Origin of the sequence: Tenacibaculum caenipelagi (genome assembly GCF_004363005.1) — a bacterium.
GTDB classification, from domain to species: Bacteria; Bacteroidota; Bacteroidia; order Flavobacteriales; family Flavobacteriaceae; genus Polaribacter; species Polaribacter caenipelagi.
The window spans coordinates 288,358-340,625 of sequence record NZ_SNYH01000004.1; the positions used below are offsets into that span (position 1 = coordinate 288,358).

The window sequence follows — 52,268 nt, forward strand, 5'->3', positions numbered from 1 at the left end:
TGATAAAATCTACAACATTGAGTTCTGTAGTCTCTAACCAACCATGAGTAGCTATCTTTCTATCTTTACAATCGGCACCAAGGATAATTTTATTACGTCCATATTGAGTGATCCACTCCATAAAAACCTCAGGATTTTTAACTGCGATACTTCCTCCTGTTATTTGATTAGCTCCACTTTCAAATGCAATGCGTGCATCATCTTTTGATTTTAAACCACCTCCAAAATCGATTTTTAGATTGGTTTTAGTTGCTATTTGTTCTAATACTTTATGATTTATAATACGATTGGATTTTGCTCCATCTAAATCGACTAAATGCAAGTATTGTATTCCGTTTGCCTCAAATTCTTTCGCCACTTCTAAAGGGTTTTCATTGTATATTTTTTGTGTTGCATAGTCGCCTTTGGTCAACCGAACACACTTTCCTTCTATAATATCTATTGCTGGTATAATTCTCATTTTTTCAATCTTTTATTTACTATAGCTCCAAGAAGTTTTTCAATAATTGTTCTCCTACATCTGCTGATTTCTCTGGGTGAAATTGCATAGCGTAAAAATTATCTTTCTGTATAATTGAACTAAAAGGAACGATATAGTTGCAAATAGCCAAAGTATTATCATATGGTTCTGCATAATAACCATGAACATAATACACATCATCTTCTAGTTTTATGTTTTTTAATATTTCTGAAGATTTAAGTTCTGAAAAATTATTCCACCCAATGTGAGGTACTTTGTCCTTTGGAGGAAATTGCTTTGTCTGTGTATCAAAAATCTCTAAACAGACAGTATTCCCCTCTTCAGAGGATCTACACATCAATTGTAAGCCCAAACAAATTCCTAAAACAGGTTGTTTTAAAGAAACAATTAGTTCGTCTAATTTTCGCTCTTTTAAATATTCCATAGCAGAACTAGCTTCTCCTACTCCAGGAAATATTACTTTGCTAGCTGCCTTAATTTCATTTGGATTATCAGTAATAATACTTTCATACCCTAAACGATTTACTGCATTTTGTACCGATCGGATATTTCCTGCATTGTATTTTATAATAGCTATCATGTTTTTCAATTATCATTTAAATTATCAGTTACCTGTTATTCTCTTTAACCATTGTTTACCGATAATTGATTATTGTTCATTGTTATAAAACTCCTTTTGTTGATGGTAAAATCATCTTGTCAACATCTCTTTTTACCGCTACTTTTATGGCTTTAGCAAAAGCTTTAAAAATGGCTTCTATTTTGTGGTGTTCGTTTGTTCCTTCTGCTTTGATATTTAAATTACACTTAGCCCCATCGGTGAATGATTTAAAAAAATGAAAAAACATTTCTGTTGGCATTTTTCCTATCATTTCTCTTTTAAAATCGGCCTCCCAAACTAACCAGTTTCTTCCTCCAAAATCAATAGCTACTTGTGCTAAGCAATCATCCATAGGTAAACAAAATCCGTAACGCTCTATTCCTAATTTATTACCAAGAGCTTTGTTAAAAACTTCTCCTAAAGCAATGGCTGTATCTTCAATGGTGTGGTGTTCATCTACTTCTAAATCTCCACTTACCTTAATGTCTACATCCATTTGACCATGGCGTGCAATTTGATCTAACATATGATCGAAAAAGGCAATACCTGTGTCAATCGTACTTTTTCCTGTTCCGTCTAAATTTAAATCGATTTTAATTTGAGTTTCATTCGTGTTACGTTCAATAGTTACTGAACGTTCTTCTAATTTTAAAAACTCATAAATAACATTCCAATCATTACTTTCTAAGGCGATATATTCCTCTAATTCTGCTCTTTTTACTGTAATTTCATCAGAACCTAAATAAGTTTCGTCGTTAATGTAAATAGCTTTACTTCCTAGATTTTTTGCCAATTCAACATCGGTTAATCGATCTCCAATTACAAAGGAATTTTGTAAATCATATTCGTCAGAAAAATAGTTGGTTAACAATCCTGTATTGGGCTTTCTGGTAGGTTGATTGTCTTTAGCAAAAGTTCTATCAATAATTTCTTCAGCAAATGCAATTCCCTCATCTTTAAATGTCTTCATGACAAAATTGTGTACTGGCCAAAAGATATTTTCTGGATACACTTCCGTTCCCAGTCCATCTTGATTGGTTACTAAAACCAGTTCAAAATCTAGTTCTTTTGCTATTTTTCCTAAACCTTGAAAAACTTTTGGATAAAACTCTAATTTTTCAAAAGAATCTACTTGCTCATCTGTAGGCTCTTTGATTAGGGTTCCATCTCTATCTATAAATAATACTTTTTTCATTTTTTTTAATTTTAAAAAGAGCTCTCAACATTGCTCGAAGCAACATCTATAAATTGTAAAGCTCTTAACAACCTTTTATTCTCTATTTCACTACCTATAGTAATTCGTAAACAGTTGTTTACTAAGTTACTTCTATTTCTTGTGATAATCTTCTGATTTACAAGTTGGTTATATACTTCATTAGCATTTGACACTTCAATCAAAAGAAAGTTTGCTTCAGATGGGTATATTTTTTTCACGAGTTCAATTTCTTGTAATTGTTTCTCCAGTTTCTCCTTTTGATCTATAATGATGTTCTTTTCTATTTCAAACTGAGCCAAATTATTTAGTTTATTAAGTATTACTTCTTGATTTAAAGTGCTGATATTATAGGGAGGTTTTACTTTATTATATACTTCTATGATTTTTGAATCTGCATAGGCTACTCCTACTCTAACTCCTGCTAAACCCCAAGCTTTACTAAAGGTTTGACTGATGATTAGGTTTGGATAATTGCTTAGTAGTGATATATAAGATTCCTTCGTACTGAAATCAATATAGGCTTCATCAATAATTACAATTCCTTTAAATTTCCTAAGAATGTACTGTATAACTTTATCTTCAAAACAGTTACCTGTTGGATTGTTAGGTGAACAAATGAAGATTAACTTTAAGTTTTCATCACCTAAATACGTTTCTAGACTATTTATATCAATCTGAAAGTCTTCAGTTAAAGGTAATTCTATTAACGATACATCGTTAATAGCCGCAGAAACACTATACATTCCATATGAAGGAATAAAAGTTAACGCTTTATCTTTTCCTGGCTCACAAAAAATACGAAATGCTAAATCGATGATTTCATCACTTCCGTTTCCTATAAAAATCTGATTTTTATCAACACTCTTAATTTCTGATAATAGCTCTTTAATCTTTATTTGCTGTGGATCTGGATAACGATTTAAAGTCCCATATGGATTTTCGTTTGCATCCAAATACACTTCTGCCTCTCCTTTAAATTCATCCCTAGCAGAAGAATAAGCCTTTAGTTTCTGAATATTAGGACGTATAATCTTGTTTAAATTGAATTCATTCATCGTTAATTATTTTGAGGTTTTCTTAATTAAGATTTCTCACATTCGTTCGAAATGACTCTTAGTTATTTAACTCTTTTAATCTTACTGTAATTGCATTTTTGTGCGCTTGTAAGCCTTCTGCCTCTGCCATTATCTCAATAGATTTACCTATGGCAGTAATTCCTTCTTTAGTTACTTCTTGAAAAGTGATTTTCTTTACAAAACTGTCTAATGAAACTCCACTGTAGTTTTTCGCATAACCGTTGGTAGGTAACGTGTGATTCGTTCCACTGGCATAATCACCTGCACTTTCACAACTATAATTACCTAAAAACACTGAGCCTGCATTTATTATTCCTCCAACATATTCGGATGCTTTTTCGGATGCTATAATTAAGTGTTCAGGAGCATATTCATTGCTAAATTGAATACATTTTTCAGAAGAATTTAAAACAACTGTGAAACTGTTTTTTATAGCTTTTTTAGCCAATTCTCTTCTTGGTAATTCTTCTAATTGTTTGTTGACTTCTGCTGCTACATTTTGAGCAACTTTATCAGAAGTCGTAACTAATATTGCTTGACTGTCGGCTCCGTGTTCTGCTTGTGATAATAAATCGGCAGCAACAAAGACTGGATTTGATGTTTCATCAGCAATAACCAATACTTCACTAGGACCTGCAGGCATGTCGATAGCTACACCTTGTTGTTGTATTAATTCTTTTGCTTTGGTAACAAACTGATTCCCTGGACCCAAAATTTTATATACATTCGGAATTGTTTCTGTTCCGTATGCCATGGCACCTATTGCCTGAGCTCCTCCAGCTTTAAAAATTTGAGTTATTCCTACTAAAGAAGCGGTGTATAAAATAGCAGGATTAATAGCTCCTTCTTTGTTAGGTGGCGTACATAAAATAATCTCTTTACATCCAGCTATTTTTGCGGGAACCCCTAACATTAAAATAGTTGAAAACAAAGGTGCTGAACCTCCTGGAATATATAAACCAACCTTTTCTATGGCTACATTTTTTCTCCAACAAGTAACACCTCTTGTTGTTGTTATTTTTTTAGGAGCTTCTTTTTGTGAATTGTGAAATGTTTCAATGTTACTTTTGGCTAATTGAATAGCTTGTTGTAACTCTTCTGAAACCAATTTTTTAGCTTCTGCTATTTCTTCTTCTGTAACTTTAAAAGAGTTTAAAGAAACATTGTCTAATAACTGGGCATATTTTGTTAATGCCTTGTCTTTATTAAGTTTTACATCGTTCAAGATAGTTCGTACGGTTTCTTGTAAGCTGTTTTCATTAATTACTGCTCTTTTACACAATGAACTCCAAGTTTGCTTTGCTGGATTATTTATAATTTTCATCTGTTTATTTTTATTGTTTTTAACTGTCATGCCTTGACTGTTCTCTACTCAGGTACGGGGATTAAATCCTTGGCTATCACCCTGCGATTAAACAACCATTTTTTCTATAGGACATACCAAAATACCTTCTGCTCCATTATTTTTTAACTCATCTATGATTTCCCAAAACTCATTTTTATTCAATACAGAGTGTACCGAGCTCCAACCTTTTTGAGCTAAGGGTAATACAGTCGGACTACGCATTCCAGGTAAAATATTGATGATTTTTTCCAATTTTTCATTCGGAGCATTTAACAACACATATCTTGACTGTCTTCCTTTTAAAACAGATTGAATTCTGAATTGTAACTTGTCTAAAATTTCTTGTTGTTTATATTCAATTTCAGGAGAAACTGCCAATACTGCTTCTGATGCCAATAAAATTTCCACTTCTTTTAAGTTGTTTTTGAAAAGTGTTGAACCACTTGAAACAATATCACAAATCCCATCTGCTAGTCCAATATTTGGTGCTATTTCAACAGAACCGTTAATGATATGTAGTTGTGCTTGAATATTGTTCTTGGTAAGAAAGTTTTGAACGGTATTCGGATAAGAAGTAGCTATTCTTTTGTTTTGGAAATAACTAATTCCGTTATAATTTTCTCCTTTAGGGATGGCTAAAGAAACTTTACATTTTGAAAAACCTAGTTTTTCTATAAACTTGATTTCATTTCCTTTTTCTATTAATAAATTCTCACCAATGATGGCAGCATCTACAACTCCGTCTTTTAGGTATTGCGGAATATCTCCGTTTCTTAAATAAAAGATTTCCAAAGGAAAATTACTTGCCGAGGCCTTTAGTTGGTCTTTTCCATTATCGATAGAAATACCACAGTCTTTTAATATCTGTAAGGAATCTTGATTAAGTCTTCCTGATTTTTGTATGGCTATTTTTAATTTACTCATGTTGTTTTTTGAATGGGTTTGAGTAAATCGTTTTTCGAGAAGATAATTCCTGGCGCCTTAGGAAATAAAAAAACCCGTTTGATTTACTCAAACGGGTTTAAAAAATATCTTGATTTTATTCAATACATTTTCAGCTCGCCTGAGTGCAAGTATGAAAATGATGATGATGTAATTGAATAAAACTCATGTCTTTTGTTTTGTTGTTACAAAGATTGGTTATTTATTTTTAATTATGCAAACTTTTTTTGTAAAAAAACAAAAAACTACCCATATGGGTAGTTTTTAATATATATTCTTAAAATTCTATCTGAAATCTATTTTACGCATACGTAAGCTTTCAGGAGTTACTTCTAAATACTCATCAGCTCTGATATACTCCATACACTCTTCTAAAGAAAAATCAATTTTTGGAGCAATTTTAACACTATCATCATTACCTGAAGAACGTACGTTAGTTAACTTCTTTCCTTTAATTAAGTTTACAGCCATATCATCAGCTTTTGCGTTTTCACCAACAACCTGTCCTTTGTAAATCTCTTGGTTCGGATCGATAAAGAAACGTCCTCTATCTTGTAAACGGTCAATAGCATAAGCAGTAGCTTTTCCTGTTTCAGAAGAAACAATAGCTCCTTTTAACTCTTCAGCAAATTCTCCTTTATATGGACCATATTCGCTAAATCTGTGGTTAATAATTGCTTGACCAGCTGTAGCTGTTAATATTTTATTACGTAAACCAATTAATCCTCTAGATGGAATTGTAAATTCTAAGTGTTGTAAGTCACCTTTAGGCTCCATTACTAATAAGTCTCCTTTTCTTAAAGAAACTAAGTTAATAGCTTTTGAAGCTACATCTTCAGGAACATCAATAGATAATGTTTCGTATGGTTCACACTTAACTCCGTCAATTTCTTTTAAAATTACTTGCGGGCGACCAACTTGTAATTCATAACCTTCACGACGCATTGTTTCAATTAAAACTGATAAGTGTAATACTCCACGTCCAAAAACGTTGAATTTATCTTCAGTATCAGTTTCATCAACACGTAACGCTAAGTTTTTCTCCATCTCTTTAAATAAACGATCACGCAAGTGACGAGAAGTTACATACTTACCCTCTTTACCAAAGAATGGAGAATTGTTAATAGTAAATAACATACTCATTGTAGGTTGATCTACCTCAATTCTTGGTAACGCTTCTGGGTTCTCTAAATCGGCAATGGTATCACCAATTTCAAAATCTTCTAATCCAGTAACCGCACAAATATCACCACTACGTACTTTATCCGTTTCAGCTTTACCCATTCCTTCAAAAACGTGTAATTCTTTAATACGTACTTTTTGAGTAGTTCCATCTGCTTTACAAAGCATATAGTCTTTGTTCTTTTCTAAATCTCCACGATATACACGACCAATAGCAATTCTTCCTTTAAATGAAGAATAATCTAATGAGGTAATTTGCATTTGAGGTGATCCTTCACGGTATGGTGCCTCAGGAATTGTTTCGATTACAGCATCTAATAAATCTAAAATATCTTCTTTCGGATCTTGCCAGTCAGTACTCATCCATCCATTTTTAGCAGAACCGTAAATAGTTGTAAAATCTAACTGCTCTTCAGTAGCTTCTAAAGCAAACATTAAATCGAATACTTTTTCGTGTACTAAATCAGGAGTACAGTTTTCTTTATCAACCTTATTTACAACTACGATAGGTGTTAAGCCTAATTCGATTGCCTTTCCTAATACGAAACGTGTTTGTGGCATTGGTCCTTCAAAAGCATCAACCAATAATAAAACACCGTCTGCCATTTTTAATACACGCTCTACTTCTCCACCAAAATCGGCGTGACCAGGAGTATCGATTACATTGATTTTTACACCCTTGTAATTTACCGATACGTTTTTAGAAAGAATGGTAATTCCTCTTTCACGCTCTAAATCATTGTTATCTAATAATAAATCAGTACGTTCTTTACGCTCATCTAAAATTTTAGCTTGATCTATGATTTTATCAACCAAGGTAGTCTTTCCGTGGTCAACGTGTGCTATAATAGCAATGTTTCTTATTGATTGCATTCTTGCTTATTTTGAAGCTGCAAAAGTAGTGTTTTATTATTTATGAATTACGAATTTTTAATTATGAATTACTTTTAATGAATTTAAAGTACAATAAGCTCTCTTTTTTATGCTCCACATTCACACTTTTCCTTGTCTTAGAACAGCCTTAGCTGTTTTATGAATTTCTAAAATATGATTTTATTTAGAGAGAAAAAACGTAAGTAATTGATATTTAGCAAAGAATTATTTTGCTTCTGAATCGTCTAATTCTTCATCATCTGCTTTGAAAGCACTAGGTAAAATATCTGGAATCAACTTTATGAGTAAAGGCAAAAGTAAAGCTCCTCCAGGTAACATAAATACTGTAAAAGCAGGTATTGCTTTACAAATATCGAGCATCTGTTCCTTTACTTTTGCCTTTTCTTCATCTGTTAATGATGTAGTAAGTGATTTTCTTAAAAGAAAAACCAACTCCTTGCTTTCTTTGAGTTCTTTGGCTAATCTTTTTTTATTTTTTTGAATAGCTTCTTTTATTTCGTCAACCGTATTCATTACAGCTTACGACGAGCTTTTTCAGTTTTTAATAAATTTAATTCTCTAGAGGTTTGTCCTGCTACAGAAGTATTTTCTTCTGCTCTACGGATTAAGTATGGCATAACATCACGTACAGGTCCGAAAGGAACGTATTTTGCAACATTATATCCTTCTTTAGCTAAGTTAAAGCTGATATGATCACTCATACCGTATAATTGTCCAAACCACATACGTTTGTCATCTACTGCAATATTGTGCTCTTTAGCTAAATCCATTAATAGATATGAACTTTCTTCGTTATGAGTTCCAGCAAAAATAGCCATGTTTTTATGCTCCATCATATAACGAACAGCTTCATTATAATTATCATCTGTAGCTTGTTTATCAACACAAATTGGAGACTCATATCCTTTCTCATTAGCTCTCTCACGCTCTTTCTCCATGTATGCACCACGAACTACTTTCATCCCGATATGATACCCTTTTTGGTGAGCTCTTTGGTGTAAGTCTCTCAAGTAATCCATACGATCGTGACGGTACATTTGTAAAGTATTAAAAACGATGGCTTTTTCTTTGTTATAGATTTCCATCAATTCTTCAATTAAATCGTCAGCAGCATCTTGCATCCAACTTTCCTCTGCATCAATTAATAAAGGAACATCTTTAGCAGCAGCAGCTTTACATACCGTATGAAAACGTTTTACTACTCTATTCCATTCTACTTTTTCTTCCGAGGTTAATTCTTCACCTTCAGTTAGTTTTTGATATAAAGCAAAACGTCCAAAACCAGTAGGTTTAAAAACAGCATAAGGTATAGCCGCTTTTTCTTCAGCAAAATCAATGGTTTTTAAAGTCATCTTTAAGGCATCATCAAACTGAGCTTCATCTTCTTTTCCTTCAACTGAATAATCTAAAATACTGTGAACCTTCCCTTTTTCATACATCTTTTCGATGTTAGGTAAACAATCATCTTCAGTAACTCCACCACAAAAATGATCAAAAACTGTTGAACGAATTAAACCTTCAACTGGTAAATGAGCTTTTAAAGCAAAGTTAGTTACCGCCGTACCAATACGAACCATTGGTTGGCTTTGAATCATTTTAAATAAAAAATAGGCACGTTCTAGCTCTGAATCAGATTTTAATTTAAAAGCAGTTTCGGTGTTGTCAAAAAGTCTCATTATCGAGGTTATATTTATATCTTATTTTAGAGACAAATATAAATGAGTAGAGTGAGATATTTTAATTTTTTCTATTTAATTTCGCCTTATATTTTTGTTTACAATGACTACAATTAACGCAACAACATATTCTATTCATTTTGATGAAAAAGCTTATCATGAATTAGCTTCTTTAGTTTCTAAAAATAACTATTCTTCTATCTTCGTTTTGGTTGATGATAATACGTTAGAACACTGTTATCCTCGATTTATGCAATTATTTGCTACAGACAAACCTATCGAAGTGATTCAAATTGAAGCTGGAGAGATTCATAAGAATATTGAAACTTGTATGGGAGTTTGGAATGTGATGACAGAATTAGGTGCTGATAGAAAAAGTTTACTGATTACTTTAGGAGGCGGTGTAATTACTGATTTAGGTGGTTTTGTGGCATCTACTTTTAAACGTGGAATTGATTTTGTAAACATCCCAACGACTTTATTAAGTATGGTTGACGCTTCTGTTGGAGGAAAGACTGGTGTTGATTTAGGTGTGCTGAAAAACCAAATAGGTGTGTTTGCAAATCCAGAAATGATAATTATTGATGCCGAATATTTGCATACAGTTTCTACTCGTGAAATTCGCTCAGGTACTGCAGAAATTATTAAATATGGAATGACACATGATATTGAACTTTTTAATGAAATTAGAGGTAACGATCAAGTAAATATTGTTGATTTAATTCATCGTTCAATTGAAATAAAGAATGAAGTTGTTCTAGAAGATCCTAAAGAACAAGGTGTTAGAAAGGTGTTAAATTGGGGACATACCATTGGGCACGGTGTAGAATCATACTTTTTAGAAAGTCCTGAAAAAGAAGCCATAACTCATGGAGAAGCTATTGCTATTGGGATGGTATGTGAGGCCTATTTATCTTCTAAAATTCTAGATTTTCCGAAGAAAAAAGTGCTAGAAATAAAAGAAGCAATCATTAACATTTACGGTAAAGTAGCTATAAATGAAGACGATATTCAACCTATTATAGCGTTAATGAAACATGATAAAAAGAATATTAATGGTGAAATTAATTTTGTACTTCTAAATGACTACGAAGATTTTAAAATTAATTGCAAAGCTTCTGAGGATCTAATTCAAGAAAGTATAGCTTTTTATAACTCTTAAATAGCCTTTACATAGCAGCTTTTATAAATCTCTTCATATACAGGTAAAATGTTTTCTAAAGAGAATGATTTGATGTGCTCTTTTGCATTTTCTTTAAACTGATTCAAAATAGCGTCGTCTTTTAAGATACTGATGGCGTTGTTTGCCATATCTTTAACATCACCTAATTCACTTAAAAAGCCTGTAACTCCTTGTATATTCACTTCTGGTAATCCTCCAGTATTTGTAGAAATGACAGGGGTGCTTGCTGCCATAGCCTCCAAAGCAGCTAACCCGAAGCTTTCTGTTTCAGAAGGCAGTATAAATACGTCGGTGTAGCATAAAATTTTGGCTACTTCTGTACTATTCCCCATAAATAGTACTTTGTCTTCTATTTGTAGTTCTTTTACTAAAATTTCAGCTTTCAAACGCTCAGGTCCATCACCAACCATTAATAATTTTGAAGGTATTTCTTTTTGAACTTCATTGAAAATTTTAATAACATCATCGGTACGTTTTACAGGACGAAAATTACTGATATGCGTTAAAATTCGTTCGTAAGGTTGTGCTAAGGCTATACGTTTGCATTCTGCTTGAGAAGCTTTATCATATTTTTTACCATCAATAAAATTATAGACTACTTTTATGTCTTTTTCAATATTAAATAAGCGAAGTGTATCTTTTTTTAGGCTATTCGAAACTGCCGTAACTTCATCTGATTTATTAATACTGAATTCTACTGCAGTTTTATAAGTTGGATGACTTCCTACTAAAGTAATATCAGTACCATGTAATGTCGTAACTACTTTTATATTGATATCTTTATCCTCCAACATTTTTTTTGCCATATAAGCGGCATATGCGTGCGGAATAGCATAATGAACATGTAATACTTCAAGCTCATATTTTTCTACTACTTCCACCATTTTACTTGATAACGCTAATTCGTAGGGTTGGTATTGAAATAATGGATACTCTTCTAAAACAACTTCGTGAAAATGTAATCTATGAGAGAAAAAATCTAATCGAACAGGTTGATTGTAAGTTATAAAATGTACTTCATGGCCTTTATCAGCAAGCGCCATTCCTAATTCAGTTGCTACAACTCCACTTCCACCAAAGGTTGGATAACATACAATTCCTATTCTCATATTTACTGTTTAATTATTTTACTATAGTTACTGACGTAAATTTAAGATATTACTTACGTTTTTTTGTGAATAAAAACATAAAAAAATCCCGCTTAGTAGCGGGATTATATTTATTGAGAATAAAATTAATAGTCTCCTAATGTTTCAGGGTTTTGAGCTAAAGCTACTTCTAACTGTTCATCGTTAGGTGCTTTACCATGCCACGCATGTGTATGCATCATGTAATCTACTCCATTACCCATCTCAGTATGTAATAATACACAAACAGGCTTTCCTTTTCCTGTACGAGATTTTGCATCAGCCATCCCGTTTAAAATAGCTTCTATATTATTTCCTTCTTTAATCTCTACTACATCCCAACCAAAAGCTTCAAATTTAGCTTTTAAGCTTCCCATTGGTAATACTTCATCTGTAGCACCGTCAATTTGCTTTTCGTTTAAATCTACTGTAGAAATTAAATTATCAACTTTTTTTCCAGCAGCATACATCGCAGCTTCCCAAATTTGACCTTCTTGTAACTCTCCATCTCCATGTAATGAATATACAATTTTGTCATCACCTTCTAACTTTTTTGCTTGAGCGGCTCCAATAGCAACACTCATACCCTGACCTAGTGATCCTGAAGCAATACGTATACCTGGTAAATGCTCATGTGTAGTTGGGTGACCTTGTAAACGAGAATCTAACTTTCTAAAAGTTGCCAACTCAGCTACAGGAAAAAATCCGCTGTGTGCTAATACACTATAATATACTGGTGAAATATGTCCGTTTGATAAGAAAAATAAGTCTTCATTTTTACCATTCATGGTAAATTCAGTAGAATAGTCCATTATTTCTTGATACAAACATGTAAAGAATTCAGCACATCCTAAAGACCCTCCAGGGTGTCCTGAATTTACAGCATGTACCATGCGAACGATATCTCTACGAACTTGTTGTGTAAACTCTTGTAATTGTTGTGTTGTTGGCATTATTATTTTGTTTTATGCCCACAAATGTAATTGATTATGAAAAAATGAGCAATTACTTTTTACTTAAAAAAGAAAAAGGGTTCATTATAAGTTAAGTTTTCTTTTTCGTTGAATTTCCCCGTCTTAATAAATAGTTTCTGAACCCTTTTATTTACGTGGTTCAAAGAACTAATATCTTTACTTTACAGACAAACAATTGTAGTCGGTTTTTATAAAAAGAGGGTATAACAAAACTTTAAAACATTTAATTTCAAGGAAATAAAAAAACTTATGTAGTGCTTAAATTTTGATATTTTTGTCTCTTTAATTAAATTGACTATGCCCTTTTTTATAAAAAGAATACTTTTTTTATTGGTTATTTTAGGAATAAATCTAAAAATAACGAGCCAAAACATTACCGAAACAGATTCTTTAACACATAAAAGTTTTCAAGAGCTTACAGATTTATTTTACGTAAATAAACCAGATAGTTTAAAGGCTGTGATATATGCAAAAGCTGTATTTAAAAAAGCTATTAAAGAAAAAGACACTTTACGAATGTTGACAGGAAAATATTACTTGGCGGATATTTTAAATAATGAAGCGATTTATCTAAACTTTTGTGATTCACTGATAAATCTTACAAAAAACTACCCTACTAAAAATTATCCCTCCATATTACATTATAAGAAGTCTACTTTTTATATTCATAAAGGAGAAAACAGCAAAGCTTTAAAAGAGATAACACAAGGTAAACAAACTTTAATAAAAAATGACAGTCTAAAACATCTATTACTTATTCAATTAGCACTAATTGAAAGTTCTATAGGTGAACTCGAAAAAGCCTTAACTCACTACAAGAAGGCTTATTTTTTTGCAAAACAAAAAAAGTATTTTAAATTAAAACACGGTAGATTTTCAACACTCCCTTTAAATATTGCTTCTGTATATAATAAGCTTAATAAAGATGACTCAGCTTATTTTTATATTAATGAAGGGATAGAATTATATAAAGAAATTAAAGATAGCTTAAGTCTTGGATACTCATTATATATGTTAGGGAGACTTGAAGCTAAAAGAAAAAATTATGAAGAATCAATTAAATCATATAAAAAAAGCATACCAACAATTATAAATGACGAAAATTATAAAATATTAATTGGTATTTATATTAAAGTAGCTATTTTATATGATTCAATCAACTCCCCACAAGAATCGTTAAAATTTCACTTAAAAGCGGATTCCTTATATAGTTTGAGAAAGTTTCATGCGCCTATGCTGGAAAAAACGTACAGTCATTTATATAAACTCAACAAAAAGAGTAATAATCTAAAAAAACAATTATTATACTTAAATAAACTATTAGAAGTAAAAGAATTTAAACTAAAAGAAAAAAGTAAAATAAGTAAAACACTCTCAGAAAAATACGATATACCTAACTTACTATCAGAAAAGAAAAAAATTATTAAAAAACTTGAGACAGAAGTTCTGAAATCTAGGAGGAATAGAATTATTTATATTTCTTTATTAGTATTATCATTAGCTTTAATTGGGAATCAAATCAAAAGAAAAAGAACTTTTAAGAAACGATTTTTATCCTTAGTAAACCAAAAAGAGCCTACAGTAGAAAGAGAAACACAAACTATAATACAAACTACCAATAAACATGAGCTTTCTGATAAAACTGTTGACATAATTATGAGAGGTCTTGAAGCTTTTGAGAAAAATACAGATTTTTTAAACTCAAAAATCAATTTACAACTATTAGCAGATAGACTAGAAACTAATACTAGCTACTTATCAAAAGTAATCAATCAATATAAAAAGAATTCTTTTTCTAACTATATCAATCAACTTAGAATTGAATATACTGTAGAGAAACTTAAAAATGATACTCTATGGAGAAAATATACTATTAAAGCACTTGCAAATGAAGTAGGTTTTAAAAATTCGGAATCATTTTCTAAAGCTTTTTATAAGTTTACAGGTATAAAGCCTTCTTATTTCATTAAAGAATTAGATAAAGTTGAAACTGATTAAAAAGGTTCTTAAATACTATAATATTTACGTAAGTAAATTTTTTACTTCTTGATATTGCATTCCAAAAACATAATTCTGATTTTTGGGTACTACTAATTGTATGGTAATACTTTGATCTTTTTCCAAGATATAATTGATACTAGAGGCGTTAATTTTTTGATAAAAAGGAAAAATCACCTGATTTGGTATTGATTTTAACATTGTAATAATGTCTTCGTTATAATGTCCAGAAATATGTATTTCTATAATCATATCAGAAACTACTGTTATATACGAGTTGATATATTTTAAAATTCCTGTGTTAGTATTAAATACGTCATCCCAAGATATAATTGAATTATCCCAATTTTCTGGAGTTTGATATGCATACAGGAAAGCAGTTGATGAAAACCAATTACCAAAAGATATTCTTTGACTCGTAGATTGACTAAAAGCTATCGTTGTTGTAATAACAGCATCTATTACTTGTCTATTAAAATTCTCTAAAGAATTATTTACTACTAATTGTGGAAATTGAGGATAAACGGGAATACTTATGGGTTGATTATCCGATTCAACTATTAATTTTGATTTTTGCGAGTTTTCTACCGCTTCTATAACTGTTGTAAGCTCAGGAGTATATTTGGGTATGGAATACGGAATTATCCAATTCGTCGCATTTTTATAATTATTCAATCCTATTTCTATAGACAAAGGCTTTTCTTTCTGCGCTTCTAGAATTAATCCATAAACCTCACTAAAATAATTTAACGGTATAGTACTATCAAAAAATTCACTACCTGTAGGAATAGTATCAAGAAGTTTTGCAAAATCAGTTTCGCTATTGGGTAAATTGGGTAAGGTTGCATAAAAAGTAAAATTATCTAACAATGCATTAAATAATTTTGCTAACCCATTTAACACTAAATAATCATAACTCTCGGGGGACTTCATTACATATGAATTTAAGTTAATTATTAATACAGAAAGGTTAAATAGAGCACATGTAGTCCATGTGCTCTAATACCAATAAGATTAAATTAATCTTGAAGGTGCTTTTAAAACATGATTGTCACTACCTCCTGTTACTGCTCTATCTGTAGGAATTACTCCCATACCAAAAATTTGTAAGTTTCCTGGGGCAGATGTAATTATTACAGAAATTGATTTATCATCATTAAATCTATAGCTAGAAGTAGCCTTTGATGAAGATCCAGATGTATAGAATGGCCATACATTAGTTTCTGTACTTTTTTGAATTTCTTCAAAGTCAGATTGACTATAAGTTGCCCATGATCTTACAGTAATTGTATAACCAGACACAAGTAAAACTTGATTCGCTACTCTTTGTAAAGACCCAGATGGCCCAAATAATTTATCCCAATCTTCATCTGATTGAAATTGATCTGGGTTTTGGTACATGTCTGTAAAATATCCTGAGAAAAACCATCCTCCAGCTCTAACAGGTATAAAAGCATATTTATTAAAATGCATATCTACCGTAATTCTGCTTGCTGAAGCTATTTCGTTTAACGATTTTGAAACACTATTTTCTTTTTTTCCCCAGAAACCTACTCCTGAAGAACCATTACTTTGTGCCCAAGAATTCTCTATATTATCATTTGATGTCGCTGAATCAAAAGATATTGTCGCTGTAGAACCTTTTTCTACCAATTGTTCTAACTCTTTAAAACTAGGGGTATAAACAGGGTTGGTTCCCATGTTACCTCCAATCCAATTGTTTGAATTTGTATAATTACTCATGGCTATTTTATACAAGAAGGTATTAGTATCTTCTGTTTTACTTAGCATGGTAGCGTAATTACCACTTAAGGTATTCAAAGGGTTTCCTTCATATAATACGCCTACTGATTTTGGGGGAACACCATCAAAATAGTTATATAACTCTGGAGCTGAACTTTGTACAGGTAATACACCTTGTATCATTTGAAAACTTTTATTACTTAAATTTAATGATTGACAAAGTGTGTTGTACATCCCATTAGTTGGAGATACCATATTTGCTTCTCCAGCCTTTTTAGTTAGTCTACCGTTTGATGGCTTTGCTATATTTGTTGCCATAATGATTTAGTTTTAAGTTTAGTTTTACCTACTCTATTTAGGCTTTTCGGTATACGCCTAAAAACTAAAATTATTCAACAGGTGATCAAGCTATTAAATTAAAGAATGAAATATGAAATTGCGCGCTAATCATAAAACAATCAATATATTATAAAATAAATTTTAGTTTTACTTTCACTAAGTTATATAAATAACAGGCTTGTATCTTTATAAAAACCTTAAACGTAGATTATTAATATATTAAGGATGACTACTAAGGTATAAAAGTTAACAAAAAAGAAACATAAAGTATTAAAATATAGTGTTTTACGTATTTTAAATTAAGTTTTTTGCTTTTTCTTTTTTGCTGCAGGAAATAATACATTGTTTAAAATCAAACGGTATCCTGGTGAGGTTGGATGTAAATCTAATTCAGTTTTAGGATCCCCTACTCTATGCTGATAGTCTTCAGGATCATGACCTCCATAAAAAGTAAACATTCCTTTTCCTTTGGTTCCATGAATGTATCGAGCTTCTTTATTTGTTTTGTTTTCTCCTAGGATTACAATCGTAGATTTTATCGTATTTGAATCAAATGAAGTAGTTTGTCCCATAAAACCTTTAACTAGCATTGTATGGTTTTGAGTTAACATAGTTGGTACTTGATCCCATTTTGCGGAAAATTCTTTTAATGTAAAATAATCGACCTCTTTTTTTATTCTTCTTTTACGGGTCATATCTATCGTAGAAAACTCATAAGTCGTTGGATTTCGAATCAATTCAAAATTCTTAAAAGCAAAGGTTTTATTAAAATTTATCTTAGACTGATAATTGGGTTCAGAAGCATCACCATCAAACATACCTTCACAAATATCTACTCCATCAGCAGCTAAAGCAATATCAAAACTATCAGTTGCAGAGCACATAGCAAACATAAATCCACCACCTATCACATAATCTCGAATTTTTTTAGCGACATCTCCTTTTTCTTCTGAAACCTTGCTGTATCCTAATTTAGCGGCTAATGCCTCAGCATCTTTCTTTTGTTGAATATACCAAGGTGCTGTTCTAAAAGCACCATAAAAGCGTCCGTATTGTCCTGTGAAATCCTCATGGTGTAAGTGTAACCATTCATATAAAAGTAACTTCTCATTTAAGACCTCTTTATCATACACCACATCAAATGGTATTTCAGCATAGGTTAACACCATGGTCACAGCATCATCCCAAGGCATTTTGTCTTTAGGAGAATATACTGCTATTTTCGGTGCTTTCTCTAAGGTAACAGCTTCCTGATTTTTAGAAGGTGAAGAGATTTCTTCTAAAATTAATTGTGATCTTGCATCAGAAATGATTTGATAGGATACTCCACGAATTTTACATTCTTTTTCTACCATCTCATTATTTTCTATTAAAAAAGCTCCTCCATCATAATTTAATAACCATTTGGCTTTTAATCCATTTTGTAAAGCATAGTATATAATACCATAAGCTTTTAAATGGTTTTTTTGATTATCGTGGCTCATCGGTACATAAATAAAGGATGCCCAAAGTGAGTTTGAAAACAAGAAAAATGTTAATATGTATAGAAATTGCTTCATTTTAAAAACTAAAATACACAATTACTAGTTAGCAATTGTGTATTCTATCATATTTTAAGTTTTATTTAAAGATTAAAACGGAACATCATCATCACTTGGACCAAAAGCATCTTCTGGTGAAGCAAAATTACTAGATGATACTTCATCGTTAAATCCTGAATTCATACTTGATTGGAATTCACTGCTAAAACCTTCTTCTAAATCTGAGAACTTTGCTAAGTGTCCTGTAAACTTCAAACGAATATTGTCTAATCCACCATTACGGTGTTTTGCAACAATAAACTCTCCCTGTCCTTCACATGGTGAATGATCATCATCATCCCATTCTGTCATACCGTAATACTCTGGTCTAAATATAAAAGATACAATATCTGCATCTTGCTCAATCGCTCCAGATTCACGAAGGTCAGATAATAGCGGACGTTTACTTCCTCCACGAGTCTCTACCGAACGTGACAATTGTGATAAAGCTATTACAGGAATATTTAATTCTTTACCTAGAGCTTTTAAGTTACGTGAAATAGTAGAAATTTCTTGTTCACGGTTACCTCCTGCTCCTCCAGCTGTCATTAACTGTAAATAGTCAATAATTAATATTTTTACTCCATGCTGTGATACCAAACGACGTGCTTTTGCACGTAAATCGAAAATAGATAAGGCAGGTGTATCATCAATAAAAATAGGAGCATCTGAAAGTTTTTTAACTTTTACATTTAATTGTTCCCATTCGTGAGGCTCTAAGTTTCCTTTACGAAGTTTTTCTGATGTCAATCCTGTCTCAGAAGAAATCATACGGGTTATTAACTGTACAGATGACATCTCTAATGAAAATACAGCTACAGCATGATTAAAATCGATTGCCATGTTTTTTGCCATCGATATTACGAAGGCAGTTTTACCCATACCAGGACGCGCTGCAATGATAATTAAATCGGAAGGTTGCCATCCTGAAGTTAAAGCATCTAGTTTTGTAAACCCAGTTGCTAAACCACTCATTCCTTCCTTTGTAGAAATTTCTTGGATTTTATTAATCGATTGTTGAACAAGTGAATCTGCTCTTTCTGCTCCTTTCTTTAGGTTACCTTGAGTAACTTCAAATAATTTTCCTTCAGCGTCATCTAACAAATCAAAAACATCTACAGTTTCATCATAGGCATTTTCGATAATTTCAGAGGAAATTGTAATTAACTTACGTTGAATGAATTTTTCTAATATAATTCTAGAATGAAATTCAATATGGGCAGAAGAGGCTACTTTTTGGGTTAAACCTATTAAATAAAAATCTCCACCAGCTATATCTAATTTTCCATTCTTTTTTAATTGATTAGAAACAGATAATAAATCAATTGGCTCAGAATTTTGAAAAAGCATATAAATTGCATCGTAAATTTCTTGATGCCTCTTATCATAAAAAGCTTCTGGGTGCAAAATATCTATTACCTCGTCAATCCCCTTCTTATCAATCATCATGGCACCTAAAACAGCTTCTTCTAACTCTAAAGCCTGCGGCGGCAATTTTCCTTTTTCTAAGCTAATAATTCTAGCTTTATCTATTTTTGTTCCTTTGAGAGGCTGAGTTCTTTCCATAATCGCAAATGTAATTTTTTAAGATGATATTTATAGCGGATCACCTCAAATTTCTTTATGCACAAATTTTGTAAACAAAGTTGTTCTTAACTTGTTGATAACGTTATAACTTTCTTATTTTTGAAGGCATGCAGCATCAAAAAAAATATTTATTCATTGCTTTAATGTTACCTTTTCAGGTCATTTTAGTAAAATTATTAGGTCAAAATCCGCAATGGATTGAGCACTATTATAGTAATGGTATTTATTTATATATATCAAGATTTTTTCGATTTGTTTTAGGATGGATTCCTTTCTCTTTTGGGGATTCATTAGGTTTCTTTTTTCTATTTATATTTATGAAATCTTTACTTCAATTAACGAAAAGCAGATTTAAAAACTTCCTTCCTAAGTTAGTAAAATTTATGGCAATTTTGTCAATTATTTATTTTTGTTTTTATGCTTTTTGGGGATTGAATTATTTTAGAGAACCTTTAGCTAAAAATCTAGAACTTGAGCAAGCAACATACACAACAGAAGAATTGGTTTCTACTACGAAACTAATTATTAATGAATTAAATAATATTCATCTAGAAATTACAAAAAATGATTCAGTACAAATAGTTATTCCCTACTCACAAAAAGAAATATATAAACTTGCCCCTAATGGATTTAAAAAGTTATCAGAAATTTATCCTCAGTTAAATTATCAAACAACCTCTATTAAAAGTTCATTGGTTAGTTTATTTCAATCTTATAATGGAACATCTGGTTATCTTAATCCTATAACAGGAGAAGCTCAAGTAAATAGTAGGATTCCTAAAACAAGTTTTCCTTCAACCACATGCCATGAAATGGCACATCAAATAGGTTGGGCAGCTGAAAATGATGCTAATTTTGTTGGTTTTTTGGCCTCTATAGCCAATGATGATTTGTATTTTAAGTATTCTGGATACCGAATGGCATATAATTACTGTATAGGTCAAGTTTATAAAAGAGATAAAGAACTTGGAAAACAACTAAAAAAAACTGTGCATAAAGGAATTTACAAGGATTATAAAGCTAGTTACCTACATTGGAAACAATTTAAAAACCCAATTGAGCCCTATTTAAAAAAAGGATATAATTCGTATTTAAAGGCTAATAATCAATCTAACGGAATTCAATCTTATAGTTATGTTGTCGATTTATTGATAGCTTATTTTAAGAAGAAAAGCTCTTAAAAATTTCATCGTCTTCCAATTGATAAAATACAATTGAAATGGCTATTTTTGAGGCTTTAAAAATACTACGATGAACAAACAACATATAATCGACCGATTTATTAAGTATGTAACTATTGATACTGAAAGTGATCCTAACAATTCTGCTTTTCCTAGTACAGAAAAACAATGGGACTTGGCTAAAGTTCTTGAGAATGAATTGAAAGAAATAGGAATGGAAGATGTTGAATTAGATGAAAACTGCTATTTAATGGCAACCTTACCTAGTAATTTAGATTACGAAGTACCAACTATTGGTTTTGTTGCTCATATTGATACAAGTCCTGATTTTACAGGTGCAAATGTTAAACCTCAGGTTCATGAAAATTACGATGGTAAAGACATTTTATTAAACAAAGAAGAAAACATCGTTTTATCTCCTGATTATTTTGAAGATTTATTACAATATAAAGGACAAACCATTATTACTACTGATGGTACTACTTTATTAGGTGCAGATGATAAAGCTGGAGTAACAGAAATTGTTTCTGCAATGGAATATTTAATTCAGCACCCTGAAATTAAACACGGAAAAATACGTATTTGTTTTACACCTGACGAAGAAGTAGGAAAAGGTGCTCATATGTTTGATGTTGAAAAGTTTGGAGCAGAATGGGCATATACTATGGATGGAAGCCAAATTGGTGAGCTAGAATACGAAAACTTCAATGCAGCAGGAGCAAAAGTTACCGTCAATGGTAAAATTGTACACCCAGGATATGCTAAAGGAAAAATGATTAACTCTATGTTAATTGCCAGTGAATACATTAATGCATTACCAGAAGATGAAGTTCCTGAAAAAACAACGGGCTATGAAGGTTTCTTCCACTTACATCATATGGAAGGTGAAGTAGAAAAAACAACATTGCACTATATTATTAGAGATCATGACATGGATCAATTTAATAATCGTAAAAAAGCAATGCTAGATTTAGCAGAGGTTTTAAATGCTAAAAATGGGCAAAAGTTAGTTTCTGTTGATATAAAAGACCAGTACTTTAATATGAAGGAAAAAGTAACTCCAGTAATGCATATTGTTGATATTGCCGAAGAAGTAATGAAAGACATGGGTATTACCCCTTTAATTAAACCTATTCGAGGTGGTACAGATGGTTCTCAATTATCATACAAAGGACTACCATGTCCTAACATTTTTGCTGGTGGACATAATTTTCATGGACGTTACGAGTATGTTCCTGCAGAAAGTATTATGAAAGCTAGTGAAGTAATTGTTGGCATTGCTCAAAAGGTAGCTGTAAAATTCAATTAAAATTATAAACTTTTTACAAGATCAAAACTCTAGCTTTCGCTAGAGTTTTTTTTTCTATGATATTATCTTACCCCTCAAAGAGAATATCATAATTATTGAAATAAATCCCCTTAACTTTATTTCGTCGCAAATATGACCATTTTTAAAGCTTTTTATCATAGGAAAACCCCTGTTTTAGCTCAATATTAATCCTAATTTTACAAAAAATAAAAATTTGTAAATTTCTTCTATTTTATTTTTTTTATCTACTACCCTATCTAATTTTGCCGTCAAATATTTAAGTAAATGAATAGGCTAAACCTTTTAAAGCTGGCTGATGAGTATCAGTCTCCTTTGTATGTTTATGATACAGAAAAAATTATTTCACAGTACAAAAAAATTACATCAGCATTTTCTAAAGTAAAAAATGTTAAAATTAACTATGCTGTTAAAGCATTGTCTAATATTAATATTTTAAAAGTATTTAATAAGCTTAATAGCGGTTTAGATACTGTGTCTATTCAAGAAGTCAAACTTGGACTATTAGCGGGATTTGACCCTCAAGAAATAATCTACACTCCTAATGGTGTGTCTTTACAAGAAATAGAAGATGTTGCTAAATTGGGAGTGCAAATTAATATTGATAATTTATCTATATTAGAATTATTTGGACAAAAGCATCCTAAAATACCTGTATGTATTCGTATCAATCCTCATGTGATGGCTGGTGGGAATAGCAAAATTTCAGTAGGACATATCGATTCTAAATTTGGAATTTCTATCCATCAAGTACCACATATAAAAAGAGTTGTTGAAAACACAGGAATGCATATAAATGGTATACATATGCATACTGGGTCTGATATTTTAGATATTGACACTTTTTTAAGGGCCTCAGAAATTTTATTTGATGTTGCAAGACAGTTCGAAGATATTGATTTTATAGATTTTGGTAGCGGATTTAAAGTTCCTTATAAAAAAGATGATATTTCTACTGATATAAATGAATTAGGAGAAAAATTATCTGTAAGATTCAATGAGTTCTGCAAAAACTACGGAAAAGATGTTACCTTAATGTTTGAACCTGGTAAGTTTTTAGTAAGTGAAGCTGGATATTTTTTAGCCAAGGTTAATGTTATTAAACAAACTACTTCAACCGTTTTTGCTGGGATAGATAGCGGTTTGAATCATCTTATTCGTCCAATGTTTTACAATTCGTATCATCATATCGAAAATTTATCTAACCCAAAAGGAAGAAAACGTTTTTATAGTGTAGTTGGATATATTTGTGAAACAGATACGTTTGGTTCTAACAGAAGAATTAATGAAATTTCTGAAGAAGATATATTATGCTTTTATAATGCAGGTGCTTATTGTTTTTCAATGGCTTCAAATTATAATTCAAGGTATAAACCAGCTGAAGTTATGATATATAAAGGAAAAGATTACTTGATACGTAAAAGAGAAACGATAGAAGACATCCTTAAAAATCAAGAAAATATAGCGATTTAATTCCATATAAAAACTCTGACCAAGTAAGGTCAGAGTTCCTTTAAAATATAATCAACCCCTCAAAGACTATATTTTAAAACGTTGTAATAAAGTCCCCTATCTTTATTTACGTTACAAATATCCTTTATTTATTTCAAAAATAGAACAGGAAAACCCCCCTTTCTTATAAACAGTTTTTTATAAAATAGAAAAGGCAACTTAAATAAGCTGCCTTTTATAAAAATTTGTGGTTAACTATTAAAATATATATCGTAATCCTAATTGCATTTGCCAACGAGAGTTTAAACTAGAGTCGTAACCAAATGTTTTAGTTGAATTTGGCGTAAACGAATATGTAGGTGTATTAGTTCCATCTAAACTAACTCCTAGAGGTTGTAAGTTGTTAGGTTGTTGAACTACTCCCCAATCAGAATTGATTAAGTTACCTACATTTAAAATATCAAGACTTAATTGTATTGTATTTTGTTTTTCATCAGAGACGTTAAAATTAAAATCTTGTAATATTTTTAAATCCCATTTACCTCTCCATGGCGCTATAGCTCCGTATCGCTCAACATATTGTCCTCTTCTTCCTCTTAAATAATCATCTTGTTGAATATAGCTTTCAAAAGCGGCTGCTTGGCTAGGATCACTAAATTGCATTTGATTTACTTCTGAACTAGTTGGAACGTATAATAAATCATTTACAGCTGATCCATCATTATTTATATCACCTCCATAGGTATAGTTAAAGCGTCCACCTTGAGCATATTCAAAAAATGTAGAAATAGTTGTAGCAAACTTATCTCCTCCATAAGTAAATTTCTTTGACGCTACACCAATAATTCTATGAGTATCACCATATTTAGAATATGATAAAACATCATTGTTAGCATTTCCAACTACAGGATTAAAAGCAAAAGCATCACCAGTAATTTCTGCCTCTATAGAGTTAACATCTTTAGCATTTAAGTAATTGTAGGCAACACTTGCATATAATCCATTATCAAAAGTTTTTTGAAGCTTTAATGAAGCATTCCAAACACGACCTTTATCTGAGTTTGTAAACACATAGGCATTGTTTCCTTTATCAGCAGCATCATAAATTTCTCTATTATCAAATGTAGTATTTAAAGTAGTACTTGGTTCTCTCAGTCCCCAATTTTGAACATGTGCTCCATTGATATCTTTTGTATAAGCAATATCTGTTGTCGCTATAATTCCATTTTCAAACTTATAGTCCAATCCTAAATTAGTTCTCCATACTTGTGGAAATTTAAAGTCTGGATCAACTAACTGGAAAAAGCCATCATCAGCTCCACTTACTTGGTTTCCAATCCATACAAAAGGTAAACGTCCTGTAAATACACCAGAACCTCCACGAAGTTGTATGGTGTTATCTCCTTTTACATCCCAGTTAAAACCTACTCTTGGAGAAATTAACCATTGATTTGTAGGCATTTTGGTTGAAAGTAATTGTTGTTCTTTACCAGTATTAGGGTTATAATACAATACTGAATTATCTCTTGTTGCTCCATTATCAGTATCAATATACTTTTGAATTAAACTAGACGTATCAAAGTACAATGGTTTATCAAAACGGATTCCATAGGTTAATTTAAAATCGTCATTTATCTCCCATTCATCTTGAACATAAAATGCTAATTGTCCTACATTTAATTCAGATAATTTCCATCCTCCATCATTACCTGCTCCATTAGCATTGAATGAATCGTAAGCATTTTGAGTAGCAGCTAAGTATTGTTCTACAACTCCTCCTGATTGTGCATTTGATAAAAATGTGGCTACATCAGGATATGGGCTAAACAATCCATAGTAAGGGAAAATACCAAAATTAAATGATTCATAGTTTACTAGATTAAATGAATTCTTAAATTCAAACTTTTCGAATGAAAATCCAACAGTATAAGTATGATCTCCTTTAAAGAAATTCATGTTATTAGTTAACTGAAAAACTCTTTGGTCTAATGTATTATGAATAGAAAATGGTTCATGACCAGCTATAATATAATTACTACCATTACCATCTTGAATTGAAATTACAGGAGCAGGTGCCGATAATGGATTTCTAAAATCATCAAAATGTGTGTATCCTATTTGTAATTTATTTGTTGTTGTTTCTGATAAATTTGAGTTTAATTCTAATTGAAATGAATTTAAATTATTATTAATTTCATACCCTGAATTTTCAAATTGTAACGTAGAAAAATTAGGTCCTCTGGTTCCTAAAGCTGTAGGATGTGCAGGTGTTTCTTTTGAAGCTCTTAAGAAGTTATAAATTAAGGCTAACCTGTTTTTATCATTAATATTCCAATCTATTTTAAATATTCCTTTGGTAGATTCTGATCCGTAAGTGAACCCTTCATACGCTCCAGTATCATATCCTAAAGCTGCTAATGCATCTCTAACAGCTATCATATCAGATTCTAAAACTCTCGATTCATTAATCGCTCCACTACCTGTATTAGGTACCCAACCAGCTGTACCTAAATCTTCTCTGTCATCTTTTTCGAAATTAGCAAAAAAGAATAGTTTATCTTTTACAATAGGACCTCCTAAACTAACACCATATTGACTTTGATTTAATTTAGGTTTTACTACTTTCTGACCTTTTATTTTCCCTCCTGTCATATCTTGATTTCTAAAGAAACCATAAACAGTACCAGTAAATTCATTAGTACCACTTTTAGTTACAGCATCTACAGAGGCTCCTGTAAAACCTGATAGAGTTACATCATAAGGCGCTGTAGAAACCGATATTTGCTCAATAGCATCTAACGATATTGGTTGCGAACCTGTTTGTCCTCCAGGTGTTGGAGAATCTAATCCGAAAGGATTGTTAAAAATAGATCCATCTAAAGAGAAATTATTAAACTGATCATTTCTTCCACCAAAAGAATTACCGCTTGCTGTAGGCTCTAAACGAGTAAAATCAGCAGCCGAACGAGAAATTGTTGGTAACGTTTTTAATTGAATAGCACTTACACTTGTTTGAGCACCAGTTCTATCATTATTAAAAACTTTGCTTTTTGATGCAGAAATCACTACTTCTTCTAATTGTTCTCCATCCTCAGCTAATTTACCATCTATATTGGTAGTCTTACCTAAAGTTAAATATACATTAGTTACTTCTTGTGATTCAAAACCCACGAAGCTAAATGTTACTTTGTAAGGGCCTCCTACTCTTAAATTAGGAATGGTGTATTTACCATTATCTTGAGCTACAGCTCCAGAGACAGTACCTGTAGGTTCGTGTAAAACCACAATGTTAGCTCCAAATAATGGTTCTCCCTGACTGTCTGTTACAGTTCCTTTTATTTTTGATGTAGTTACCTGGGAAAAGATGGATAAACTCAAAAAAACAAAAGATAACACTAATAATTTTTTCATAATAGTCTTGATTTTGTTTATGTTATATTTCAAATTTAAGAAATAAAAAAATCCGCTCGACTGAGCGGATTTATACTTTATTAACATGTATTTAACAATAAAGTTACTATTCAGCAACTACTTCAAATACGATGTCAGCTACAACAGTTCTGTGTAAACGTACAGCAGCGTTGTATTTTCCTAATCTTTTTACGTTACCTCCAGTAACTTTGATAAATTTCTTATCAATTTCAGTACCAGCTTTAGCTAAAGCTGCAGCAACATCAATGTTGTTTACTGAACCAAATAATTTATCTCCTGAACCTACTTTAGAAGCTATTTTGATTTCATATCCTTTAATAGTTTCTGCTAACTTGTTAGCATCATCTATTAATTTAGCTTCTTTATAAGCACGTTGCTTTAAGTTTTCTGCTAATACTTTTCTAGCTGAAGAAGTAGCTAAAATTGCATATCCTTGAGGTATTAGGTAATTACGTCCATAACCATTCTTAACAGTTACGATATCGTCTTTAAAACCTAAGTTTTCTACGTCTTGTTTTAATATCAATTCCATATTTCTACTTCTTTATTATTTTAACATATCACCAACGTATGGCATTAAAGCTAAGTGACGAGCTCTTTTAATAGCTTGAGCCACTTTACGTTGATATTTTAATGATGTTCCTGTTAAACGTCTTGGTAAAATTTTACCTTGCTCGTTTACTAAATACATTAAGAAGTCTGCATCTTTGTAATCGATGTACTTAATACCGTTTTTCTTGAAACGACAGTATTTAGCTTCTTTCTTAGTTTCGATATCAAGCGGAGTTAAGTAACGTACTTCTCCTTGCTTATTTCCTTTTGCTTGTTGATCTATTGACGCCATTTCTTACTTTTTTGCAGATTTAACACGTTCTCTTCTTTTTTCAGCCCAAGCTGCAGCATGCTTATCTAACTTTACAGTTAAATAACGCATAACACTATCGTCACGTCTAAACTCTAATTCAAACGGAGCAATTGCATCACCTGCTACTTTGTACTCAAATAAGTGGTAAAATCCACTTTTTTTCTTCTCGATTGGATAAGCTAACTTTTTTAAGCCCCAATCTTCTTTAGAAATCATTTCTGCACCTTTAGAAAGTAAATAGTCCTCAAACTTCTTTACTGTTTCCTTTATCTGAGTTTCAGATAAAACGGGATTCAAAATGAAAACAGTTTCGTAATGATTCATAATTAAATTATTTAAAATTTATTTTAAGCCTGCAAATATACTGCTTTTTACTCCATAAACAAACTCTTCTCTTTAAATAATTTAATGATTTTGTGTAAGTTTGTAACTAAACACCCTCTTTTATGCAAATTCCTGAAATTCCTAATTTAATTCACTATGCTATTCCTTTCTTTATAATAACTGTTATTATTGAAGTTATACTTACAGTTAGAGTTAAACTAGAGAAATATGAGTTTAAAGATGCCGCTACCTCTATAACTATGGGATTAGGAAACGTTTTTATTGGTTTATTCACCAAAGGATTAACTTTTGGAATATTCTTATTCCTTTATAAGTATCGTTTATTTACAATACCTTTTACGTGGTGGGCTTGGGTTTTATTATTGTTTGCAGAAGATTTTGTGTATTATTGGAACCATAGGATAGCACATGAAAGCAGATTGTTTTGGGCGAGTCATGTTGTACATCATTCTTCAACAAAATATAATTTGAGTACAGCTCTACGACAAACTTGGTCAGGAAGTTTTTATACATTTATATTTTGGGCTCCTTTAGTTATTATTGGTTTTCATCCATTAATGATATTAACTCAAATGAGTATTAGTTTACTATACCAGTATTGGATTCATACAGAACTAATAAACAAACTACCAAAATGGTTTGAGGCTATTTTTAACACCCCTAGTCACCATAGAGTTCATCATGCCACAAATCCTCAGTATTTAGATAGAAATCATGCAGGGATATTTATAATATGGGACAAGCTTTTTGGTACTTTTGAACCCGAAGTTGAAAAACCTATATATGGATTGGTGACTAACATTAACACCTATAACCCTATTAAGGTAGCCTTTATAGAATGGTACAACATGTTTAAAGATGTTTTTACAAGTAATACATCTTTAAATAAAAGATTTCTATATTTTTTTAAACCACCTGGTTGGAAACATGATGGTAGTGGAATACTGTCTGAAGATTTACGTAAAAAATGGGAAGAAAAACAGAAAAATAATACCTAAAAACAAAAAACCTCCGACTCGTTAATAAAAAGCCGGAGGTTCGAATATCATATTAAAATGATATCTCAGGGGGACTTTTCTTTTTTGAGTAAGTTCCTCTGAATTATATCACAAAGTTATACGTTATATCAATATAATCTCACAGGAAAAACCCTAATATATTTTGTATTTCTTGTCTTTTTTTTCGTTTTGAATTCTTTTAAACAAATCCCCTTAAAACTTGCTCAATATAATTCTTTGTACTACTTTTATTTTACACCTAAAAAGTAAAAGAATTTTAATGTATGAGTTATAATGCAACGATAGAAGAAGAGAATAAAGAAATAGCCAGCAGATATAAAAATTTATTAAAAGGAACGTATCAAACATTATCTGAAGATGATAAAAAGCTGATTCGTAAGGCTTTTGATATTTCTGTAGAAGCACACTCTAAACAACGTAGAAAAACAGGAGAACCTTATATCTTCCATCCTATTGCTGTAGCTAAAATAGTTGCAGATGAAATAGGTTTAGGTGCAACTTCTATTGCTGCTGCCCTGCTTCATGATGTTGTAGAAGATACTCATTACACTATTGATGATATGGAGCGTTTGTTTGGAGAAAACATTGCTCGTATTGTAAGCGGACTTACCAAAATATCAAATTTAAAGCAAGAACAAGACTATTCTATACAAGCAGAGAATTTCAGAAAGATGTTACTCACGCTGCATGATGATGTGCGAGTAATACTTATCAAAATTGCTGATAGGTTGCATAACATGCAAACCATGGATTCGATGCCCCCTCATAAACAGGTAAAAATAGCGTCTGAAACCTTATATATTTATGCTCCGCTTGCTCATCGACTAGGATTATACAACATTAAAACTGAGCTTGAAGATTTAGGATTAAAATACACTGAACCAGATGTATATCAAGATATTTTAACTAAGATTAAAGAAAGTAAAGAAGATCAACAGAAATATATAGATAGCTTTACTGGAATTTTAAAAGAAGCCTTAAACAATGAAGGTATTAAATATGAGATAAAAGGACGCTTCAAATCTATTTTTTCTATCCGTAGAAAAATGCGTAAACAAAACGTAACTTTTGATGAAGTGTATGATAAGTTTGCCATTAGAATTATTTATGAACCAACCTCTGTAGATGAAAAATTTGATGCTTGGAAAATTTACTCTATAGTTACTGACTTTTTTAAACCTAATCCTGCTCGATTACGCGATTGGATTTCCCAACCGAAATCAACAGGGTATGAAGCATTGCATATTACAGTGATTGGTCCGCAAGCAAAATGGGTAGAAGTACAAATTCGTTCAAATAGAATGGATGAAATTGCAGAAAAAGGATATGCTGCTCATTTTAAATACAAACAAGGTAGTGTTAAAGAAAATGGTTTAGAAGGCTGGTTAAATCGCTTAAAAGAGAGTTTAGAAAACCAAAGTTTAGATGCTGTAGATTTTGTTGAAGATTTTAAGTTAAATCTTTATGCTAAAGAAATTTACGTATTCACTCCAAAAGGAGATTTAAAATCATTACCTAAAGGAGCCTCTGCTTTAGATTTTGCTTTCTCAGTACACACTGATGTTGGATTAAAATGTCGTGGTGCAAAAGTGAACGGAAAATTAGTTCCTTTAAGCTATGAATTAAAAAGTGGAGATCAGGTAGAAGTACTTACGGCTACGAATAATAAGCCTAATGTACGTTGGTTAGACTTTGTTATTACGGCTAGAGCTCGTGCTAAAATTAAATCGGCCTTAAAGGCAGAAGAAAAGAAAATAGCAGAAGAAGGAAAAGCTATTTTACAGCGAAAATTACGTCATTTAAAGATTAACTTTAGTGAAAAAGTAATTCACGAATTAGCTAGCTATTTTGGGTTAAAAACTAGCTTTGATTTATTCTTTAGAATTGGTAATGGAGCTATAGATAACACCCAGCTTAAAGAGTTTGTTGCTCAAAGAAGCAATAGTTTTATGGGCTTTATCAAAAGTACATTCCGTCGCTCTCCTTCTAAAGAAATATTAGAAAAAGAAGAAGTTACGAATAAGTATGATGCCTTAGTTTTTGGAAAAGAAGAGCAAACCTTAGATTATACTTTGGCAAAATGTTGTTCACCTATTCCTGGAGACAAAGTTTTTGGCTTTGTAACTATTAATGAAGGAATTAAAGTGCATAAAAATGATTGTCCGAATGCAATTTCATTACAATCAAATTATGCCTATAGAATAATGCCAGCTAAATGGATTGATTCTACAAAACAAGAATTTATGGCTATATTACACCTATCTGGATTAGATAATAAAGGAATTGTAAACAACATTACCCGTATTATATCTAACAGTATGGACGTGTTTATCCACAGTATTAACATCTCTGGAGATGATGGGGTTTTTGATGGAAAACTCTCATTGAGTGTCAAAAACAAAAACCAACTTAACAAACTAATTAATAGCATGAAACAAGTAGAGGGTGTTCAAAAAGTTGAACGTGTTAATACTTTGTAAATATCATTTTATTTTCCTTGTTTTTTTATCAAGAAATAAACGTAAATTTGCCCTTTATTCAAAATCTCTCAGAGTATACTCAAAAAGTTTTGAATAAAAATATATTTTAACTGATACAAGTATCTGAATATTATAAATCTCACTAGTGAGTAAAATTTAAAAGTACATGAGTAATTCAGCCGAAAATCAAGAAATTGTAAAAAAAGTATTCACTTCTTTTTTAGAAGAGAATAAGCATCGTAAAACACCTGAACGGTATGCTATTTTACAAGAAATTTACGACGCTGATGAGCATTTTGACATCGAATCGTTGTACATTAAAATGAAAAATAAAAACTATCGTGTAAGTAGAGCAACGCTGTATAATACGATGGATTTGTTATTAGATTGCGGGTTGGTTCGTAAACATCAATTTGATGGACAATCTATGGCTCGGTATGAAAAAAGCTACTTTGATAAAAATCACGATCATGTAATTCTTACAGATACTGGTGAGGTTAAAGAATTTTGCGATCCAAGAATTCAAATTATCAAAAAAACAATTGAAGACGTTTTTGATATTGATATTCACAATCACTCACTTTATTTCTACGGAACAAAAAGAAACAACAAATAAAACACACACTTAACAACACACTAAATGGCAGTAGATTTATTACTTGGTTTACAATGGGGAGACGAAGGAAAAGGTAAAATTGTAGACGTTCTAACAAAAAACTACGATATCATTGCTCGTTTTCAAGGAGGTCCTAATGCAGGCCATACCTTAATATTTGATGGAAACAAGCATGTATTACACACAATTCCTTCAGGAATTTTTCATAAAACAGCTTTAAATGTAGTAGGTAACGGAGTAGTTATCGATCCTGTTATCTTTAAAAAAGAGTTAGAAAATTTAGATGCTCACAATATCGATTATACTTCTAAATTATTAATTTCTCGTAAAGCACACTTAATATTACCAACACACCGATTATTAGACGCAGCTTCTGAAACTTCAAAAGGAAAGGCAAAAATCGGTTCTACTTTAAAAGGAATTGGACCAACATATATGGACAAGACAGGTAGAAATGGAATGCGTGTTGGAGATTTAGAATTAGACAACTGGAAAGAAAAATATAGAGCTTTAACTGAAAAACATTTAAGTATGCTAGCTTACTTTGATGTTCAAATCGATTATGATTTAGACGAATTAGAAGCTGAATTTTCTAGAGGTATTGATAAATTAAAAACATTACAATTTATCGATTCAGAAGAGTTTTTAAACAAGGCTATTAAAAAAGGGAAAACTATTTTAGCTGAAGGAGCTCAAGGATCGTTATTAGATATCGATTTTGGAACGTATCCATTTGTAACTTCATCTAACACTACTGCTGCCGGTGCTTGTACTGGTTTAGGAGTAGCTCCTAACAGAATTGGTGAAGTTTTCGGTATTTTTAAAGCCTATACTACTCGTGTGGGTTCTGGACCTTTCCCAACAGAATTATTTGACGAAGATGGAGCTACTATGGCTAAAGTTGGTCATGAATTTGGAGCTACTACAGGACGTCCTCGTCGTTGTGGATGGTTAGATTTAGTTGCTTTAAAGTATGCTGTTGATGTAAACGGTGTTACTCAGTTAATGATGATGAAAGGTGATGTTTTATCAGGTTTCGATACATTAAAAGTGTGTACTTCATACAATTATAAAGGAGAAGAAATTTCTCACTTCCCATATAACATTGAACCTGAAAATGTAACTGTAAACTATACTGAGTTTAAAGGTTGGAAGGATGATTTAACAAAAATGTCTTCTGCAGATCAATTACCTCAAAACTTATTAGATTACATCGCGTTTATCGAAAAGGAAACAGGTGTACCTGTAAAGATTGTTTCAGTAGGACCTGATAGAAAACAAACAATTAACAGATAAATTCAAAAGGAGTTCTATAGAGCTCCTTTTTTTATGATGATACAAGAATATTTAGACAATATCACAACACAGTTTAAATCGTACAAAGAAGTTGCTGATAAAACGATTGCTCAACTTGATGAAAAAGATTTGCACTGGAAATATAATGAAGAAAGTAACAGTATTGCTTCAATCATTATACACATGTCAGAAAACATGCTATCTCGATGGACAGATTTTTTTACTTCAGATGGAGAAAAGGATTGGAGAGATAGAGATACTGAATTTGAGCCACAAGATTTAACTAAAAAAGAATTGATCACTCAATGGGAAAAAGGTTGGAACTGTCTTTTTTCTGCTTTAGATTCATTAAATGAAGAAAACTTCAAACAACCTATTCTTATAAGAAATAAACAAGTTAAGTTAATTGAAAGTATTACGAGACAAATAGCCCATTTTCCTTATCATATTGGTCAAATAGCTTACGTAGGTAAAATGATTTTAAATGATAAATGGCAAACAGCTTCTATAGCTAAAGGAAAATCAAAAGAGTTTATACAAGCACAATTTGAAAAAAATAACTCATAAAAAAAACGTCTTTTAGTAACTACTGAAAGACGTTTTTAATAGGAAACATATGGCCGCTAATTTTTTACTGTCTCCAAAATACTTGCAACGGTTTCTTTATTATCTACTCCTAAACCTTCTTGTTGATGTACCAACTCCCCTTCTGAATTAAATACACTTATAATGTTTGAGTGCGAAAAATCTAAAGGTGATATTTGTTTATACTTTACCGCTAATACATTAGCAAACTCTCGCACTGACTCTTCAGTTCCTTGTAAAAAAGTCCAATGTTCATCATCCATGTAATTTTCTTTAGCAAACTCTTTAAGCTTTTTCGGAGTATCATTTTTAGGATCAATACTAATTAAAACATATTGTAAGTCATCATTATATTTCTCTGGTACTTTAGCTTCAATATTACGCATGTCAGCAACCAATCTAGGACAAGCTGCTTTACAAGTGGTGTATATCATCACCATTACCAAAGTTTTTCCTTTTAAATCTTTTAAATAGATATGCTTATTCTCTTCTGTTTTCCATTCCGATGTCAAATTAAATATAGAACTTTCAGAAATGTCTGTTTCTAAAACTTTAGAAATTTCTTGAGATTGAGGTTTTAAATCCATTTTACAAACAGGACAACTTCCTTCTTCTGTATAGGTTTTATCTCCTTCACAAAGCATAGGACATTCATAAACTATATTTGAGCTTGTGTCGTTTTTTTCTTTTTTACAAGAACTAAATAGTACTATTGAAAAAAGAATTATCGTGATATATTTGATTATTCTCATTGTTCTATATTTTTATCCTTTACACATCTAAAACCTAAGTTTCTCATGGTGAATTTCGCTTTCAAACTACCTCTAGTTGCATAACGCATAAACGCAGCATAATTCATTAAATCTGTAGCACCTACTGCTGCACTACCACAAAATAAATTACTATCATTATCAACATCTTTTCGAGACTCCCCTGATACCAATACCGAATTAAAATCAGAAGTCCACTCCCAAACCAATCCATGCATATCATATACTCCCCAATAATTTTTAAATGTTGAGCCTACTACATTATCAAAAGTTCTAGGTTTTTCATACCAACCTAAGATATATTCATTATACGTTTTTAAAGTCCTAGCATCTGGTATTTTTTGATTAGCCATAGCTACATACTCCCATTCGTCAACTGTTGCTAATCTTTTTCCTTGTTCTTCACAATAACATTTGGCTGCAAACCAAGAGATATTAGTTACCGGAGATTTTAATTTTTGTTTATCTCCTATAATAGTATCACTTTTCCAGCTTAAAAGATAGCTTTTATCTGCAAAGAGCCTTATTACTTTAGATTTTCTCCATTTAGGGTTTTCTTTTACAAACTCTAAAAACTCTTCATTCGTTACTGGATATACATCCATGAAAAAATCTTGAATTGTTATTCTTACTGAATCTCTTCCATACAAAGGAATATAACTACCTCCTTTTATGGGAACCATTATAGATTGACAATTCATATTGGAAATGCCTAAAAAAAGAATACAAATTGTCAATCTTAAAATGGTTTTCATCTTTATTTTTGTTATGTTACTTTTTTATTTTTAGTGAGCACTTTTTACCTCTGTCACTGTATTTACACCGACATTAGTTTTGTTATTACCCCAAGAATTATATACATAAGTAAGTACATCTGCTACTTCTTCATCACTTAATGCTTGTTTGGTCATTACACTATTGTATTTCTGACCATTTACAGAAATCTCTCCTGTTTTTCCATGCAATACAATATCAATAGCTCTTTTAACATCTGCATTTAAATAATCTGATTTAGCTAAAGGAGGAAAAGCATTTGGAATTCCTTCTCCATTTGCTTGGTGACAAGCAAAACATGTTTTCGTATATATTTGCTTACCATCAGCTATTTTTTGTGCTAACGATTTTTCATTTTTTGCTACGACCTTCTCCTCTTCTCTATTCGGCATTGATTGTATAGTACCTCCTTCAGGGTTGTAAATACCTTCTTGTTTAACTCCTGAATATATTCTTTTACTTTCTTCTCCTTTTACTTTTAGCATTCCTAATGCCCCTTTGTTAAATGCTCTAAATATGGCGTGATCTACTAAAATAAATGTACCCGGAACATCTACTTTAAAATCAACTATTGCTGCACCCCCTGCTGGTATAGATGTTGTTTGTACATGCTTGTTTATAGTTTCTCCTCCTTCTACATGAACATTGTCGAAAATTTCACCGATTACGTGGAAAGAAGAGGTTAAGTTAGGACCACCATTACCAACAAATAAACGTACAGTTTCTCCTACATTTGCTGTTATTGCATTGTCACCTGTTAAAGCTCCTACTTTACCATTAAACACTACATAATCAGCATCTTCATCTACAGCTTTTTTCATATCAAAAGCTTGTAATCCTGGTTCACCATTTTCTCCTTTGGTATAAAAATCACCCTGCATAATGTAGTATTCTTTATCTACCTTAGGTAACCCTCCTTCTGGTTCAACTAAGATTAATCCGTACATACCATTAGCTATATGCATTCCTACAGGAGCAGTAGCACAGTGGTATACATATAATCCAGGATTTAAAGTTTTAAAAGAGAATGTCTTTTTATGACCTGGAGCTACAAATGAAGAAGTTGCTCCTCCTCCTGGACCTGTTACTGCGTGTAAATCGATATTATGTGGTAATCTATTATCTGGATGATTTGATAAGGTAAATTCTACTTCATCTCCTACTCTTGTTCTTATAAAGCTTCCCGGAACAGACCCTCCAAATGTCCAGTAAACATATTTTACCCCATCAGTCATTGTACCTTCTTTTTCAAGAATCTCCATATTAACTAATAGCTTTTTTGCTGCTCTATTACCCACCGGTGCTGGAACATTGGGTGGGGCAGTTAATTCGGCTTCCATAGTTCCTTTAATTGCTATATCTGAAGCGCTTTTCATAGCAATATTGGCTGGTTTTTCATTCTTACAACTTGTTATTGCAAACATTGCTGCTAGAATAATTGCGGTTGTTTTCAAGTGTTTCATGTTGTCTCTATTGATGTAGTTGTTAATATTAATCCATAAAAGACTATTTTATCTCTTATACAAACAAAATTACCATAAGAATAGAGCCAGAAATATGACTTTTATCATAAAAGCAAAAAAAAGGAGCTTTAAGCTCCTTTTTCTTTACTCTTTAAAATTTCCTCACCAAATTTATTACACAAATCCAGTGTTTGTTTAACATCTTCCATAGTCGTTTTCGGATTTATCAAACACATTCTCAGTACCACTTGTTTATTTAGTATAGTAGTAACTAAGAAAGCTTCTCTTGAATCCATTATTTTTTGAGAAATTTCCTGATTTAATTTATCAATTTCTTTTTCTTCAAGGTTTAAGCCTATAGGATTGTATCTAAAATTGATAACTGCCAAAGTAGCTGGTGAAATTATTTCCCAATTCCTACTTTTACGCAACATTTTTTCAACGTCATCAGCTAATTGAATATTATAACTAACAGCCTCTTTGAAGGCATCTAAACCATAGGTCTTGATAGACATATAAAACTTCAACGCTCTAAAACGTCTTGTTAATTGAATACCATAATCATAAAAATTAATTTCTGATTCATTACCTTCAATATCACGTAAATATTCTGGTTTTTCACTAAATGTTTCGCTCAACCAAGAAGCATCCTTCACTAATAAGCATCCAATTTCATAAGGTTGATAAAACCATTTGTGTGGATCTACTGTTAACGAATCTGCTCGTTCTATACCTCGTAAAGCTTTAGCTCCTTTTTCTGATAAAATGGCAGCTCCACCATAAGCTCCATCAATATGAAACCATAAATTTTCCTCTTCACAAATGTCTGCTATTTCATCTAAAGGATCTACAGTACCCGTATTAGTTGTACCTGCTGATGCTATATAACAAAATGGCTGCAAACCTTCTAATCGGTCTTTTGCAATGGCATTTTTTAGTTTGTTAATGCTTATTCTAAATTCGATATCTGTAGGTAAAATTCTAATTTGCTCCTTTTTAAACCCTAAAACTCGAATAGCCTTAATATTAGAGGAATGTGCTTGGTCTGACAAATAAATGATAGCTTTAGAAAAATCATCTCCACACTTTAAACGTCTAGCTGTTACCAATGCTGTTAAGTTTGCCATAGAACCACCACTTGTAAAAATTCCTCCTCCTCTTTCTACAGGAAAATTATACATTTTCAGCAACCAGTTCATCGTCACAATTTCTAACTCTGCAGCAGCGGGAGAAACCATCCATCCACCAGAAAAAATATTGAATCCAGTAGCTAAGCTATCTGCCATGGTGCTAATAAAATTACTAGGACCAGGAACAAATGAATAGGCTTTTGGATGTGAAATAACTGTACTATTGGGTATTACATTGTCCATCACAAAATCTAATACTTTTTCTGCTGGCATCCCTTTCGCAGGAGCTTCTTGTAAGAAAATGCTATCCATTTCTTTTCTAGAAGCACTAGCTACAGGCTTTTTTTGTTCTAAAGTATCCCAGTGTTCAGCAATTATATCAACTATTTTATATCCGTAAGACTTCATCTCTTCTTTTGATAAATCAAAATGAGCGCTCATATCTTTATATTTTTAAATTTGTTACAAAATTAACCATTTACAAAATGACAGCTTCTTATTTATCTTGATAATTTTATTTCTTTATTAAGATTTTTGGCATATTCTTTTCATTATTTTTGTGCATTAAATCGTATTATTTTGAAAAAAATATTTCTGTTACCTTTTTTATTATTCTCTATTGTAAGTTTTTCTCAAACAAAAAAAATCAAAATTCTATCTACCGAATTAAGTACAGCTGACGAGAGTAAATATCCGGGAGCGACCTTATTGATTGGGAAAGTAAAAATGTCGCACGAAGGTGCTACGTTAGATTGTCAGAGAGCCTTACTTTATAAAGATAAAAACTTGTTTAAAGCGATTGGTGAAGTTGTCATTGAACAAGGAGATACGATTATTCAATACAGCGATTTTGCTACTTACGATGGAAATACTAAAAAAGCGAAATCGTGGGGAAATGTTGAGATTAACGACAAAGAAATGACGCTAAAAACAGATACGCTCCATTTCGATAGAATTAATCAAATTTTATATTACCCTAACGGTGGAACTATTCGCGACAAAAAAAACACGCTTTCAAGTATAAAAGGAACATACTTTTTAAAAGACAAAAAGTTTACTGCAAAATCAAAAGTTACTGTTGTTAACCCAGATAATAAACTTGAATCTGACCACCTTGATTATTACACTAACTCTAGTGTAGCTTATTTATACGGCCCAAGTACCATTACCAACTTAAAAGATAGCACCAAAGTATATTCTGAAAAAGGGTTTTATGATACCAATACTGACATTTCTTACTTTGTTAAAAACGCGAAACTCTTTTTAAAAGAACGTACAGTTTCTGCAGACAGTTTGTACTACGATAAACGAAAAGGATTTGCTTCTGCTACCAACAACATAAAAGTGGTAGATACTGTACAAAATATGGTCGCAAAGGGAAACTATGCGGAACTATATGAACATAAAGATTCTTTGTTCATTATCGATAGAGCGGTAGCAATTTCAGTTCTTGAAAAAGACTCAATGTATGTTGCTGGTGATAAAATTTTACTTACTGGTAAACCAGAAAAACGTATTGCTCGTATTTTCAATAATGTAAAAATCTTCAAATCTGATTTGCAAGGAAAATGTGATTCAATTCACACAAGTCAAGAAACAGGCTTAACAAGAATGTTTAACAGACCTATTTTATGGTCTAAAAACAGTCAAATTACAGGAGATAGTATTCAGTTACTTACTGATAAAGAAACAAATAAATTAGATTCATTAAAAGTGCTAAAAAACGCTTTTATGATTCAACAAGATTCAATACATCGAGATAATTACAACCAAATTAAAGGTAGAGATATTTTTGGGAAATTCGAAAAAGGTGAGTTACATACCATGTTGGTAAAAGGAAATGCTGAATCATTATATTATAACAATAATGATAAAACTCATAAACTTGAAACCATTACCAAAGAAATTGCAAGTGATATTGAGTTTATTTTAGAAAATGGAGAAATAGCACAAACTAAATACTTTAAAAAATCAGAAGGCACAACCTACCCTCCATCTAAATTTCCTTCAGAAGAGAAAAAGTTCAAAGGCTTTTTATGGAGAGGAAATGAGCAACCTAAAACGGTTGAAGATATTTTTGTAAAAGACACAATAGTTGCGCCTCCTTCAAAAGAAAAAAAGGAGCTCGATGTTGTTAAAGAAGCAAAGGAAAACTTCATTAACGAAACTAAGAAGAAGAAAAAATTAGAAGAATTAAATCCTAAAAGATTAAAATAATTCCTGTGAAAGACGATTTTTTAAAATATCAAGGGCAAACCACACCACATCCTTTAGCTATTGAAATATCACATGCTAAAGGAAGTTATATCTACGATAACAAAGGGAAAGCCATGTTAGACTTCGTGGCAGGAGTTTCTGCGAATAGTTTAGGGCATAATCATCCTAAAGTAAACGAAGCTATAAAAAATCAACTTGATCAATATACACATGTAATGGTGTATGGTGAGTTTATACAAAAACCACAATTAGAATTGTGTAAAGCTTTAGCAGCTACCTTACCTCCTAACCTTTCATCTGTTTATCTAGTTAACTCTGGTACCGAAGCTACTGAAGGAGCTTTAAAATTAGCCAAGCGTTTTACTGGTAGAAGTGAAATTATTGCCGCTAAAAATGCATATCACGGAAATACGCAAGGGGCTATGAGTGTTTGTGGCGCAGAACAACAAAACCGTGCATTTCGTCCGTTAATTCCAGGAAGTAAGTTTATCGAATATAACAACGAACACCATTTAGAAAAAATAACTTCTAAAACAGCTGGAGTTATCTTAGAAACTATTCAAGGTGGTGCTGGTTTTATCGAACCTCAAAACAACTACTTGACAAAGGTAAAACAACGATGTGAAGAAGTAGGTGCCTTATTAATTTTGGATGAAATCCAATCAGGAACAGGACGTACAGGAAAATTTTGGGGTTTCGAAAATTACAACGTTACCCCCGATATTATCATCACAGGTAAAGGTTTAGGTGGTGGAATGCCAATTGGAGCTTTTATAGCCTCTTTTGAAGTAATGAACTGTTTAAAAGAACATCCTAAATTAGGGCATATTACTACTTTTGGAGGACATCCTGTAATTGCAAGTGCTGGATTAGCAACTGTACAGGAAATCACTTCTTCTAACTTGATGGAAGAAAGTTTACGAAAAGAAAAAATTATTCGTGATATCTTTAAAAACCACCCTGCTGTTAAAGAAATTAGAGGAAAAGGATTAATGCTAGCCTTATTGGTTGATACACCGGAAGCAGCCTCACAAGTAATTTTAAACTGTTTAGACAAAGGATTGATTTTATTTTGGTTGCTTTTTGAAGGAAGAGCGATTCGTATTACCCCTCCTCTAACCATTTCTGATGAAGAAATAGAAAAAGGGTGTAATCTTATTTTAAGTGAGTTAGATAAATTGTAGTCTTTAAAAGTTATTTCTTATAAACACCACTTTCCAAAATCAAAGAACCATTTTTAAAATGCTCTAATAAATTCAATAACTTCGGTTTGGTGGTTTCACCCATGAGAACATTAAGTCCAATTTTTGGTGGACCAAATTCTTTTATTTTGGCAAGCATCCCTCCGAAAAATTCTATTCCCGCTTGCGTTTGATCTTTAGAAGATACTTTTGTAAAACCTAAGCCTGTTAATATATTATTCATTTCGCTGCTTTTGAATAAGAAGCTATGATCTTCGGAAGTTGCCCATGGCATTGGATATTTAACAATTTCATCGTTATTTTTTAGAATATCATAGTATAGAAAAAAACCACTAGGCTTCAATACGCGATATATTTCCGAGTAAAATTTTTGTTTGTCAGGTACATTCATTTGAACATGCTGTGTCCAAACCACGTCAAATGATTCATCTTCGAACGGAAGTGCTGTTGCGTCTCCTTGAACAAAACTTGTTTTAGCTTCTAGTTTTACAAGCTGAGATAGTTTTTTAGCAGTTCTAATGTATTCGTTACTAAGATCTATACCCGAAGTAGTACAATTGTATGTTTCTGCTAACATTCGGCAAGGACCTCCTAACCCACATCCAACATCTAAAACTGATTTATTATTGAGATCTATAGATTCTGCCAGCTCTTTTGAAACGGCAGCACCACGCACGTGAAACTCATCAACTCCAGCTATATCTTCTCGTGCAATATTTTTAAGATCTTTTCCCATTTCTGATAGACGTTGAACAATATCTTCATATAAATCTTCTTTAAGATAATGTTGTTCAATTGTTTTGCTTAAGTGATTCATTGCTATACCTTTTTATGATTACTACTATCGTTTCAATGATTTCTTTACAGAGAAAAATTGGTATTCTTAGGAGTAGAAATCGTTATAGTATAAATGTAAGGATAATTCATATAATTAACCAATTGAGCTATGCATTACAGCTATTTAGGTTATTCTTTGAAGGAAGAGTTATTCGCATCACACTTATCTTTAACCATTACTGATGAAAAATCAAAAGAACTATTATTTTAAGTGAGTTACTATTTGTCTGGAAGTCCCCATTTTTCAACTAATTCTGCATTTAAACCACCTTCTTTCCCATTTGGTTTTCCAACACCCGTTTCTATTAATTTTTTCAGACTACCTTGTATATAGCCTGTCCAGGCATCGTTACACACTTCATAACATTCACCTTCTGGAGTTAAACCGTCATGAATAAAGGTCACTTTTGTTTGCCCGTTTTCTTCTGAAATATCAAAAACCAGTTTGGTATTTACCCATTCTGTTTTGTCCTTTACAAAATTAAATTCATTATCAATCACCAGATATACTAACTTTTTATTGGGAACAGTTTCAATCAACTTTAGTTTGCATAAGTGTATATTTTTGTAATGATAAAAAAAAGTTTCTCCTAGTTGATCTGTATTTCCTTCTATTTCTTCAGACCACCAAGCTCTGAAATTTTTTATGGCACTAAATGCTGTTGTAGCTCCTTTGCTAACAGTAATGGTTGTGGTGTAATTATTATTTTCCATTTTTATTTACAATTTAATTATTATTTTATTGAATGTAAAGATAATTACCGAATTATACTTTAATAACGTGTTATTTAGACATTTTAAAGGGTTGATTTAGACAATAGTTATATATAACTTTGTCAAAAACAATACTATGAAGCATTTGAGTATTTTAGTTCCTTATGAGCAAACTACGATGAGTACAATAGCATGTATTATTGGTAGTTTTCAGGTTTTTACTGAAGCCAATAATTTTTTTGAAAAGAAAAGCAAAAATCCACTTTTTAAAATCTCTTTGGTAGGTGCTACGGAAGGCAAAATTTTACAAGATGGTTTTCTTTCTATAAAACAAAATGCTACGATAAAAGAAATAACAGAAACCAATCTTATAATTGTTCCTGCTTCATTAGTTCGTAGCTACGAAACCGCTACAAAGAATAATAAATTGTTGATTGATTGGATTGAAAAACAATACAAACAAGGTGCAGAAATCGCAAGTATGTGTGTGGGTGGATTTATGTTGGCTTCTACAGGATTACTTTCGGGGAAAACTTGCTCTACCCATTGGGCAATGGCTGATGAATTTAGAAACTTATTTCCTGATATAAACCTTCAAACTGATAAACTTATTACGGACGAAAATGGAATTTATACCAATGGTGGTGCTTATTCTTTTCTACACTTATTAATGTATTTGGTAGAAAAGTTTTATGACCGAGAGACCGCCATTCATTGTGCAAAATATTTTCAGATAGACCTAGACAGAAATTTACAAGCCGAATTTTCCATTTTTAACGGACATAAAAAGCATAACGATGATGTTATTTTAAATGCTCAAACTTTTATGGAAGAAAATTATCAGGACAAAATTTCCATCAAAAAAATGTCAGAAGAATTTGGTGTTAGTAGAAGGAATTTTGATAGAAGATTTATCAAAGCCACAGGATTAACACCACTTGACTATGTACAAAGAGTAAAAATAGAAGTTGCCAAAAAATCATTTGAAAATTCTCGGAAATCTGTCAATGAAGTCATGTACGAGGTTGGCTACAACGACACTAAAGCATTCCGTGAAGTTTTCAATCGTGTTACAGGAATGTCTCCTATTGACTATAAGTCCAAGTACAACAAAGGTATTTGAAACTGTTATAATTGAAGTTATGCTTCATTAACAGTAATTTTAATTTTCTCAATTTGAATTTTTATTGTTTCTAATGTTTCAATATCTACTATTGCAATACCTTCATTTACTTCATCTAATTGTTCTATGAGTTCTCCTTCTTCATTCCAAATCGAACTTTTACCAGCACAATCATAACCTCCTGATTTCCCAACAAAATTAGCCATCAAGGAAATCATTTTATACTTTTTAGCAATACTAGAAATCCGATCAATATCCTTATCAACTCCATTGATTGAGTTAAGAACACTCGCTATATAAACATTCGAACCATTTTTAAATGCTTTTTCAGAATGCTCTGAAATAGATGTCTCGTAACAGATTGCAAATCCTATTGTATGGTCTTTTAATTTTATTGGAGGAAGATTTTCTCCAGAAACGAAATACTTTTCTTCACCAGGATGTAAATGTTCTTTTGAATAAATTTCTCTTGGTTTATGAGGTTGAAAAATAACCATACTTATACAAACCCCTATTTTATTTTTAGTAGGAACTCCTACTCCTATTACTATTTGATTTGTATTGCTAATTTCTTGAAATTCACCTAATCTTTCATCGTCCTTTGTAAATGCTAATGATTCTGTCAGTTCTGGTTCATACCCTGTCAAAGAAAGTTCTGGAAAAATGATAAGATCCGCCTCATTTTTAATAGAAAGTTCAATCAATCTTTTATGATTATCTATATTTTTTTGAATATCTCCTCTAACTGGATTGGTTTGCGCAATACAAATTTTCATTTTGTCAGTTGAATTATTGTTAACGGTCTCGTACGACCATCTGTTTAGGGTTTAAAATTACTGTTTTTCGATTACTTCTTTGTAAATTTTATTAACCAAATCTACTCAGTTCTAGTTGACTTTTTAAAGTATAAATCGTAATTTTAATCAGTAAAAAATTACCAATGGTAAGCCCACTTATTGAAACAGAATGGCTTGAGAAACATCTAGGAGATGATAACTTACGAATTGTTAATGCAACTGTTCAGGTAAAGCTTTGGCCCTTTCCTCGTATACTAAGTGGTAAACGTAATTTTAAAAAGAGACATATTCCTGGGGCTGTATTTGCAGATTTATTAAAAATTTCCAATCCCAATTCACCTAAACGTACTTTTACCTTACCAACAGCAGCGCATTTTGCTGAATGCATGTCTAAACTTGGAATTGATGAGGGAGTTCGGGTTGTTATTTACGATGAACGAGAAAATATGTGGGCAGCACGACTCTGGTGGATGTTAAGAACTTTTGGATTTGATAATGCCTCTATCCTTAATGGTGGTTGGTCTGCATGGACTTTGGAAAGTAGACCGATATCCAAAGAAATAAAGAACTATCCCAGAGCTGAATTTGTCCCTAGCTTTAGACCGGAATTGATAGTCGATAAAAATGAAGTTTTAAATGCTATTGAGCAAAATGACATCTGTATTGTGAGTGCCTTAGGTCGTAGACAACACCGCGGTGAACGTAATGAATATGGACGAAGAGGACATATACCAGGAGCAATGAATGTGACTGCATGGGAAATTCTAGACAGGACCACCAAGCGATATCGACCAAAGGAAGAGTTACAAAAACTATTTGAGCCTATGCTAAACAAGAAACGTGTTATAACGTATTGTGGTGGCGGAATAGCAGCCTCAAGTGATGCCTTTATACTTCATATGTTAGGTCATCAAAACGTTGCGGTTTATGATGGAGGCTTGATGGAATGGTGTAAAGACAAGAGTTTACCTCTTGTGATAGATAGTTAGGTATCAATTTTACCGTCTAAGTATTTCTTGCAATCATCAACCACCAGTTAAATTATTGCTTTTTAACTACAGTGTTTTACTCTTCAATTGTTCTAAATGTCAAGTTTACTCTTGGTGTCATCACTTTTTTAGTAGGTGGAAGTCTGTGTAACCAATATGTTTGTGTTGTATCTTTCATTACTAACAGACTTCCATCTTCTAAAAGCAATAAAAATTTGAGTTGTCGTAATTGGCTTTCAGTACCTCGCACTGTTCGTCGGAAAGCAGTTTTGGAACAATTGCGTAACCGTTTTGGTGCATTTCTTCTGTTACTAAATGCCAATCAGCTTTGTTTATGTTATCAATTATGGCTTTCATTGTTAATTATGGGCTATTTCTAAAAAAATATCGCACAACTCTTTGGGTTTGCTAAAAAATGGTGAATGGCTTGTCTTCATTTTATATACTTTTTCACAAGGAGTCTCCTCATACATTTTTTGCTGTATAAAGGGTGTTACTGCCTTATCTTCTGTACACTCTATATAAAATCTTGGCACACTTCCATAGTTTTCTTCCGTTAACTCTAAAGATGTCTTTCCTGTCTCCGCACTTTCGTGGCTCAATATCATTCTTGCCATTTGATAAATATCATCATCGCAATCATGGTACAAACCTTCTTTATAAATTTCGGGTTGTAAGGTATGTGAGTTGGTCTCTGGATATCTTGTTACATAAGGCTTAAGCACTCCGTTTACATCTTGGGAAGAATAATCTGCTTGCGTTTTACCATTAGGAATCAAGTAAGCAGCCAGATAGATTAATTTCTCAATTCTTTCAGGACGGTATTCGGCAACTTGCGAAATCATAATCCCGTTTTTACTATGCCCCACCAAAATTACTTTTTCCTCAATACTGTCAATAAGCTTGCAAAGTTCTTCTACAGTAGATTTTAGGGTAACATTTTTAATGGGGGTTTTGTCACGCCCCATTCCAGACAAATCAATGGCATAAACTTTATGACCTTGATTTTCTAATATTGGCACCACTTTATGCCAGTTCCAAGCACTATGCCAAGAACCATGAATTAAAATGAATGTTTTCATGAATAAGAATTTAGATTATTGAGTTACAAAGATTCGTTTTGTACTCGCTTGAAAAAATCCGAAACTTGCGGTATTCAAAAATTATTTATTTTTGGCAGCTTCCCAACCAATAATGGCTGTTTTTCGAGTATTTCCCCACATATAACCTCCAAAGTTTCCTGTAGATTGGATAACTCTGTGACAAGGTATCAGATAAGCTACAGGGTTACTTCCTATGGCAGTTCCAACAGCTCTAGAAGCGTTTGGTTTGCCTATTTTTTCGGCTAAACCTCCATAGGTTGATAAGCTTCCCATGGGTATTTTGAGCAGACTTTCCCAAACTTTCAATTGAAAATCGGTTCCTTTTAGATGCAGCTTGATTTCATTGAGTTTGCTCCAATCATTTTGAAAAATAAACAACGCATTTTGTTGCATCAAGTCTAATTTTCTTTGAAAAGTGGCATTGGGAAATTTGGCTTGCAGGTTTTGTAAAGCAATTTCTTCATTGTCTTCAAAAGCCATATAGCAAATGCCTTTGGATGTAGAAGCGACAATTAAACTTCCAAATGGACTTTCGGCAAAACTGTAGTTGATTTGCAGATTTTTTCCACCTTTTTTGTATTCGGCAGGTGTCATTCCTTCAATGCTTATAAACAAATCGTGTAATCTACTGGTGCTCGAAAGTCCCATTTCAAAAGCAGTATCGAACAATGTTGCCTGTTTTTCTTTCAGAATTTTTTTGGCGTGTTCTACGCTGATAAATTGCAAGAATTTTTTCGGACTTATTCCTGCCCAATCTGTAAACATTCGTTGAAAGTGAGCTGGACTAACATGAACTTTTTCCGCAACTTCGTCTAAATTGGGCTGCGATTTGAAATTTGTTTTTATGTATTCAATCGCTTCTGCAATTCGATTGTAATTGATTTGGTTTTGTGTTTCCATTTTTCCTGAATCTTATACAACAAATGTCCGAATGGTTTTGCTTTAATAAAATCCGAAACTTGCTATGTTTTACAAAAGTATTTTTTGTGCGGATGTTTTTTCAATCTCGCTTAAAAAATCTGATATGATTGTTTCCAATTCTTTTACGCTGCTTATCATTGGTAAATGTCCACTATTTATAGTTTCTATTCTTGATGCATTTAAATTTTTTGCCATTTTGTCTTGCAAATCAGTAGGCATTGATTTATCATTTGTCAATTTAATATATAAACGTTTTGTATCGGGCAATTCAAACGAATTTTTTGTTGTGTAAAGTGCTTTTGCTTCTGGTGTAAATTCGTCTACAATTTTTGAAGTCATTTCTGGTGTCAAATCATTACAGAGTTCTGCTTCTATTGTTTTTTTAGGTGGTGTTGTCCCAAATAACGATAGCAAAATTGGTAATAAGAACTTTTGAGGAAACGGTAATGAAGAAACAAATGACTGTCCGCTTTTTGGCACAACTGAACCAATAGCGACAAATCCTTTTAATTCATTTTTGAATTTTTCAGCAACTTTTAATCCAATACAAGCCCCAATAGAATGAGCAACAATAATAAAATTATCATTTCCCCAATTTCTTATTTCCGTTGTTGTCTTATTTATATAATCATCAAAAGTCAGTTTTAAATTCTGTTTGCCATTTGATTTTCTATTTGGGAAATCAATGCTTAAAACTGGATTATCAATTCTCTGTTGTAATTCATTCCATATTGAACTATTAAGCCCTGCCCCATTTATAAAAATTATTCCGATTTTATTGTTCATAAGCTCTCTTTTAGTATTTTAAGTTGGTTGCTTTGTTACAATAATCGCTAACGTTTTAGTATATTGAAAATTGTGGTTTTGTAGGCGAGGATTTTCCGAAGGAAAATCGGAAGGTAGCAAAATGGCAACTAACTTTGGTTAAACTAAAAGTAGCATTTTTTTTATACATCGTTGACTACAGTACTTTATATCATTCAAATTTCATAAAGTGGTCTATTGTTACACTTTTTATTAAATGTTTTTCACGGTCATCAATTACAGCATTTCTCCAATCAACACCAGCAAACTTTTTTAGAGATTCAATATCTCTCCAATATGATATCATCATAAATTCCTGAGAAGAATTATCAATAGGAAGTCCAATGACAGTATCAATAACACCTTCTTGCTTTTTAATTAAAGGGAGAGCAATTTTTGTAAAGAAAGATTTAAATTCATCTTGTTTGTCAGAGAATATAATTGCTTTAAAAACTCGAACTATCATAATTCTTTTCAGTTTAATATTGTAGTTAACAGTCTCGGCTATGAGTAGTAGCGGCTTTCTACTCACAAACCTTTCGTTTGATCACTCAAACCGCTATTACTTATACATTGTTAGCAATAGTCTTTTAATTGGTTGATTTTTTTAAAGAACTTGCATGGTCTTTTATAACATACCACATGTTATCACTACCTTTTTCTAAAACATAACTAACAATCATATGATTTAAGTAAGGTTTTCCGTTTCTATTAGGTTCACGATATATAGCCTCCGTTGTTGCTGTTCCAATGTATTTTCCAGGTTCAATATTCAGTATTTTAGTTTTCATTGTCCATGTACTGTCTTTAAACCATTCGGCATGTAAGTTCACAAACTCATCCACTGTATAGGTTATTTTTGTGTTTGGCAAAATCAGTTCCATTCTACCCGATGTAGACATGGTCGATTTTAATGAGTCAATGTTTTTATTTTCAATAGACATTAATAACGTCTCTAATGTTTTTTTTATTTGTTTTTCGTTTTTTTTAGAGTCAAATTGATTGTCAGAACTATTATTACAAGAAAATAATATTGATAATGAAATAAATATTATGATAATTAAATTGTTTGTTTTCATGATTAAGGTTGAATTATAGCCAATGGTTTATATAAGAATAGTTGCGGTTTTATGTGCGAGGATTTTCAGAAGGAAAATCAGAAGGTAGTAAAATGGCAACTAACTTTGATTAAGCTAAAAGTAGCAATTATTTTTATACATTGTTGACAAACGTTATTTTACGTTCTGTTTTTTAGTTAGTCCAAACAAAATCAAATCAATATATTTCGAATTCTTAAATATATGTTCTTTTAATTCGCCTTCTTTTTTCATTCCGCTGTTTTTTAAAACTTGTCCAGATGCAGGATTATTTGCCAAATGAGAAGAAGTAAACTTGTTCAAATTCAGATTATCAAATCCGAATTTTAGGATAGCTTTTGTTGCCTCGGTCGCATATCCATTTCCAGAAAAAGGTTCTGCAATCCAATATCCGATTTCTGCTCTGTTATTTTTTCTCTCAATTTTTATTCCTATTCCGCCAATAAAATTATCTTTCTCTTTTAGTCTTATTGCAAAAGTATATTGGTTTCCATTTTCAAAACCTTGATTCGCCATATTAATCCAAAAAATGGCGTCCTTTTCAGAGTATGGGAAAGGTATGTTTTGAGTAAAATCAGATATATTTTTATTCGATGCGTATTTTACGATATCTGAAATATCTTTTGCTTTTAATTCTGTTAAGAATAATCGTTCAGTTTCTATTTTTGGAAAGTTTTTCATTTAAGTTCCAAGGTTTTCTCTACTATTTGCCAATGATCTCGGCTATGTGTAGTTGTGTGGCGTCATTTATATTTCACTCATCAATTTTTCGAAATTCCAAACAGTTGCAAATTCTTCATTCAAATTAGCGAGTGTTGTTAGGTGTATTATTTCAGAATCATATTTCTCTCCATTGATTCCAATTCGGTCAAAAGCTGCCGTTGCATCAGAAATTAAATACGTTTCGTAACCATAATTCCCCGCCATTCGAGTTGTTGTCGACACACAATGATTTGTGGTAATTCCAACTATTACTATAGATGTAATTCCCAATCGGTCTAACTGTTCCTTTAAATTAGTTCCGATAAAAGCACTATTTACATTTTTCGTTATTATTGGCTCGTTTTCTTTAGGCAAAACATTTTCATTAAACTCAAATCCTGGATTTTGTTCATTAAGTTTAGATTTTGGGTTTGTAGAACTATGTCTAATATGAAAAATTGGCAAGTTTAATTCCCTCCATTTATTCAATATTTTACCGCAAGTGATTTCAGCATTTTTATTATTTCTATTTCCTCCCCAATAATTTTCGTCTAAAAACGCTTTTTGAACATCAACCAAAATTAGTGCTGTATTTTTTTCTCTTAAATTCATTTTAAAATTTGTTTGGTTTTAATGACACACAACGTGTTTGTGTGTATTTTTTTTTGCAGGAAAAGACGCTAGTCATTTTCCATTGTAGCGGAAAGATAATTAACAAGATTGAATTTCCTCAGCGAAAATTCAATCTTATTAATTATACACTTCGTTATATGCTTTTAATTGGTTGATTTTTTTAAAGAACTTGCATGGTCTTTTATAACATACCATATGTTATCACTACCTTTTTCTAAAACATAACTAACAATCATATGATTTAAGTAAGGTTTTCCGTTTCTATTAGGTTCACGATATATAGCCTCAGTTGTTGCTGTTCCAATGTATTTTCCAGGTTCAATATTCAGTATTTTAGTTTTCATTGTACATGTACTGTCTTTAAACCATTCGGCATGTAAGTTCACAAACTCATCCACTGTATAGGTTATTTTTGTGTTTGGCAAAATCAGTTCCATTCTACCCGATGTG

At 31.8% G+C, this 52,268-nt stretch carries 48 protein-coding genes and 1 pseudogene (1 of these 49 running past the window's edge); 14 read left to right on the forward strand and 35 right to left on the reverse strand.

Annotation, left to right across the window (positions count from 1 at the left end):
- The 9 genes from hisA to DFQ07_RS10225 form a co-directional block, all read right to left on the reverse strand.
- Positions 1-460, reverse strand: the 5' portion of a protein-coding gene (hisA, locus tag DFQ07_RS10185) for a 1-(5-phosphoribosyl)-5-[(5-phosphoribosylamino)methylideneamino]imidazole-4-carboxamide isomerase (RefSeq protein WP_133536470.1). The gene continues 257 nt to the left of window position 1, outside the view; only the first 460 of its 717 coding nucleotides appear in the window; its start codon is at positions 458-460; its stop codon lies off the left edge, out of view.
- Positions 461-479: 19 nt separating this feature from the next.
- Positions 480-1,061: an imidazole glycerol phosphate synthase subunit HisH gene (hisH, locus tag DFQ07_RS10190; protein WP_133536472.1), complete on the reverse strand. Its 582-nt coding sequence runs from the start codon at positions 1,059-1,061 to the stop codon at positions 480-482.
- Between the two features lie 82 nt (positions 1,062-1,143).
- Positions 1,144-2,277 (reverse strand): bifunctional histidinol-phosphatase/imidazoleglycerol-phosphate dehydratase HisB, encoded by a 1,134-nt coding sequence (gene hisB / locus DFQ07_RS10195; RefSeq protein WP_133536474.1) that lies wholly within the window; start codon positions 2,275-2,277, stop codon positions 1,144-1,146.
- An 11-nt stretch (positions 2,278-2,288) separates the two neighbouring features.
- Positions 2,289-3,353 carry a histidinol-phosphate transaminase gene (hisC, locus tag DFQ07_RS10200; protein ID WP_133536476.1) on the reverse strand — a complete coding sequence of 355 codons (1,065 nt, stop codon included), beginning with the start codon at positions 3,351-3,353 and terminating at the stop codon, positions 2,289-2,291.
- A gap of 58 nt (positions 3,354-3,411) precedes the next feature.
- The gene (gene hisD / locus DFQ07_RS10205) at positions 3,412-4,698 is read right to left on the reverse strand and encodes a histidinol dehydrogenase (RefSeq protein ID WP_133536478.1); all 1,287 of its coding nucleotides are present in this window, start codon (positions 4,696-4,698) and stop codon (positions 3,412-3,414) included.
- A gap of 87 nt (positions 4,699-4,785) precedes the next feature.
- Complete coding sequence (gene hisG / locus DFQ07_RS10210) at positions 4,786-5,643, reverse strand: ATP phosphoribosyltransferase (protein ID WP_133536480.1); 858 nt, start codon at positions 5,641-5,643, stop codon at positions 4,786-4,788.
- Between the two features lie 303 nt (positions 5,644-5,946).
- Positions 5,947-7,716, reverse strand: a complete 1,770-nt coding sequence (gene typA, locus DFQ07_RS10215) for a translational GTPase TypA (protein WP_133536482.1) — start codon at positions 7,714-7,716, stop codon at positions 5,947-5,949.
- 225 nt (positions 7,717-7,941) lie between these two features.
- On the reverse strand, positions 7,942-8,250 hold the full coding sequence (locus tag DFQ07_RS10220; RefSeq protein WP_133536484.1) for an LETM1 domain-containing protein: 309 nt from the start codon (positions 8,248-8,250) through the stop codon (positions 7,942-7,944).
- Entirely contained in the window at positions 8,250-9,413 is a 1,164-nt protein-coding gene (locus tag DFQ07_RS10225; RefSeq protein ID WP_133536486.1) for a proline dehydrogenase family protein, read from the reverse strand. Before DFQ07_RS10225 ends, DFQ07_RS10220 begins: the two co-directional genes overlap by 1 nt.
- 103 nt (positions 9,414-9,516) lie before the next feature.
- Here DFQ07_RS10225 and aroB point away from each other — a divergent pair, with 103 nt between their 5' ends.
- Positions 9,517-10,575 carry a 3-dehydroquinate synthase gene (gene aroB / locus DFQ07_RS10230; protein WP_133536487.1) on the forward strand — a complete coding sequence of 353 codons (1,059 nt, stop codon included), beginning with the start codon at positions 9,517-9,519 and terminating at the stop codon, positions 10,573-10,575.
- On the opposite strand, the gene bshA is transcribed toward aroB, so the two are convergent.
- Positions 10,572-11,705: an N-acetyl-alpha-D-glucosaminyl L-malate synthase BshA gene (gene bshA, locus DFQ07_RS10235; RefSeq protein WP_133536489.1), complete on the reverse strand. Its 1,134-nt coding sequence runs from the start codon at positions 11,703-11,705 to the stop codon at positions 10,572-10,574. The two genes, aroB and bshA, sit on opposite strands and share 4 nt — an antisense overlap.
- Before the next feature lie 125 nt (positions 11,706-11,830).
- Positions 11,831-12,676, reverse strand: coding sequence for a transketolase (locus tag DFQ07_RS10240; protein WP_133536491.1), 846 nt, complete (start codon positions 12,674-12,676; stop codon positions 11,831-11,833).
- Between the two features lie 537 nt (positions 12,677-13,213).
- Between DFQ07_RS10240 and DFQ07_RS10245 the strand changes: the two genes are divergently transcribed.
- Positions 13,214-14,695: a helix-turn-helix domain-containing protein gene (locus DFQ07_RS10245; protein WP_166627765.1), complete on the forward strand. Its 1,482-nt coding sequence runs from the start codon at positions 13,214-13,216 to the stop codon at positions 14,693-14,695.
- A gap of 24 nt (positions 14,696-14,719) precedes the next feature.
- On the opposite strand, the gene DFQ07_RS10250 is transcribed toward DFQ07_RS10245, so the two are convergent.
- From DFQ07_RS10250 to dnaB, 4 genes are all read right to left on the reverse strand, one after another.
- Positions 14,720-15,628: a hypothetical protein gene (locus tag DFQ07_RS10250; RefSeq protein WP_133536495.1), complete on the reverse strand. Its 909-nt coding sequence runs from the start codon at positions 15,626-15,628 to the stop codon at positions 14,720-14,722.
- A gap of 81 nt (positions 15,629-15,709) precedes the next feature.
- Positions 15,710-16,756 (reverse strand): hypothetical protein, encoded by a 1,047-nt coding sequence (locus DFQ07_RS10255; protein ID WP_133536497.1) that lies wholly within the window; start codon positions 16,754-16,756, stop codon positions 15,710-15,712.
- A 320-nt stretch (positions 16,757-17,076) separates the two neighbouring features.
- Complete coding sequence (locus DFQ07_RS10260) at positions 17,077-18,336, reverse strand: asparagine synthetase B (RefSeq protein ID WP_208107687.1); 1,260 nt, start codon at positions 18,334-18,336, stop codon at positions 17,077-17,079.
- Between the two features lie 72 nt (positions 18,337-18,408).
- Positions 18,409-19,923 carry a replicative DNA helicase gene (dnaB, locus tag DFQ07_RS10265; protein WP_133536499.1) on the reverse strand — a complete coding sequence of 505 codons (1,515 nt, stop codon included), beginning with the start codon at positions 19,921-19,923 and terminating at the stop codon, positions 18,409-18,411.
- A gap of 128 nt (positions 19,924-20,051) precedes the next feature.
- On the opposite strand from dnaB, the gene DFQ07_RS10270 reads away from it, so the two are divergent.
- The 3 genes from DFQ07_RS10270 (at position 20,052) to lysA (ending at position 23,925) form a co-directional block, all read left to right on the forward strand.
- Entirely contained in the window at positions 20,052-21,125 is a 1,074-nt protein-coding gene (locus DFQ07_RS10270) for a DUF3810 domain-containing protein (RefSeq protein ID WP_133536501.1), read from the forward strand.
- 70 nt (positions 21,126-21,195) lie between these two features.
- Complete coding sequence (pepT, locus tag DFQ07_RS10275; RefSeq protein ID WP_133536504.1) at positions 21,196-22,434, forward strand: peptidase T; 1,239 nt, start codon at positions 21,196-21,198, stop codon at positions 22,432-22,434.
- 285 nt (positions 22,435-22,719) lie between these two features.
- Positions 22,720-23,925: a diaminopimelate decarboxylase gene (lysA, locus tag DFQ07_RS10280; RefSeq protein ID WP_133536506.1), complete on the forward strand. Its 1,206-nt coding sequence runs from the start codon at positions 22,720-22,722 to the stop codon at positions 23,923-23,925.
- A gap of 237 nt (positions 23,926-24,162) precedes the next feature.
- On the opposite strand, the gene DFQ07_RS10285 is transcribed toward lysA, so the two are convergent.
- The 4 genes from DFQ07_RS10285 to rpsF form a co-directional block, all read right to left on the reverse strand.
- Positions 24,163-27,315 (reverse strand): TonB-dependent receptor, encoded by a 3,153-nt coding sequence (locus DFQ07_RS10285; protein ID WP_208107688.1) that lies wholly within the window; start codon positions 27,313-27,315, stop codon positions 24,163-24,165.
- 106 nt (positions 27,316-27,421) lie between these two features.
- Positions 27,422-27,868, reverse strand: a complete 447-nt coding sequence (rplI, locus tag DFQ07_RS10290; RefSeq protein WP_133536508.1) for a 50S ribosomal protein L9 — start codon at positions 27,866-27,868, stop codon at positions 27,422-27,424.
- Between the two features lie 15 nt (positions 27,869-27,883).
- A complete protein-coding gene (gene rpsR, locus DFQ07_RS10295; RefSeq protein WP_133536510.1) occupies positions 27,884-28,180 on the reverse strand; it encodes a 30S ribosomal protein S18 in 297 nt (98 codons plus the stop codon).
- 3 nt (positions 28,181-28,183) lie between these two features.
- A complete protein-coding gene (gene rpsF / locus DFQ07_RS10300; RefSeq protein ID WP_133536512.1) occupies positions 28,184-28,525 on the reverse strand; it encodes a 30S ribosomal protein S6 in 342 nt (113 codons plus the stop codon).
- A 122-nt stretch (positions 28,526-28,647) separates the two neighbouring features.
- Between rpsF and DFQ07_RS10305 the strand changes: the two genes are divergently transcribed.
- The 5 genes from DFQ07_RS10305 (at position 28,648) to DFQ07_RS10325 (ending at position 34,524) form a co-directional block, all read left to right on the forward strand.
- Positions 28,648-29,544 (forward strand): sterol desaturase family protein, encoded by an 897-nt coding sequence (locus DFQ07_RS10305; protein ID WP_133536514.1) that lies wholly within the window; start codon positions 28,648-28,650, stop codon positions 29,542-29,544.
- Between the two features lie 284 nt (positions 29,545-29,828).
- Positions 29,829-32,045 carry a RelA/SpoT family protein gene (locus tag DFQ07_RS10310; protein ID WP_133536516.1) on the forward strand — a complete coding sequence of 739 codons (2,217 nt, stop codon included), beginning with the start codon at positions 29,829-29,831 and terminating at the stop codon, positions 32,043-32,045.
- Between the two features lie 166 nt (positions 32,046-32,211).
- The gene (locus DFQ07_RS10315) at positions 32,212-32,661 is read left to right on the forward strand and encodes a Fur family transcriptional regulator (RefSeq protein WP_028892056.1); all 450 of its coding nucleotides are present in this window, start codon (positions 32,212-32,214) and stop codon (positions 32,659-32,661) included.
- A gap of 24 nt (positions 32,662-32,685) precedes the next feature.
- A complete protein-coding gene (locus tag DFQ07_RS10320) occupies positions 32,686-33,957 on the forward strand; it encodes an adenylosuccinate synthase (RefSeq protein WP_133536518.1) in 1,272 nt (423 codons plus the stop codon).
- Between the two features lie 33 nt (positions 33,958-33,990).
- Positions 33,991-34,524, forward strand: coding sequence for a DUF1572 family protein (locus DFQ07_RS10325; protein ID WP_208107689.1), 534 nt, complete (start codon positions 33,991-33,993; stop codon positions 34,522-34,524).
- A 56-nt stretch (positions 34,525-34,580) separates the two neighbouring features.
- Here DFQ07_RS10325 and DFQ07_RS10330 read toward each other — a convergent pair whose 3' ends face one another.
- From DFQ07_RS10330 to DFQ07_RS10345, 4 genes are all read right to left on the reverse strand, one after another.
- Positions 34,581-35,294 (reverse strand): SCO family protein, encoded by a 714-nt coding sequence (locus DFQ07_RS10330; RefSeq protein ID WP_166627766.1) that lies wholly within the window; start codon positions 35,292-35,294, stop codon positions 34,581-34,583.
- Positions 35,291-36,067, reverse strand: a complete 777-nt coding sequence (locus tag DFQ07_RS10335; protein WP_133536520.1) for a formylglycine-generating enzyme family protein — start codon at positions 36,065-36,067, stop codon at positions 35,291-35,293. Before DFQ07_RS10335 ends, DFQ07_RS10330 begins: the two co-directional genes overlap by 4 nt.
- Before the next feature lie 30 nt (positions 36,068-36,097).
- On the reverse strand, positions 36,098-37,549 hold the full coding sequence (gene nirK / locus DFQ07_RS10340; protein WP_133536522.1) for a copper-containing nitrite reductase: 1,452 nt from the start codon (positions 37,547-37,549) through the stop codon (positions 36,098-36,100).
- A 128-nt stretch (positions 37,550-37,677) separates the two neighbouring features.
- Complete coding sequence (locus DFQ07_RS10345; RefSeq protein ID WP_133536524.1) at positions 37,678-39,120, reverse strand: pyridoxal phosphate-dependent decarboxylase family protein; 1,443 nt, start codon at positions 39,118-39,120, stop codon at positions 37,678-37,680.
- A gap of 138 nt (positions 39,121-39,258) precedes the next feature.
- On the opposite strand from DFQ07_RS10345, the gene DFQ07_RS10350 reads away from it, so the two are divergent.
- Positions 39,259-40,896: an OstA-like protein gene (locus tag DFQ07_RS10350; protein ID WP_133536526.1), complete on the forward strand. Its 1,638-nt coding sequence runs from the start codon at positions 39,259-39,261 to the stop codon at positions 40,894-40,896.
- A 5-nt stretch (positions 40,897-40,901) separates the two neighbouring features.
- Positions 40,902-42,080 (forward strand): aspartate aminotransferase family protein, encoded by a 1,179-nt coding sequence (locus tag DFQ07_RS10355; RefSeq protein WP_133536528.1) that lies wholly within the window; start codon positions 40,902-40,904, stop codon positions 42,078-42,080.
- Positions 42,081-42,090: 10 nt separating this feature from the next.
- Here the strand turns inward: DFQ07_RS10355 and DFQ07_RS10360 are convergent, their stop codons facing one another.
- Both DFQ07_RS10360 and DFQ07_RS10365 read right to left on the reverse strand, forming a co-directional pair.
- On the reverse strand, positions 42,091-42,915 hold the full coding sequence (locus DFQ07_RS10360; protein WP_133536530.1) for a class I SAM-dependent methyltransferase: 825 nt from the start codon (positions 42,913-42,915) through the stop codon (positions 42,091-42,093).
- Between the two features lie 239 nt (positions 42,916-43,154).
- The gene (locus tag DFQ07_RS10365; RefSeq protein ID WP_133536532.1) at positions 43,155-43,649 is read right to left on the reverse strand and encodes an SRPBCC family protein; all 495 of its coding nucleotides are present in this window, start codon (positions 43,647-43,649) and stop codon (positions 43,155-43,157) included.
- 136 nt (positions 43,650-43,785) lie between these two features.
- Between DFQ07_RS10365 and DFQ07_RS10370 the strand changes: the two genes are divergently transcribed.
- Positions 43,786-44,772 (forward strand): GlxA family transcriptional regulator, encoded by a 987-nt coding sequence (locus DFQ07_RS10370; protein ID WP_133536534.1) that lies wholly within the window; start codon positions 43,786-43,788, stop codon positions 44,770-44,772.
- A 17-nt stretch (positions 44,773-44,789) separates the two neighbouring features.
- On the opposite strand, the gene DFQ07_RS10375 is transcribed toward DFQ07_RS10370, so the two are convergent.
- On the reverse strand, positions 44,790-45,548 hold the full coding sequence (locus tag DFQ07_RS10375) for a carbon-nitrogen hydrolase family protein (protein ID WP_133536536.1): 759 nt from the start codon (positions 45,546-45,548) through the stop codon (positions 44,790-44,792).
- 164 nt (positions 45,549-45,712) lie between these two features.
- On the opposite strand from DFQ07_RS10375, the gene DFQ07_RS10380 reads away from it, so the two are divergent.
- Positions 45,713-46,558 (forward strand): sulfurtransferase, encoded by an 846-nt coding sequence (locus DFQ07_RS10380; RefSeq protein WP_133536538.1) that lies wholly within the window; start codon positions 45,713-45,715, stop codon positions 46,556-46,558.
- Positions 46,559-46,634: 76 nt separating this feature from the next.
- On the opposite strand, the pseudogene DFQ07_RS10385 reads toward DFQ07_RS10380, so the two are convergent.
- The 9 genes and pseudogenes from DFQ07_RS10385 to DFQ07_RS10425 form a co-directional block, all read right to left on the reverse strand.
- Positions 46,635-46,760 (reverse strand): annotated as a pseudogene (locus DFQ07_RS10385) (alpha-ketoglutarate-dependent dioxygenase AlkB); the annotation flags it as partial.
- A 157-nt stretch (positions 46,761-46,917) separates the two neighbouring features.
- A complete protein-coding gene (locus DFQ07_RS10390; protein WP_133536540.1) occupies positions 46,918-47,640 on the reverse strand; it encodes an alpha/beta fold hydrolase in 723 nt (240 codons plus the stop codon).
- An 81-nt stretch (positions 47,641-47,721) separates the two neighbouring features.
- Positions 47,722-48,561 carry a bifunctional helix-turn-helix domain-containing protein/methylated-DNA--[protein]-cysteine S-methyltransferase gene (locus DFQ07_RS10395; protein ID WP_133536542.1) on the reverse strand — a complete coding sequence of 280 codons (840 nt, stop codon included), beginning with the start codon at positions 48,559-48,561 and terminating at the stop codon, positions 47,722-47,724.
- Positions 48,562-48,630: 69 nt separating this feature from the next.
- On the reverse strand, positions 48,631-49,368 hold the full coding sequence (locus DFQ07_RS10400) for an alpha/beta fold hydrolase (protein ID WP_133536544.1): 738 nt from the start codon (positions 49,366-49,368) through the stop codon (positions 48,631-48,633).
- Positions 49,369-49,558: 190 nt separating this feature from the next.
- Positions 49,559-49,852 (reverse strand): antibiotic biosynthesis monooxygenase, encoded by a 294-nt coding sequence (locus DFQ07_RS10405; protein ID WP_133536546.1) that lies wholly within the window; start codon positions 49,850-49,852, stop codon positions 49,559-49,561.
- Positions 49,853-49,976: 124 nt separating this feature from the next.
- Positions 49,977-50,465: a Cif family virulence factor gene (locus tag DFQ07_RS10410; RefSeq protein WP_133536549.1), complete on the reverse strand. Its 489-nt coding sequence runs from the start codon at positions 50,463-50,465 to the stop codon at positions 49,977-49,979.
- 153 nt (positions 50,466-50,618) lie between these two features.
- Positions 50,619-51,164: a GNAT family N-acetyltransferase gene (locus tag DFQ07_RS10415; protein ID WP_133536551.1), complete on the reverse strand. Its 546-nt coding sequence runs from the start codon at positions 51,162-51,164 to the stop codon at positions 50,619-50,621.
- 66 nt (positions 51,165-51,230) lie between these two features.
- Positions 51,231-51,797 (reverse strand): cysteine hydrolase family protein, encoded by a 567-nt coding sequence (locus DFQ07_RS10420; protein WP_133536553.1) that lies wholly within the window; start codon positions 51,795-51,797, stop codon positions 51,231-51,233.
- 164 nt (positions 51,798-51,961) lie between these two features.
- Positions 51,962-52,268: hypothetical protein (locus DFQ07_RS10425; RefSeq protein WP_208107690.1), on the reverse strand; the 307-nt coding region annotated here is incomplete at its 5' end.

Bases quoted from the DNA above. Each gene is read 5' to 3' on its own strand.
- hisH (WP_133536472.1), bottom strand. From the start codon at position 1,061: ATGATAGCTATTATAAAATACAATGCAGGAAATATCCGATCGGTACAA.
- hisB (WP_133536474.1), bottom strand. From the start codon at position 2,277: ATGAAAAAAGTATTATTTATAGATAGAGATGGAACCCTAATCAAAGAG.
- hisC (WP_133536476.1), bottom strand. From the start codon at position 3,353: ATGAATGAATTCAATTTAAACAAGATTATACGTCCTAATATTCAGAAA.
- hisD (WP_133536478.1), bottom strand. From the start codon at position 4,698: ATGAAAATTATAAATAATCCAGCAAAGCAAACTTGGAGTTCATTGTGT.
- hisG (WP_133536480.1), bottom strand. From the start codon at position 5,643: ATGAGTAAATTAAAAATAGCCATACAAAAATCAGGAAGACTTAATCAA.
- typA (WP_133536482.1), bottom strand. From the start codon at position 7,716: ATGCAATCAATAAGAAACATTGCTATTATAGCACACGTTGACCACGGA.
- DFQ07_RS10220 (WP_133536484.1), bottom strand. From the start codon at position 8,250: ATGAATACGGTTGACGAAATAAAAGAAGCTATTCAAAAAAATAAAAAA.
- DFQ07_RS10225 (WP_133536486.1), bottom strand. From the start codon at position 9,413: ATGAGACTTTTTGACAACACCGAAACTGCTTTTAAATTAAAATCTGAT.
- aroB (WP_133536487.1), top strand. From the start codon at position 9,517: ATGACTACAATTAACGCAACAACATATTCTATTCATTTTGATGAAAAA.
- bshA (WP_133536489.1), bottom strand. From the start codon at position 11,705: ATGAGAATAGGAATTGTATGTTATCCAACCTTTGGTGGAAGTGGAGTT.
- DFQ07_RS10240 (WP_133536491.1), bottom strand. From the start codon at position 12,676: ATGCCAACAACACAACAATTACAAGAGTTTACACAACAAGTTCGTAGA.
- DFQ07_RS10245 (WP_166627765.1), top strand. From the start codon at position 13,214: ATGTTGACAGGAAAATATTACTTGGCGGATATTTTAAATAATGAAGCG.
- DFQ07_RS10250 (WP_133536495.1), bottom strand. From the start codon at position 15,628: ATGAAGTCCCCCGAGAGTTATGATTATTTAGTGTTAAATGGGTTAGCA.
- DFQ07_RS10255 (WP_133536497.1), bottom strand. From the start codon at position 16,756: ATGGCAACAAATATAGCAAAGCCATCAAACGGTAGACTAACTAAAAAG.
- DFQ07_RS10260 (WP_208107687.1), bottom strand. From the start codon at position 18,336: ATGAAGCAATTTCTATACATATTAACATTTTTCTTGTTTTCAAACTCA.
- dnaB (WP_133536499.1), bottom strand. From the start codon at position 19,923: ATGGAAAGAACTCAGCCTCTCAAAGGAACAAAAATAGATAAAGCTAGA.
- DFQ07_RS10270 (WP_133536501.1), top strand. From the start codon at position 20,052: ATGCAGCATCAAAAAAAATATTTATTCATTGCTTTAATGTTACCTTTT.
- pepT (WP_133536504.1), top strand. From the start codon at position 21,196: ATGAACAAACAACATATAATCGACCGATTTATTAAGTATGTAACTATT.
- lysA (WP_133536506.1), top strand. From the start codon at position 22,720: ATGAATAGGCTAAACCTTTTAAAGCTGGCTGATGAGTATCAGTCTCCT.
- DFQ07_RS10285 (WP_208107688.1), bottom strand. From the start codon at position 27,315: ATGAAAAAATTATTAGTGTTATCTTTTGTTTTTTTGAGTTTATCCATC.
- rplI (WP_133536508.1), bottom strand. From the start codon at position 27,868: ATGGAATTGATATTAAAACAAGACGTAGAAAACTTAGGTTTTAAAGAC.
- rpsR (WP_133536510.1), bottom strand. From the start codon at position 28,180: ATGGCGTCAATAGATCAACAAGCAAAAGGAAATAAGCAAGGAGAAGTA.
- rpsF (WP_133536512.1), bottom strand. From the start codon at position 28,525: ATGAATCATTACGAAACTGTTTTCATTTTGAATCCCGTTTTATCTGAA.
- DFQ07_RS10305 (WP_133536514.1), top strand. From the start codon at position 28,648: ATGCAAATTCCTGAAATTCCTAATTTAATTCACTATGCTATTCCTTTC.
- DFQ07_RS10310 (WP_133536516.1), top strand. From the start codon at position 29,829: ATGAGTTATAATGCAACGATAGAAGAAGAGAATAAAGAAATAGCCAGC.
- DFQ07_RS10315 (WP_028892056.1), top strand. From the start codon at position 32,212: ATGAGTAATTCAGCCGAAAATCAAGAAATTGTAAAAAAAGTATTCACT.
- DFQ07_RS10320 (WP_133536518.1), top strand. From the start codon at position 32,686: ATGGCAGTAGATTTATTACTTGGTTTACAATGGGGAGACGAAGGAAAA.
- DFQ07_RS10325 (WP_208107689.1), top strand. From the start codon at position 33,991: ATGATGATACAAGAATATTTAGACAATATCACAACACAGTTTAAATCG.
- DFQ07_RS10330 (WP_166627766.1), bottom strand. From the start codon at position 35,294: ATGAGAATAATCAAATATATCACGATAATTCTTTTTTCAATAGTACTA.
- DFQ07_RS10335 (WP_133536520.1), bottom strand. From the start codon at position 36,067: ATGAAAACCATTTTAAGATTGACAATTTGTATTCTTTTTTTAGGCATT.
- nirK (WP_133536522.1), bottom strand. From the start codon at position 37,549: ATGAAACACTTGAAAACAACCGCAATTATTCTAGCAGCAATGTTTGCA.
- DFQ07_RS10345 (WP_133536524.1), bottom strand. From the start codon at position 39,120: ATGAGCGCTCATTTTGATTTATCAAAAGAAGAGATGAAGTCTTACGGA.
- DFQ07_RS10360 (WP_133536530.1), bottom strand. From the start codon at position 42,915: ATGAATCACTTAAGCAAAACAATTGAACAACATTATCTTAAAGAAGAT.
- DFQ07_RS10365 (WP_133536532.1), bottom strand. From the start codon at position 43,649: ATGGAAAATAATAATTACACCACAACCATTACTGTTAGCAAAGGAGCT.
- DFQ07_RS10370 (WP_133536534.1), top strand. From the start codon at position 43,786: ATGAAGCATTTGAGTATTTTAGTTCCTTATGAGCAAACTACGATGAGT.
- DFQ07_RS10375 (WP_133536536.1), bottom strand. From the start codon at position 45,548: ATGAAAATTTGTATTGCGCAAACCAATCCAGTTAGAGGAGATATTCAA.
- DFQ07_RS10380 (WP_133536538.1), top strand. From the start codon at position 45,713: ATGGTAAGCCCACTTATTGAAACAGAATGGCTTGAGAAACATCTAGGA.
- DFQ07_RS10390 (WP_133536540.1), bottom strand. From the start codon at position 47,640: ATGAAAACATTCATTTTAATTCATGGTTCTTGGCATAGTGCTTGGAAC.
- DFQ07_RS10395 (WP_133536542.1), bottom strand. From the start codon at position 48,561: ATGGAAACACAAAACCAAATCAATTACAATCGAATTGCAGAAGCGATT.
- DFQ07_RS10400 (WP_133536544.1), bottom strand. From the start codon at position 49,368: ATGAACAATAAAATCGGAATAATTTTTATAAATGGGGCAGGGCTTAAT.
- DFQ07_RS10405 (WP_133536546.1), bottom strand. From the start codon at position 49,852: ATGATAGTTCGAGTTTTTAAAGCAATTATATTCTCTGACAAACAAGAT.
- DFQ07_RS10410 (WP_133536549.1), bottom strand. From the start codon at position 50,465: ATGAAAACAAACAATTTAATTATCATAATATTTATTTCATTATCAATA.
- DFQ07_RS10415 (WP_133536551.1), bottom strand. From the start codon at position 51,164: ATGAAAAACTTTCCAAAAATAGAAACTGAACGATTATTCTTAACAGAA.
- DFQ07_RS10420 (WP_133536553.1), bottom strand. From the start codon at position 51,797: ATGAATTTAAGAGAAAAAAATACAGCACTAATTTTGGTTGATGTTCAA.